47 protein-coding genes, 3 tRNA genes and 1 pseudogene (1 of these 51 running past the window's edge) are annotated in these 48,759 nt (G+C 70.2%); 22 read left to right on the forward strand and 29 right to left on the reverse strand.

What is annotated here, in order from left to right:
- Nucleotides 1-62, forward strand: the 3' end of a protein-coding gene (locus tag CXQ92_RS07115; protein ID WP_104166441.1) for a hypothetical protein. It extends 175 nt beyond the left edge of the window; the window shows 62 of its 237 coding nt (coding positions 176-237); its start codon lies off the left edge, out of view; its stop codon occupies nucleotides 60-62.
- An 80-nt stretch (nucleotides 63-142) separates the two neighbouring features.
- Complete coding sequence (locus CXQ92_RS07120; RefSeq protein WP_104166443.1) at nucleotides 143-1,204, forward strand: 4'-phosphopantetheinyl transferase superfamily protein; 1,062 nt, start codon at nucleotides 143-145, stop codon at nucleotides 1,202-1,204.
- A gap of 182 nt (nucleotides 1,205-1,386) precedes the next feature.
- On the opposite strand, the gene CXQ92_RS07125 is transcribed toward CXQ92_RS07120, so the two are convergent.
- Both CXQ92_RS07125 and CXQ92_RS07130 read right to left on the reverse strand, forming a co-directional pair.
- Nucleotides 1,387-2,754, reverse strand: a complete 1,368-nt coding sequence (locus CXQ92_RS07125) for a M1 family metallopeptidase (protein WP_258069775.1) — start codon at nucleotides 2,752-2,754, stop codon at nucleotides 1,387-1,389.
- Complete coding sequence (locus tag CXQ92_RS07130; RefSeq protein WP_104166820.1) at nucleotides 2,751-6,644, reverse strand: Pls/PosA family non-ribosomal peptide synthetase; 3,894 nt, start codon at nucleotides 6,642-6,644, stop codon at nucleotides 2,751-2,753. Before CXQ92_RS07130 ends, CXQ92_RS07125 begins: the two co-directional genes overlap by 4 nt.
- 203 nt (nucleotides 6,645-6,847) lie before the next feature.
- On the opposite strand from CXQ92_RS07130, the gene CXQ92_RS07135 reads away from it, so the two are divergent.
- The 4 genes from CXQ92_RS07135 (at nucleotide 6,848) to asd (ending at nucleotide 10,266) form a co-directional block, all read left to right on the forward strand.
- Nucleotides 6,848-7,627, forward strand: coding sequence for a thymidylate synthase (locus tag CXQ92_RS07135; protein ID WP_104166822.1), 780 nt, complete (start codon nucleotides 6,848-6,850; stop codon nucleotides 7,625-7,627).
- Nucleotides 7,624-8,187: a dihydrofolate reductase gene (locus CXQ92_RS07140; protein WP_104166447.1), complete on the forward strand. Its 564-nt coding sequence runs from the start codon at nucleotides 7,624-7,626 to the stop codon at nucleotides 8,185-8,187. The genes CXQ92_RS07135 and CXQ92_RS07140 overlap by 4 nt, the downstream gene beginning before the upstream one ends.
- 168 nt (nucleotides 8,188-8,355) lie before the next feature.
- Nucleotides 8,356-9,018 carry a hypothetical protein gene (locus CXQ92_RS07145; protein ID WP_104166449.1) on the forward strand — a complete coding sequence of 221 codons (663 nt, stop codon included), beginning with the start codon at nucleotides 8,356-8,358 and terminating at the stop codon, nucleotides 9,016-9,018.
- 108 nt (nucleotides 9,019-9,126) lie between these two features.
- The gene (asd, locus tag CXQ92_RS07150) at nucleotides 9,127-10,266 is read left to right on the forward strand and encodes an aspartate-semialdehyde dehydrogenase (protein WP_104166451.1); all 1,140 of its coding nucleotides are present in this window, start codon (nucleotides 9,127-9,129) and stop codon (nucleotides 10,264-10,266) included.
- Between the two features lie 206 nt (nucleotides 10,267-10,472).
- Here asd and CXQ92_RS07155 read toward each other — a convergent pair whose 3' ends face one another.
- Entirely contained in the window at nucleotides 10,473-12,182 is a 1,710-nt protein-coding gene (locus CXQ92_RS07155) for an HNH endonuclease signature motif containing protein (RefSeq protein ID WP_146067406.1), read from the reverse strand.
- A 183-nt stretch (nucleotides 12,183-12,365) separates the two neighbouring features.
- Between CXQ92_RS07155 and CXQ92_RS07160 the strand changes: the two genes are divergently transcribed.
- A complete protein-coding gene (locus tag CXQ92_RS07160) occupies nucleotides 12,366-12,794 on the forward strand; it encodes a hypothetical protein (RefSeq protein ID WP_104166453.1) in 429 nt (142 codons plus the stop codon).
- 69 nt (nucleotides 12,795-12,863) lie between these two features.
- Here the strand turns inward: CXQ92_RS07160 and CXQ92_RS07165 are convergent, their stop codons facing one another.
- The 5 genes from CXQ92_RS07165 to CXQ92_RS07185 all read right to left on the reverse strand — a co-directional run bounded on the left by CXQ92_RS07165 (nucleotide 12,864) and on the right by CXQ92_RS07185 (nucleotide 16,135).
- A complete protein-coding gene (locus CXQ92_RS07165; protein WP_104166826.1) occupies nucleotides 12,864-13,943 on the reverse strand; it encodes a UDP-N-acetylmuramate dehydrogenase in 1,080 nt (359 codons plus the stop codon).
- An 8-nt stretch (nucleotides 13,944-13,951) separates the two neighbouring features.
- Nucleotides 13,952-14,392, reverse strand: a complete 441-nt coding sequence (locus CXQ92_RS07170) for a MaoC family dehydratase (protein WP_104166455.1) — start codon at nucleotides 14,390-14,392, stop codon at nucleotides 13,952-13,954.
- Between the two features lie 2 nt (nucleotides 14,393-14,394).
- Nucleotides 14,395-14,844 (reverse strand): MaoC family dehydratase N-terminal domain-containing protein, encoded by a 450-nt coding sequence (locus CXQ92_RS07175; RefSeq protein WP_104166457.1) that lies wholly within the window; start codon nucleotides 14,842-14,844, stop codon nucleotides 14,395-14,397.
- 85 nt (nucleotides 14,845-14,929) lie between these two features.
- Nucleotides 14,930-15,160 (reverse strand): hypothetical protein, encoded by a 231-nt coding sequence (locus CXQ92_RS07180; protein ID WP_104166459.1) that lies wholly within the window; start codon nucleotides 15,158-15,160, stop codon nucleotides 14,930-14,932.
- A gap of 33 nt (nucleotides 15,161-15,193) precedes the next feature.
- On the reverse strand, nucleotides 15,194-16,135 hold the full coding sequence (locus CXQ92_RS07185; RefSeq protein WP_258069776.1) for a DUF2797 domain-containing protein: 942 nt from the start codon (nucleotides 16,133-16,135) through the stop codon (nucleotides 15,194-15,196).
- A gap of 190 nt (nucleotides 16,136-16,325) precedes the next feature.
- Between CXQ92_RS07185 and CXQ92_RS07190 the strand changes: the two genes are divergently transcribed.
- On the forward strand, nucleotides 16,326-16,748 hold the full coding sequence (locus CXQ92_RS07190; RefSeq protein ID WP_104166461.1) for a pyridoxamine 5'-phosphate oxidase family protein: 423 nt from the start codon (nucleotides 16,326-16,328) through the stop codon (nucleotides 16,746-16,748).
- Between the two features lie 11 nt (nucleotides 16,749-16,759).
- Here CXQ92_RS07190 and CXQ92_RS07195 read toward each other — a convergent pair whose 3' ends face one another.
- The 3 genes from CXQ92_RS07195 to CXQ92_RS07205 all read right to left on the reverse strand — a co-directional run bounded on the left by CXQ92_RS07195 (nucleotide 16,760) and on the right by CXQ92_RS07205 (nucleotide 19,215).
- Nucleotides 16,760-17,830, reverse strand: a complete 1,071-nt coding sequence (locus CXQ92_RS07195) for an ATP-dependent DNA ligase (protein WP_104166463.1) — start codon at nucleotides 17,828-17,830, stop codon at nucleotides 16,760-16,762.
- A 126-nt stretch (nucleotides 17,831-17,956) separates the two neighbouring features.
- Entirely contained in the window at nucleotides 17,957-18,523 is a 567-nt protein-coding gene (locus CXQ92_RS07200; protein ID WP_104166465.1) for a type 1 glutamine amidotransferase domain-containing protein, read from the reverse strand.
- Nucleotides 18,524-18,630: 107 nt separating this feature from the next.
- Nucleotides 18,631-19,215, reverse strand: coding sequence for a helix-turn-helix domain-containing protein (locus CXQ92_RS07205; protein ID WP_104166467.1), 585 nt, complete (start codon nucleotides 19,213-19,215; stop codon nucleotides 18,631-18,633).
- Nucleotides 19,216-19,307: 92 nt separating this feature from the next.
- Here CXQ92_RS07205 and CXQ92_RS07210 point away from each other — a divergent pair, with 92 nt between their 5' ends.
- The 3 genes from CXQ92_RS07210 (at nucleotide 19,308) to CXQ92_RS07220 (ending at nucleotide 22,268) form a co-directional block, all read left to right on the forward strand.
- Nucleotides 19,308-20,408, forward strand: a complete 1,101-nt coding sequence (locus CXQ92_RS07210) for an NAD(P)/FAD-dependent oxidoreductase (RefSeq protein WP_104166469.1) — start codon at nucleotides 19,308-19,310, stop codon at nucleotides 20,406-20,408.
- Entirely contained in the window at nucleotides 20,398-21,030 is a 633-nt protein-coding gene (locus tag CXQ92_RS07215) for a bifunctional 2-polyprenyl-6-hydroxyphenol methylase/3-demethylubiquinol 3-O-methyltransferase UbiG (protein ID WP_258069777.1), read from the forward strand. Before CXQ92_RS07210 ends, CXQ92_RS07215 begins: the two co-directional genes overlap by 11 nt.
- Nucleotides 21,031-21,098: 68 nt before the next feature.
- The gene (locus CXQ92_RS07220) at nucleotides 21,099-22,268 is read left to right on the forward strand and encodes an RtcB family protein (RefSeq protein ID WP_104166473.1); all 1,170 of its coding nucleotides are present in this window, start codon (nucleotides 21,099-21,101) and stop codon (nucleotides 22,266-22,268) included.
- Between the two features lie 66 nt (nucleotides 22,269-22,334).
- Here the strand turns inward: CXQ92_RS07220 and CXQ92_RS07225 are convergent.
- The 7 genes from CXQ92_RS07225 to CXQ92_RS07255 all read right to left on the reverse strand — a co-directional run bounded on the left by CXQ92_RS07225 (nucleotide 22,335) and on the right by CXQ92_RS07255 (nucleotide 29,175).
- Nucleotides 22,335-22,408 (reverse strand) — tRNA-Met (locus tag CXQ92_RS07225).
- A gap of 55 nt (nucleotides 22,409-22,463) precedes the next feature.
- Nucleotides 22,464-22,535 (reverse strand) — tRNA-Thr (locus CXQ92_RS07230).
- A gap of 126 nt (nucleotides 22,536-22,661) precedes the next feature.
- Nucleotides 22,662-24,581, reverse strand: coding sequence for a DEAD/DEAH box helicase (locus CXQ92_RS07235; RefSeq protein ID WP_104166475.1), 1,920 nt, complete (start codon nucleotides 24,579-24,581; stop codon nucleotides 22,662-22,664).
- Between the two features lie 337 nt (nucleotides 24,582-24,918).
- On the reverse strand, nucleotides 24,919-25,575 hold the full coding sequence (locus CXQ92_RS07240) for an MOSC domain-containing protein (protein WP_104166477.1): 657 nt from the start codon (nucleotides 25,573-25,575) through the stop codon (nucleotides 24,919-24,921).
- A 47-nt stretch (nucleotides 25,576-25,622) separates the two neighbouring features.
- Entirely contained in the window at nucleotides 25,623-26,297 is a 675-nt protein-coding gene (locus CXQ92_RS07245; protein ID WP_104166479.1) for a response regulator, read from the reverse strand.
- Nucleotides 26,294-27,838, reverse strand: a complete 1,545-nt coding sequence (locus tag CXQ92_RS07250) for an ATP-binding protein (RefSeq protein ID WP_104166481.1) — start codon at nucleotides 27,836-27,838, stop codon at nucleotides 26,294-26,296. The genes CXQ92_RS07245 and CXQ92_RS07250 overlap by 4 nt, the downstream gene beginning before the upstream one ends.
- Nucleotides 27,838-29,175 (reverse strand): glycosyltransferase 87 family protein, encoded by a 1,338-nt coding sequence (locus CXQ92_RS07255; RefSeq protein ID WP_181033568.1) that lies wholly within the window; start codon nucleotides 29,173-29,175, stop codon nucleotides 27,838-27,840. Before CXQ92_RS07255 ends, CXQ92_RS07250 begins: the two co-directional genes overlap by 1 nt.
- Nucleotides 29,176-29,317: 142 nt before the next feature.
- Between CXQ92_RS07255 and CXQ92_RS07260 the strand changes: the two genes are divergently transcribed.
- The 3 genes from CXQ92_RS07260 (at nucleotide 29,318) to CXQ92_RS07270 (ending at nucleotide 32,715) form a co-directional block, all read left to right on the forward strand.
- Entirely contained in the window at nucleotides 29,318-30,517 is a 1,200-nt protein-coding gene (locus CXQ92_RS07260; protein WP_104166483.1) for an amidohydrolase, read from the forward strand.
- Between the two features lie 9 nt (nucleotides 30,518-30,526).
- Entirely contained in the window at nucleotides 30,527-30,943 is a 417-nt protein-coding gene (locus CXQ92_RS07265) for a hypothetical protein (RefSeq protein WP_104166485.1), read from the forward strand.
- 218 nt (nucleotides 30,944-31,161) lie between these two features.
- A complete protein-coding gene (locus tag CXQ92_RS07270; RefSeq protein ID WP_104166487.1) occupies nucleotides 31,162-32,715 on the forward strand; it encodes an LTA synthase family protein in 1,554 nt (517 codons plus the stop codon).
- Between the two features lie 115 nt (nucleotides 32,716-32,830).
- On the opposite strand, the gene CXQ92_RS07275 is transcribed toward CXQ92_RS07270, so the two are convergent.
- Both CXQ92_RS07275 and CXQ92_RS07280 read right to left on the reverse strand, forming a co-directional pair.
- Nucleotides 32,831-33,994, reverse strand: a complete 1,164-nt coding sequence (locus CXQ92_RS07275) for a cystathionine gamma-synthase (RefSeq protein WP_104166832.1) — start codon at nucleotides 33,992-33,994, stop codon at nucleotides 32,831-32,833.
- 26 nt (nucleotides 33,995-34,020) lie between these two features.
- Entirely contained in the window at nucleotides 34,021-35,397 is a 1,377-nt protein-coding gene (locus CXQ92_RS07280; protein ID WP_104166489.1) for a cystathionine beta-synthase, read from the reverse strand.
- A gap of 177 nt (nucleotides 35,398-35,574) precedes the next feature.
- Between CXQ92_RS07280 and CXQ92_RS07285 the strand changes: the two genes are divergently transcribed.
- The 3 genes from CXQ92_RS07285 to CXQ92_RS07295 all read left to right on the forward strand — a co-directional run bounded on the left by CXQ92_RS07285 (nucleotide 35,575) and on the right by CXQ92_RS07295 (nucleotide 38,029).
- Nucleotides 35,575-36,651, forward strand: a complete 1,077-nt coding sequence (locus CXQ92_RS07285; RefSeq protein ID WP_104166491.1) for a tartrate dehydrogenase — start codon at nucleotides 35,575-35,577, stop codon at nucleotides 36,649-36,651.
- 41 nt (nucleotides 36,652-36,692) lie between these two features.
- Nucleotides 36,693-37,667: a DNA-3-methyladenine glycosylase gene (locus tag CXQ92_RS07290; protein ID WP_104166493.1), complete on the forward strand. Its 975-nt coding sequence runs from the start codon at nucleotides 36,693-36,695 to the stop codon at nucleotides 37,665-37,667.
- 74 nt (nucleotides 37,668-37,741) lie between these two features.
- Nucleotides 37,742-38,029 carry a putative quinol monooxygenase gene (locus CXQ92_RS07295; RefSeq protein ID WP_104166495.1) on the forward strand — a complete coding sequence of 96 codons (288 nt, stop codon included), beginning with the start codon at nucleotides 37,742-37,744 and terminating at the stop codon, nucleotides 38,027-38,029.
- 97 nt (nucleotides 38,030-38,126) lie between these two features.
- Here the strand turns inward: CXQ92_RS07295 and trxA are convergent, their stop codons facing one another.
- Nucleotides 38,127-38,516, reverse strand: coding sequence for a thioredoxin (gene trxA, locus CXQ92_RS07300; protein WP_104166497.1), 390 nt, complete (start codon nucleotides 38,514-38,516; stop codon nucleotides 38,127-38,129).
- Between the two features lie 85 nt (nucleotides 38,517-38,601).
- On the opposite strand from trxA, the gene CXQ92_RS07305 reads away from it, so the two are divergent.
- Entirely contained in the window at nucleotides 38,602-39,036 is a 435-nt protein-coding gene (locus tag CXQ92_RS07305) for a DUF1810 domain-containing protein (RefSeq protein ID WP_104166499.1), read from the forward strand.
- 16 nt (nucleotides 39,037-39,052) lie between these two features.
- Here the strand turns inward: CXQ92_RS07305 and CXQ92_RS07310 are convergent, their stop codons facing one another.
- Nucleotides 39,053-39,496 carry a MarR family winged helix-turn-helix transcriptional regulator gene (locus tag CXQ92_RS07310; protein WP_258069778.1) on the reverse strand — a complete coding sequence of 148 codons (444 nt, stop codon included), beginning with the start codon at nucleotides 39,494-39,496 and terminating at the stop codon, nucleotides 39,053-39,055.
- 87 nt (nucleotides 39,497-39,583) lie between these two features.
- Between CXQ92_RS07310 and CXQ92_RS07315 the strand changes: the two genes are divergently transcribed.
- Nucleotides 39,584-40,117, forward strand: coding sequence for a DUF6314 family protein (locus tag CXQ92_RS07315; RefSeq protein WP_104166503.1), 534 nt, complete (start codon nucleotides 39,584-39,586; stop codon nucleotides 40,115-40,117).
- Here the strand turns inward: CXQ92_RS07315 and CXQ92_RS07320 are convergent.
- From CXQ92_RS07320 to CXQ92_RS07330, 3 genes are all read right to left on the reverse strand, one after another.
- Nucleotides 40,032-41,096, reverse strand: a complete 1,065-nt coding sequence (locus tag CXQ92_RS07320) for an acyltransferase (RefSeq protein WP_104166505.1) — start codon at nucleotides 41,094-41,096, stop codon at nucleotides 40,032-40,034. The genes CXQ92_RS07315 and CXQ92_RS07320 overlap by 86 nt on opposite strands.
- Before the next feature lie 148 nt (nucleotides 41,097-41,244).
- Nucleotides 41,245-41,326, reverse strand: a tRNA-Tyr gene (locus CXQ92_RS07325).
- 89 nt (nucleotides 41,327-41,415) lie between these two features.
- Nucleotides 41,416-41,793 carry a hypothetical protein gene (locus tag CXQ92_RS07330; protein WP_104166507.1) on the reverse strand — a complete coding sequence of 126 codons (378 nt, stop codon included), beginning with the start codon at nucleotides 41,791-41,793 and terminating at the stop codon, nucleotides 41,416-41,418.
- A 147-nt stretch (nucleotides 41,794-41,940) separates the two neighbouring features.
- On the opposite strand from CXQ92_RS07330, the gene CXQ92_RS07335 reads away from it, so the two are divergent.
- Nucleotides 41,941-42,429 (forward strand): YajQ family cyclic di-GMP-binding protein, encoded by a 489-nt coding sequence (locus tag CXQ92_RS07335; RefSeq protein WP_104166509.1) that lies wholly within the window; start codon nucleotides 41,941-41,943, stop codon nucleotides 42,427-42,429.
- A gap of 78 nt (nucleotides 42,430-42,507) precedes the next feature.
- Here the strand turns inward: CXQ92_RS07335 and htpX are convergent, their stop codons facing one another.
- The 3 genes from htpX to CXQ92_RS07350 all read right to left on the reverse strand — a co-directional run bounded on the left by htpX (nucleotide 42,508) and on the right by CXQ92_RS07350 (nucleotide 45,564).
- The gene (gene htpX, locus CXQ92_RS07340; protein WP_104166511.1) at nucleotides 42,508-43,389 is read right to left on the reverse strand and encodes a zinc metalloprotease HtpX; all 882 of its coding nucleotides are present in this window, start codon (nucleotides 43,387-43,389) and stop codon (nucleotides 42,508-42,510) included.
- A gap of 118 nt (nucleotides 43,390-43,507) precedes the next feature.
- Entirely contained in the window at nucleotides 43,508-44,794 is a 1,287-nt protein-coding gene (locus CXQ92_RS07345; protein WP_104166513.1) for an MFS transporter, read from the reverse strand.
- Between the two features lie 65 nt (nucleotides 44,795-44,859).
- Nucleotides 44,860-45,564, reverse strand: coding sequence for a triacylglycerol lipase (locus tag CXQ92_RS07350; protein ID WP_104166515.1), 705 nt, complete (start codon nucleotides 45,562-45,564; stop codon nucleotides 44,860-44,862).
- Between the two features lie 95 nt (nucleotides 45,565-45,659).
- Between CXQ92_RS07350 and CXQ92_RS07355 the strand changes: the two genes are divergently transcribed.
- Together CXQ92_RS07355 and CXQ92_RS07360 are read left to right on the forward strand one after the other, a co-directional pair.
- Nucleotides 45,660-46,139 (forward strand): Fur family transcriptional regulator, encoded by a 480-nt coding sequence (locus tag CXQ92_RS07355; RefSeq protein ID WP_104166834.1) that lies wholly within the window; start codon nucleotides 45,660-45,662, stop codon nucleotides 46,137-46,139.
- 7 nt (nucleotides 46,140-46,146) lie between these two features.
- Entirely contained in the window at nucleotides 46,147-47,634 is a 1,488-nt protein-coding gene (locus CXQ92_RS07360) for a catalase (RefSeq protein ID WP_104166517.1), read from the forward strand.
- A 248-nt stretch (nucleotides 47,635-47,882) separates the two neighbouring features.
- Here the strand turns inward: CXQ92_RS07360 and CXQ92_RS18085 are convergent.
- Nucleotides 47,883-48,759, reverse strand: a pseudogene (locus tag CXQ92_RS18085) (hypothetical protein); the annotation flags it as partial.

A 48,759-nucleotide genomic window follows, 5' to 3' on the forward strand; every position in this document is an offset into this window, starting at 1 on the left:
ACCGGCCGCGACCGTTCGTCCTGCGCGACGACGTGTGCGCCGAATTGTTCGACGGCCATTAGGACCACCGCCGCCCACCCGCTCTTGTACCGATTCCCTGCCCGGATGGCCTCTCGGCCCGATCCTCGGGGACGATGATGGTGTGAAGCGACTTCCCGGCACCCAGGCTCACGGCACCCAGGCTCACGACCCCCCGGTCCCCGGCATGCCGGTCACGGCCGCCGATCCCGGGACCCCGGCTTCGAGTACTCCCTTCCCGGGCTTGCCGACCACGGCAGCCGACCCGGCCGACCCCGCGGGCCTGCCTCCGGGCACCGTCCTCCGGTTGCGGAGAATCGGCCCGGGGTCCGACCTCCCTCCCACCACTGCGATGCCCCGCTTCCTCGACGACGCGGAACGCGCGCGGGCGGCCCGGACTGTCGATGCCACGCAGTCCGCGTCCTTCATCGCGGGCCGGTACCTCCTGCGTGAGCTTGTCGCCGACCTGCTCGGGACTCGGGCGGGCCTTCTCGTGTCCTGCTTCCAATGCCCTGCCTGCGGACCGGATGGCGTGTCCGATCATGGCCGGCCGGCCTACCGGCTGCGGGGCGAACGCGTGCCGCTGGCACTCAGCCTCTCCCGGGCCGAAGGTTTCGTCCTGCTCGGAGCGCTCGAAACGCTCGAGGGGCATGGCACGGCCGGCATGGCCAGGACAGTTGGGACGCTCGGTACGGCCAGCACGGCCGGCGCAGCCAGCATGGTCGGCACGGCCGGCATGGCCAGGACAGTTGGGACGCTCGGTACGGCCGGCACGGTCAGCCCGGCCGGCACGGTCGGGCCGGTCAGTACGCACAACCCACACACGGCTCGTGGGACCCTCGAGACGCCGGCATCGCGTGGCGCAGGCGGGACGCCCCGACCGGGGCTCGGGGTGGACCTCGCAACCGTCGCGGCGGTGGACTTCGACGGCTTCGACGACGTGGCCCTGACTCCCGGCGAGCGCCGGGCGGTCCGTGAACTTCCGACCGCCGAACGAAGGACGGCCCGTGCACGCCTGTGGGCCCGCAAGGAGGCCCTCGTCAAGGCTCTGGGCACGGGCTTCGCCGATCGAGGCCCGGACGCGGTGGAGGTGCTGCGGGAGCGCAGCATCATCGATCTTCCCTCCGTCGGCGGAGAAGCACTGGAGCCCCTGGGTCTCGTGGCTGCCGTCGCCGTCGGCCCCTGAAGGGCCGACCGATCTGGGAGGAGCCGAGCGGCCGGTGAGGGGTCGGCCGGGGCCGGGCGGGGCGTGCTGCCCTGCCCGGACAGCGTGCCCGGCAGGGCTACGTGCCAGTGACGAGCGGGCCTACCCGACGGGGCGGATGACCCCGGAGGAGGAGGCCTCCTCGAGCGCCAGGACAGCACGCGTCACAGGACGGGTAGCGGCCTCGAGAGCAGCCACGGCACCAGGAGGTCGCCGACGCCGGCACCGGGGAGCGTGCGCACCGCGAACGCGATGAAGTCCGCCGTGGTGGCCGTCCCGAAGCGGTGCTCGCTGGACCAGGAACGCAGCAGGGCGAAGAAGGCGTCGTCGCCTGCGGCCTTCCGGAGCGCGTGCAGCGCGAGGGCGCCGCGCTTGTACACGCGGTCGTCGAACATGTCGGCGGCGCCGGGGTCGGCCAGGACGAGGTCCTGGGGTGCCCTGCTGAGGCGCTGGTGTGTGGACCGCGCGTGGGCGTCCGCCGTCGTCGACCCGCTGGCTTCGGACCAGATCCACTCGGCGTAGCAGGCGAAGCCCTCGTGCAGCCAGATGTCCTGCCAGCGCGCCGCGGTGACGGAGTTCCCGAACCACTGGTGCGCGAGTTCGTGGGCGATCAGCCGCTGCGCGTCCCACCCCTGGTCCAGGTGGTTGCGCCCGATGATGGAGAGCGTCTGAGCCTCGAGGGGGATCTCGAGGTCGTCGTCGGCGACGACCACGAGATACTGCGGGTAGGGGTAGGGCCCGAAGCACTCCTCGAACACGGACATCATCTCGTGCTGGCGCACCAGCGACGCCTTGGCTGCGGGGGCGAGCGACGGCGGCACGGCGGCGTACAGCGGGACGGGGGCACCCTGTGCGCGCGGCGTACCCGGGGCGGGCAGGCCGACGGCGGGCCCTGAGGGGTCGTTCAGTGCCACGAGGGCATAACGACCGATCTGCACCGTCGCGAGGTAGGTGGCCATCGGTTCCGCCTGCTCGTAGGTCCAGGTGGTCCGGCTGGACCTGTCGATCCGCGAGACGAGGACGCCGTTGCAGATGGCCCGGTAGCCGGCGTCGGTGGTCACCGCGATCCGGTAGGCCGCCTTCTGCGAGGGGTGGTCGTTGCACGGGAACCACGACGGCGCTCCGGTGGGCTGACCGGCCACGAGGACGCCGTCGGTCAGTTCCTCCCACCCGATCTCGCCCCAGATCCCGGTGAGGGGGCGGGGATTGCCCTCGTACCGGATGTCGAGCTTGAACGTGGCCCCGGCCGGCACCGGGTCGCGGAACCCGATGACGAGTTTGCCCGCGCGGTCCTTGAAGGACCGGACGCGGACGGTGTCGGAGGTGATCCTCGTGGTACGGAGCCCCTGGAGGTCGAGCTCGAGCTGGAGCAGGCCCCGGTGAGTAGTCACGGTCAGGGCCGCGCGACCGGTCAGGCGGTTGCTCGAGAGCCGGTAGTCGAGGGCGAGGTCGTAGTGGGCGACGCGATAGGAGGTGCTGCCATTGGTCGGGGTGTACGGGTCAGGCGAAAAACTCTCGGAACTGGTGCTCACGCACCGTCTCCCGGGCCCGACCACGAACTGACCGGGTTGCCCATCCAGTAGGTCCCTGCGGGGACGGTCTCGCCACGCATCACGAGCGACGCCGGCCCCACGGTGCCACCCTGGTCGATCCGGGCGGCGGGCAGGATCACGCTGTGCGGGCCGAGGGTTGCTCCTGCGGCGAGCTCCACGGTGTCCATGCTCATGATCCTGTCATGGAAGAGATGCGTCTGCACGACGCATCCGCGGTTGACAGTGGACCCGGTACCGAGGCTCACCAGGTCCGCTTCGGGCAGCCAGTAGCTCTCGCACCAGACTCCGTGCCCGATCTTCGACCCCAGCGCCCGCAGCCACCAGACCAGTGACGGCGTGCCACTGGCGGCCCGGGCGAACCACGGGGCGCTGACGCTCTCGATGAACGTGTCCACCACCTCGTTGCGCCAGATGAAGGAGCTCCACAGCGGGTGCTCGCCCGCCGTGATCCGGCCGACCAGCAGCCACTTCGCGATGACGGCGCTGGTAGCAGCCACGGCGCCCAGAACGGTGAAGACGACGCCGCTCAGCAGGGCTGCCACGAGGTAGCCGCCCCAGAGGGCGAGCGCGTCGAAGATCACGAGGGCCAAGGCGGCGATCGTGACCGTGAGGATGACCGGCACCACGCGGCACAGCTCCCAGAACGCGCGCGCCGCCTTCAGGCGCGTGGGGGGTTGGAACGTGCGGCTCTGGTCCCCCGTGACGGCGAGCCGGCGCAGACGGGAGGGCGGACTGCCCAGCCAGGAGCTGCCCGCCTTGGCCTTGGCCGGCGTGGCGGACAGCACCGCGACGAGCGAGTTCTTCGGTACGCGCCGACCCGCCGACGTCATGCCCGAGTTGCCGAGGAAGGCGCGCCGGCCGATCTTCGCGGGCGCGATGCGCAGGTACCCGCCCCCGAGCTCGTAGGAGGCGACCATCGTGTCGTCCGCGAGGAAGGCACCCTCGCCGATCGTCGTCATCTTCGGGATGAGGAGCACGGTGGACGCCTCGACGTTCCGGCCCACCCGCGCCCCGAGGAGCCGCAGCCACACGGGCGTGAACAGGCTTGCGTAGAGCGGGAAGAGGAGGTCGCGCGCCATGTCGAGGGTCCGCTCCGTGGCCCAGATCTGCCAGCCGATGCGGCTGCGCGCGGGGTAGTGGCCCTCCCGCAGGCCGATGCCCAGTATCCGGACCGTGGCGAGCACCAGGGCTGCGGTGGTGACGAGCCAGAGGACGGCGGCAAGCGCTACAGGTCCCATGAGGGACGGCCAGGCCGAGGACAGGGACGGTGCGCCCCGCAGGGCTGCCACGACGGGCAGAGCGGCGACGACGGCGGCGACGTACGGGATGAGTGCGAGCGCGCCCGAGGCCGCGGCGAACGCCACGAAGGCCAGGCGCGTGTGCAGACGGGAGCGGGCCGGCGGGGCGTCGGGCCAGTCCTGCTTGGCCCTGCCCGCCCGGGTGGCCGGCGAACCCGCGAAGAGCTGCCCGGGCCGGACGGCGCCCTGCACCGCCGAACCGGGGGCCACCTCGGCGCCGGCACCGATCCTCGCACCCGGCATCAGTGTGCTGCGTGCCCCGACGACGGCTCCCGCGCCCACGGTGATCGCGCCGATGTGGATACGGTCTCCGTCGATCCACCAGCCCGAGAGGTCCACCTCCGGTTCCACGGACGCGCCGGCTCCGAGGGTGAGCAGACCCGTGACGGGCGGGACGGAGTGGAGGTCGACGTCGGGCCCGATGCGCGCGCCCAGGGCCCGCGCATAGACCTGGACCCAGGGTGCGCTCGCGAGGCTGACCGCCCCGACGCTGTCCGAGATCTGCTCGGCGAGCCAGAGCCGCAGGTGCACCCTGCCGGATCGCGGGTAGACGCCGGGCTCCACGCCGCCCAGCAGGAGGCGGGCCGCGAGGACGGAGAGGCCCATGCGCCCGAACGGGCTGACGAACACGAGCCAGGACAGCGCCACCCACCACCAGGACAGGGTGGCCGCCGAGGTGAGGACCCCGAGCCCGGCGAGGACGTTGCTCGCGATCATCGCGTAGGTGAGCCAGCGCATGCCCGCGAGGAACTGCAGCGGGATGCCCATGATCGTCTGGAAGACCTGCGACCGGCGCGCCGTGCGCCGGACGGCGCGTTCCGGGGTGGGCGGCTGTTCGTCGCCGTCGCCCGTCCCGGCGGCGAAGGAGGCGAGCGCGCCGAGCCGCGGATGGGCGTAGATGTCGGCGACGGTGATGACCGGGTAGCGGGTGCGGATCAGCGACACGAGCCGGGCGGCCGCGAGGGACCCGCCGCCGTGGAGGAAGAAGTCGGCGTCCTCGTCGGCCGGGACGGTGCCGAGGACGGCGGCCCACTGGTCCGCGATCCACCGTACGCGCGGGTCGAGGTCCTCCAGGCTGCCGGGCCCGCTCGGGTCGCCCACGCCGGCGAGCGGCCAGGGCAGGGCGTTGCGGTCCACCTTGCCGCTGGTCTTCGTGGGCAGGGAGTCGGTGACGGTCAGCAGCGGGACGAGCGCGGCAGGCAGCTCCTCGGCGAGCAGCGTGCGGAGCACCGCGAGGTCCGGGTCGCCGTCGGCCGGGACGAGGTAGCCGACGAGGAGCTGATTGCCCGACGGCGTCGTCCGGACGGCGGCGGCGGCGCCGGCGATCCCGGGCAGGGCCTGGAGCGCCGCATCCACTTCACCGAGCTCGATGCGGCGCCCGCCGAGCTTCACCTGATCGTCGGCCCGGCCCACGAAGACCAGTCCGGCTGCCTGCAGCTGCACGAGGTCGCCCGAGCGGTAGGCACGGCTCCACCCGAGCGTCGGCATCGCGGCATACTTCTCGGCGTCCTTGGCCGGATCCAGGTAGCGGGCCAGCCCCACTCCCCCGATGATGAGCTCGCCGGTGCCGTCCTCCGGCACGGGCAGGCCGGACTCGTCGACGACGGCGAGATCCCAGCCGTCCAGGGGCAGCCCGATGCGCACCGGGCCGTCCCCGCCGAGCCGTGCGGCGCAGGCGACGACGGTCGCCTCGGTAGGGCCGTAGGTGTTCCAGACCTCGCGGTCGTGGACGACGAGGCGCTGAGCGAGGTCCGGAGGGCATGCCTCCCCGCCGAAGATGAGGAGGCGGACGTTCTCGAGGGAGTCGGCGGGCCACAGAGCCGCCAGTGTGGGCACGGTGGACACGACGGTGATCCTGCGGGCGATCAGCCAGGGACCGAGGTCGACGCCGGTGCGCACGAGTGCGCGGGGGGCCGGCACGAGGCATGCGCCGTGCCTCCAGGCCAGCCACATCTCCTCACAGGAGGCGTCGAACGCGACGGAGAGGCCGGCCAGGACGCGGTCGGTGGGCCCGAGGGGTTCGTGCTGCAGGAACAGGCGCGCCTCGGCATCGACGAAGGCGGCCGCCGAGCGGTGCGAGACGGCGACGCCCTTCGGCGTACCCGTGGAACCGGACGTGAAGATGACCCATGCGTCGTCGTCCGGTGTGGGGTCTCCGGTGATCCCCCGGCGTCCGCCCGGCCCGGTGGCCACCGACAGGCCGTGCCCGACGACGGCGGCTGCACGCGCTTCCGCGAACACGACGCGGGCGCGCTCGTCCGGGTCGTCGGCGTCGACCGGCACGTAGGCCGCACCCGCCGCGAGCACGCCGAGGATCGCGATGTACAGCTCGTTGGTGCCCGAGGGGAGGCGTACCCCGACGGTGTCGCCGCGCCCCACGCCGGCGTCGCGCAGGACGGCGGCGAACCGGTCGGCGGCCGCCACCAGCTCGGTGTAGCTGAGGTCCTCGGTGCCGTCGTCGAGCGCCGAGGCGCTGGGGTGTTCCGCGGCCGTGGCCCGCAGGATGTCGAGGAGTGTACGGGGGGATGGCGCCCGCCCGGACGCCGTGAACCGCGCGGCGGCGGGGGCGATATCGGTCTGGGGCGTGGGTGTGGTCACGGCTGGATTCTTCCGGTGCGAAATGAACAGCAGGTGATCAGGGGCGCCGTCACCTGCACGGCCCGGGGGTAGTCTACCCGCGGTCGATGCGGCCGACCGGGGCGGGCGGTTCGTCCTAGACTGGCCGGGTGAGCACTCCCATCCCTACCCCCTACGAGGACCTGCTGCGCGACGTCATGGCGAACGGCGCGGCCAAGAGCGACAGGACGGGCACCGGTACCCGGAGCGTGTTCGGCCGGCAGCTCCGCTTCGATCTCAGCGAGTCCTTCCCGCTCGTCACCACCAAGCGCGTGCACTTCAAGTCCGTGGCGCTGGAGCTGCTGTGGTTCCTCCGCGGTGATTCCAACGTGCGCTGGCTGCAGGAGCGCGGTGTGTCCATCTGGAACGAGTGGGCGGACGAGGACGGCGAGCTCGGCCCCGTCTACGGCGTCCAGTGGCGGTCGTGGCCCACACCCGACGGCGGCCACATCGACCAGATCGCCCAGGTGGTCGAGGCACTCAGGACGAATCCGGACTCCCGCCGCCACCTGGTCTCGGCCTGGAACGTCTCCGAGCTGCACAACATGGCCCTGCCACCCTGCCACGTGTTCTTCCAGTTCTATGTGAGCCCCGGCGTGGACGGTGGCCCCGGCCGACTCTCCTGCCAGCTGTACCAGCGGTCCGCGGACACGTTCCTCGGGGTCCCGTTCAACATCGCCTCCTACGCCCTGCTGACCCTGATGGTCGCCCAGCAGACCGGCCTCGAGCCCGGCGAGTTCATCTGGACCGGCGGCGACGTCCACGTGTACGACAACCACGTGGAGCAGGTCGCCGAACAACTGTCCCGGGAGCCCTACCCGTATCCGCGCATCGCGCTGAACCGGAAGCCGGACAGCATCTTCGACTATGCCCTGGAGGACTTCGACGTGATCGACTACCAGCACCACCCCACGATCAAGGCACCGGTGGCCGTATGAACGCGGCCCCCTCACCCCCCACCCTGAGCGTGGCCGACGCCGTCGGGTCCCGTCCCGTGATCGGCATGATCTGGGCGCAGACCGAGGACGGCGTGATCGGCAAGGACGGCGGCATCCCCTGGCACGTGCCGGAGGACCTGGCGCACTTCAAGGCCACGACGACGGGCCATCCCGTGATCATGGGCCGGCGTACCTGGGAATCGTTCCCCTCCACCTTCCGCCCCCTGCCGGACCGCACGAACATCGTCGTGTCCCGGTCCGGAGCGGACCTGCCCGGTGCCGTCGTCGTCGATTCGCTCGATGCCGCCTTCGACGCCGCCCGGGCCAGTCCCGGCGCGGAGGAGATCTGGGTCATCGGTGGTGGCCGCGTGTACGCCGAGGCCATGCCGCGCGCCAACGCGGCACTCGTCACCGTCGTCGAATCCGCAGCGGAGGGCGACACCGTGGCTCCCCTGCTGGGAACGGACTGGGCGCTGGCAGCCCTGACCCCGGAAGCAGGATGGCTGGAGTCCGCGAAAGGTCCCCGGTACCGCATCAGCCTCTGGACCAGGCAGGGCTGACGCGGCGCCGACGGTCCTCAGCGGACGACGGCACGCACGGGCGCGTGCGTCGTCAGGAGCACGGTGCCCGGCCGGTTCCGCTCCACGGCGGCACGGCTCCGCCGGCGCTGAGGTGCTCCCGGAGCCGCCGGGCACCTCTCCGGACTCCGACAACCGAAGGACACGGACATGACTGACGCAGGCAACCACCCATCGGACCCGGTGCAGGGGGCGGTCCCGCCCAAGGCTCTCGGACTCGGCTACGCCGAACTGGCGGCGCTGCTCGCGATGAGGCCCGGCGGACCGTCGACGTCGAGCGCGGCTGCGTTGCGCATCCCGCAGGAGGCCGCCGACAGCCAGGTCATCCGTGCCGGCACTTCGTCCCTCGTCGCACACGGCCTCGCGACCGTGGGTCCCAAGCGCGAGCTGGTGGTCCGCGGAGCCGTGGCGGCGATCCTCTCCGCCCTGTCCGGCGCCCGGCGGCGCGTCGACATCGGACTGCTGGCGCCCGGCCGGACCAGCGGGAGCATGCTCCAGGTGGAGTCGGACGAGTTCTCCATCCTGCTGCAGCCGCGCTCGTACCTCTCCTGGTTGGCCATGGCGCAGGACCCTGGGCTGTCCGGAGCACAGGCCCTCCTCATGATGGTCACCTCGCACCTCACGACCCACCCCGACGGCGGAGCCACCGTGTACCGCCACGAGACGCCGGCCAAGGGCCGCCTCCTCATCAGGAGCGATGCGTCGGGCTGGACGGTGGGCTACCAGTACGAGGGCCGGGAGGACGTCCCCCAGCGGACGGGACTCGACGACGACGCCCTGCTGGCCGAACTCCGGAACGTGAGAGGGGACTGACGGGTCCCTCTCCCCGTTCCCTGACGACTGCCGCCGACGCCGGCGATCTGCGGGAGGCATCGGTCACAAACCAGCGTGTCCGGGGAGCCTCCGCCTAAACTGGAGGGCATGACTTCAGCACCCGAGAGTTCCGCCCTGCCCTCCGTCGGCTTCGTCGGCTGGCGCGGCATGGTGGGCTCCGTCCTCATGCAGCGCCTCCAGGACGAGGGCGACTTCGCCCGGATCAACCCCGTGTTCTTCTCGACGTCTGCCGCCGGAGGCGCCGCACCGCAGTTCGCGGAGGGCTCCGGCACGCTGCAGGACGCCTACGACGTGGAGACGCTCGCCAAGCTGCCGATCATCGTCACCGCCCAGGGCGGCGACTACACGGCCGAGGTCTACCCCAAGCTGCGCGACGCCGGGTGGCAGGGCCTCTGGCTCGACGCCGCGTCGACGCTGCGCATGGAGCAGGACAGCATCATCGTCCTCGACCCGGTCAACCGCGACGCCATCGACGCCGGACTCGCGCGTGGCGTCCGCGACTTCATCGGCGGCAACTGCACGGTCTCCTGCATGCTCATGGGGTTGGGCGGGCTCTTCCGCAACGGCCTCGTGGAGTGGGGCACGTCGATGACCTACCAGGCGGCCTCGGGCGGCGGCGCACGCCACATGCGGGAGCTGCTCAACCAGTTCGGTACGCTGCATGGCACCGTTGCCGTCAATCTCGACGACCCCGCCTCCGCGATCCTCGACATCGACCGTGCGATCCTCGCCAAGCAGCGGCACCCGAGCCTCGAAGCGAGCCAGTTCGGTGTGCCGCTGGCCGGTTCCGTCATCCCGTGGATCGACAGCGACCTCGGCAACGGCGTATCCCGGGAGGAGTGGAAAGCCGGAGCGGAGACCAACAAGATCCTCGGCACCGCCACGCGTATCCCGTTCGACGGCCTCTGTGTCCGCGTGGGCGCCATGCGCTCGCACTCGCAGGCGCTGACCCTGAAGCTGACACAGGACCTGCCGGTCAGCGAGATCGAGTCGATCCTCGCAGCCGACAACGAGTGGGTGCGCGTCATCCCCAACACGAAGGTCGACACGATCGCGGGCCTGACGCCGGTGGCGGCCACCGGCTCGCTGGAGGTCCCTGTCGGCCGGATCCGTAAGCTCGAGATGGGCCCGGAGTACATCAGCGCCTTCACGGTGGGAGACCAGCTGCTGTGGGGAGCTGCCGAGCCGCTCCGCCGGATGCTGATGATCGCCACCGGGAATCTCTGAAGCGTCTTTCCACGCGCCGGTGACCCGTGGGTGTTGTCCGGGTGATCTGACGGCGAGCTCAAGAACCGGTTGGATGCGCGTTGCTGGGGATTCGGCGGCGATCTGCCGATGTCGGACGGCGAGAGCTGTCGGTGGTGTCCCGGTCGCCTCGGTGGACATGACACTCCACCGATCGTTCGAAGCGGCCGCTCCTTCCACTGCTTTCCCTACTGCTGTACGGTCGAAACCGCGCCCCCGGCGCCACCCGGCAACCCGGGCTCGGCATGCCAGTACCTGTTGCGCCGCGCGGTGGTTCCGGGTCGACCGAGATGTGGCGGTGGGGTGAACCAGGGTATGCCGTTGTGCGATGCGACCGTCCAGAGGCCGTCATGGATGGTGTGATGGTGGTGTGCACACAGCAGGACTCCGTTGGCGATGCCGGTGGTACCCCCGGAAGCCCAGGGCGTCATGTGGTGGGCCTCGCACCACGTGGCTGGAACAGTGCAGTCCGGGAACGCGCAGCCGCGGTCCCGGGCGATGAGGGCTCTACGCACGTGTGGCGGGAAGAGCCTACCTGCGCGGCCGATGTCGAGGATCTGCCCCTCGCCACCGAGTACCAGGGGAACGAGGTCCGCGTCGCAGGCGATCCGCCGGATGGTGCTGGCACTTAGCTGCTCGGCGAAAACGGCACGCCCGGTCCCGCTTCCGCCCCTCGAGCCGGCGGTGCGGGCATCACCCGAGGTATCCCGACCGGTGGTTCGACCGGCAGGTCGACCGGCGGTTCGACGTGCCGTATCCCGACTGCTGCTGTCGTGACTGCTGGTGTCCCGGCTGCGGGTGTTGCGGAGCTCGTCGAGGAGGTCGCGGTAGTCGATGGTCACCATGACCTGGGGCCTGTGGCCACCGGTTGCCGGCAGGAGGGACGTGGACAGGGCGATGCGGCACGCACCCACCAGCCCGTCGAGCAGGCTCTGCGCCCGTGTAGGACTTCCCGGTCCCTTCGACGGCATGATCGGATCGCCTGCACCGTCCGTCACGGCTCCGGCACCGTTCACGCACTGGGAAGCGTCCGCGGCGCGGTCGGCCTTGGGACTCCGGGGGTTCGTGGCGGTGGTCATGGCCGTGACCAGATGCTCGAACTGCTCGTCGGTGGCCCCGATCTCGAGGATGCGCAGTCCGTTGCGCCGCCCCCTGAAGAACACGCCCTGACGGGCCCGCAGAACCTTCTCCGTGGGCTCCTGACCGTCCTGGTCCAGCACGGTCTCCCAGCGACGGGCGAGGACACGCAGAACATCCTCATCGGATTCCAGTGCCTGACTGGTGAGATGACGTTCCATCGACGCCAGCTGCTCGGGTGCAGCGAGGCAGCCGGCCCGTTCCACTGCTGAACAGATGAGCGTCGCTGCCCTTCCGCTCAGGGTGCCCGAGGCGAACGCGGCACTCACGGCCGCCGACTGCGGCTCGAGGGGCGCACCCGAGGGAGCGACACCGGGCAGCACGCGATGGGCCAGGTCCAGCCTGCGCTTCGCCTCAGCGCGGCTGATACCCAGCCTGGCCCGCAGGTAGTCCGCGCAGTCCCGGAACCGGTTCCCGCCGGCGCTGTCGGCCGCGCTTCCGCTGGAAGCCCTCACCCCGGCCGCACCGACTGGTTCGGACGTGCGGAGGGACTCTTCCGCCCGTGTCTGGAGGGAACCGACTTCACGAGGCTTGTCACCCGACGCCAGATCCGTCTCCTCCGCCAGTCCCGCGGCGAAGACCTGGAGGAAATCGACGACCCGCGAGATGTCCTCGACGTCGACCAGCGTCCGCAGCGCCTCGCTCCGTGACAGCATCCGGCCCTGAGCCGTCAATGAATCAGCCACCTGCACGAGCGCGGCGTACACGAATCCGAGGGAGAGTTCGGAGTCTCGGGGATTCTCCAGCGGTGCGACAGCCATACCTGATTTTATCGAACGCACGTACTATTTCCGAGGGCGGACGGTGATTGTGGAGGACAGGTCAGCGTCGCCTCGTCCACATCTCCTCGCGCCCATCACCGGCCGAGCACGGACCCCTCCCAGGGGATCCGGTACCGCCGGGAGCCGCACGAAAAGGTCGGAGGCCACAGGCAGGATGGGCGCATGGACCCCGTGAACGCAGACATCGTCCTCCGGCGCTTCTTCGCGGCCAGCGGCCATACGCGGCACCCCGAGAGCCTGCTGCGATACGAGCGGATCCAGGTCCACCTCCGCGCCTACCTCGAACACGTCGCCGCGACCAGGCTGACCGACACCGACCAGGAACTACTCGCGCTGGAACGCCAGTTCGGCACCGAGGACCCCTACGTCCAGGTCATGGGAGCGCGCGAGCTGCTGCACGCGCTGCCCGACTTCCTCGCTGCGCCCCAGCTCCTCCCGGACTTCCACGATCGGCTCGCTCAGATCAGCGTCGCCTCACGCCTTGCGCAGTGGCTCTGTTCACGGCAGCTCGTGCAGCGCGAGGACAGCTGGCAGGACGTCGTCCTCACCCGCGCCGCCGCCGAACAGGCGCGCCGATCCCCCGCACGCTGAGGGAACCCGGGCTACCGAGGAATCGCGCGGAGGGACGGACAGGCAACCGGGCAGCCGACGGCGGGCACGCTACAGGGCGCAGTTGATGAGCAACGGCTCGGGCTCCAGCCGGATCCCGAAGGCCCGCTCCACCCCGTCCCTCACGAGGCGGGCGACGGACAACAGGTCCGACGCCGAGCCGCCGCCCCTGTTGGTGAGGGCGAGCGTGTGCTTCGTCGACAGCGCGGCCCGCCCGCCGGCAGCGGCGAACCCGTCATCGTCCGTGAGACCGAATCCCTTGGAGAACCCTGCATGCTCGATGAGCCAGGCGGCGCTGAGCTTCACGTGGCCTTCCTCACCCGACGGGTAGCGGGGAGCATCGGCCGGCAGCCGGTCCGCGACATCCTGCGGCACGATCGGGTTGGTGAAGAACGATCCCGTACTCCACGTGTCCGGGTCCGGTGCGTCCAGCACCATGCCCTTCCCGGCCCTCAGTCCGAGCACCTCACGGCGCACATCGTTGGCATAGGCACGCGCCCCGACCTCGACGCCGAGGGCACGGGCCAGCTCCGCATACCGGATCGGGGTGCTCATGCGTCCGAGGCCGAGCTGGAACTCGACCGTCAGCACCACGTAGCGCGGCGACCCGTCGACCGTGCTGCGCTTCAGCAGGGAGTCCCGATAGCCGAACTGCAGCTCGAAGTTGGTGAAGCTCCTGATGCTGTCCGTCTGGCGGTCGAACGTCCGCACCGTGGCGATGGTGTGGGAGACATCCGAACCGTACGCCCCGACGTTCTGGACGGGCGTCGCTCCCGTGGAGCCGGGGATACCCGAGAGTGCCTCGAGCCCCGTGAAGGCGTGAAGGACGGTGTACCGCACGAGGTCGTCCCAATCGTGCCCGGCCTGCACCTTCACCATGACGCCGCCGCACGTGGCGTCGTCGTCGTCGACGGTGAAACCGCTCGAGGTGATGCGGACGACGGTGCCCGCGAAGCCGTCGTCACCGATCAGCAGGTTCGACCCGCCGCTGATGATGAGCAGCGGGTCCCCGGCGGTGTCGGCGGCGCGGACAGCCTCCACGATCTCCTGTTCGGTCGAGGCCTCCACGAGCGTGCGCGCGGGTCCCCCGACGCGTGCCGTCGTGAGGTCGGCCAGGAGAGTCCCGGTCAGGGGCACGGTCATGGCAGCTTCACCACGGCCTGCGCCTTCACGAGCACCTTCTGCCCGGCGAAGGTCACGGTGAGGTCGATCCGCGCCGTCGACCGCTCGGTGTCGATCGCGCCGACGATGCCCGTCACCTCCACCACGGCACCCGGCTCCCCGGGCTGCGCCGTGGTGTCCTCGACGACCACGGGCTTGGTGAACCGCGTCTGGTAATCGATGACGGCGGCGGGGTCGCCGACCCAGGCCGTGACGAGCTGGACGACGGCGCCCATGGTGAACATTCCGTGGGCGATCACGCCGGGGAGTCCTACCCCCTCGGCGAAGGCCTGGTTCCAGTGGATCGGGTTGAGGTCTCCCGAAGCGCCCGCGTACCGGACCAGGTCCTGGCGGGTGATGTCGATGGTGGTGGAGCCGATCTGCCGCCCCACCTCGAGCGTGCTGATGGATACTGCCATGACTACTGGTCCTCTCCGCGGACGAGGAGGGACGAGGTCGTGGTGGCCGTCGGCTCGCCGTCGACGGTCGAGATCTCCGCACGCGTGGTGATCATCGCGCCGCCGCCCATGGCCCGCACCTGGTCCACGTGGAGTTCGGCGACGAGCTGGTCGCCCGCGATGATCGGGCGGTGGTGGATGAAGCGCTGGTCGGCGTGGACCACGCGGGTGAAATCGATCCCCGCACTCGGATCGGCGATGAGCTGCGCGTCGGCACGCTGCGCGATGATGATCGCGAAGGTGGGCGGGGCCACCAGGTCCCGGTGTCCGAGCGCTGCCGCGGCGTCGACCTCGTAGTGTGCCGGGTGTGTCGCCTTGACGGCCCGGGCGAAGTCGCGGATCGCCTCACGGCCCACGGAGTAGGTCTCTCCTGCGGGGTAGCTGCGCCCCTGCAGGTCTGGGTCGATGGTCATGGTTCCTCCGATGGAAACGGCGTCGGGCGGGCGGGGAGATCCTGGCTGAGGGCGCGGGAAGGGGACGGCATCGGGCTGTGCGGGCTCAGCGCCGGTCCCGAAGGCGGCGCCGGGTGTCCCGCGAGCGCACCACCATGCCCGCGACGTGGCACACCATACCGACCACGATGATCGGGATGCCGGTCGAGACGAGCGTGCGCTGGTCCGTGACGGCTCCGACCACGGCGATGAGGATGCCGAGCGCCGTGGTCACCAGGGCGGAGACCACCAGCTTGCGGTACAGGTCCGAGCCGGTCTCCCAGGGCGTATTCAGCATTCATCGATTCTACTGCCGCCCGCCCCTCGGACATCAGAAGAGCGCTTCCTGGACAGCCGGCACCGGCGTGCTGAAGTCCCCGGCCCGGAGCCGCCGGCCCTTGAGCTGGGCCAGGTCCGCGACGAACACGAGGTCCGCGCCGTCGATCGAGACCAGCGCCGACGGGCCGAGTACCTCGCGGACGGTGACGCCGTGCCTGCCCTGACCGAGCGGCAACGGATACGGCTGCAGCCCCCGTCGGCCGAGGACGGCGGACCACGACGGCGGCGGGTCGAACTCCTCATGGACCACCTCGAAACCCTCGATCCCCAGGCCGCCACCCAGCAGCCCCCGGGCCGCCAGGGCGAAGCCGTCGTTGACGTGCTCCAGCTGCACCGCGGGCAGCGGCGCGCACAGGGACGCGGCCTTGGTCGCGGACCGTACGGCCTGCTGCAGGCCGACCGTGCGCGTGACCTCGTCCTCGAGGATCCGCACGATCCGCCCGTCCCGGGCGTACGCGACGAACTGCGCCACGACGGCGCCCTGCTCCACGAGGCGCGCCCGCTTCCGCAGGTGCGACGCCGTCCCGACCTTCGTCGAGCCGTCCGCGAAGGTCGCCACGTAGAGCCAGTGCGGCTGGTCGAGGTAGCGCTTCAGCCCGGCGGGGGCGATCCCGGAGCGGTGGATGTCGTGCATGTAACGGAGGTCGTCCTGTGCGAAGCAGCGCCCGCACTGGGAGCCGCGCTCGGCAGGCGCCTCATCGGCACACGGCACCCAGGTGCGGTCCTCCCGTCCGTGGACCCGGTGGAAGCCGAGGCAGTACTTCCCCTCGGCGGTGACCTCGAAGGCGAGTCTCGTGCCCGGGCTGAGCGGCAGCTCGCACCGCCCCTCGTCCTCCCCACCGGAGTCGGCGCGCAGCGCGGACACCTCATGCATCGACAGGGACGGCCCTGCCTCGTCCCAGGTCACGCCGCTGCAGAGATAGGTCGGTTCCACGGCTCCAGCGTAGGGGCTGGTACCGACAACGACGGCGTACCGCGCAGGCCCAGCGCCGACCGACCGGCCGGGCTCCTCGGACATCGGGGCCGCCCGACTCTGGTGCCCGCAGCGGACGTCGGGGACACTGATGCCGCATCACCCCCGCATCCGCCACGGCGGACACCCCGACGTCCAGGAGGATCACGCCATGGAAAGTGACGAACGACCCGGAACGGTCCTGTCCGAAGCCGAAGCATGGGACATGCTGAAACGCTCCGAGTACGGTCGGCTGGCCGTGAGCGTGCTGGGCGAACCGGACATCTATCCGCTCAACTTCGTCGCGCACAACGGGGCACTGTTCATGCGGACGAATCCGGGGACGAAGCTGGCCGAACTCACGGTGAACGAGCGCGTCGCCTTCGAGGTGGACGAGGTCACCGGCGACGAGGCCTGGAGCGTGGTGCTCAAGGGCACGGCCCGGGTGATCGTCTCGCAGTCCGAGGTGGACGAGGCGGACACGCTGCCGCTCAGGCCCTGGATCCCGACGCGGAAGTACACCTATGTGGAGATCACCCCCACCTACATCCATGGACGCCACTTCGAGCTCGGCGAGGAACCGGAGCGGTACTGACCCGCCGGGCGTCACTCCGGGGACGTGACGCCACCCGTGAGTACACGGCTGAGATCGTAGGCCGCGGGGAGGTCGAGCTGGTCGAACGTGCACGAGCGGGCTTCCCGGTCCGGCCGCCACCGTTCGAACTGGACCGTGTGGCGGAAGCGGTCACCCTCCATCTGGTCGTACCGCACCTCGACCACGCGCCGCGGATGGAGCCGGATGTAGGAGACGTCCTTCGCGGACGCGAACCGGCTCCGCTCGGTGGCGCCTAGTTCCGCGGTGCCGTCGTCGTCGCGCATCACGTCCTGCTCCAGTTCGTCGACCAGCTCCAGCCGACGCGTGTCCGAGAACGCGGAGATGCCGCCGACGTTCCGCAGCGCGCCGTCCTCGTCGTAGAGACCGAGCAGCAGCGACCCCACACCCTGCCCCGACGTGTGGATCCGGTAGCCCAGCACCACGGTGTCGGCGCTGCGGTGGTGCTTCACCTTGAGCATGCGCCGCTTGTTCGGTTCGTAGGCGGCGGCCAGCGGCTTCGCGACGACGCCGTCGAGGCCCGCGCCCTCGAACTCCACCAGCCAACGGCGCGCGAGCCCGACGTCGCGCGTGACCTGCGAGAGATGGACCGGCTGCGCGAAGGACTCCCCCACACGCTCCAGGGCTTTCCGGCGCTCGTCGAAGGGCACACCCGTCAGGTCGGCGCCGTCCAGCGCGAGGAGATCGAAGGCGATGAACGACGACGGCGTCTGCCCGGCCAGGAGCTTCACCCGGCTCTCCGCCGGGTGGATCCGCTGCGACAGCGCGTCCCAGTCGAGCCGCTCCGCCCCCGGCTCCCCCTTCCGCACCACGATCTCCCCGTCCACCACGCAGCGGTCGGGGAGGTTCTCGAGCAGTGCGTCGACGAGTTCCGGGAAGTACCGGGTGAGCATCTTCGAGCCCCGGCTGCCGATCTCGCAGGTGCCGTCCGCGATCCTCACGATCGCCCGGAAGCCGTCCCACTTGGGCTCGTACACGAGGCCGCCGGGCACGCTGTCGGGCTCGGGGACGGCAGCGACGGCCTTGGCGAGCATGGGCCGGACAGGGAAGGGAAGGTCGGTCATGCTCCGATCCTGTCCTATGGGCGCGAGCTGCGCCATCACCGCCCGGGCCTCGCGGCCTCCCCCGAGGACACTGCAGGGCCCGCCATTCGGCGGGCCCTGCAGTGGGTGGTCGGGTGAGAGCCCTGGTTACGGGGTCTGGCCCTCGTGTGGGCCTTCCTCGATCTCCTCGAGGAGCTTGTCGTTGAACGCCTCGAGGTCGTCCGGGGTGCGGCTGGTGACCAGGCCCTGATCCACCACGACCTCCTCGTCGCTCCAGTTGGCGCCCGCGTTCTTCAGGTCGGTCGCGAGCGTGTGGTAGGACGTCATGTCCCGGCCGCTCACCACCCCGGCCTCGATCAGCAGCCAGGGTCCGTGGCAGATGGACGCGACGGGCTTGTGCTGCTCGAAGAACGCGCGGGCGAACGCCTGGGCATCCGTGTCGACGCGCAGGAAGTCCGCGTTCACGACGCCGCCGGGCAGGACGAGCGCGTCGTAGTCGTCGGCCTTCGCGTCGGCGACGGCGAGGTCCACCTCGAAGGTGTCGCCCTTGTCCATGCCGTCGAAGCCCTGGAGGGTCCCGGCTTTCGGCGAGATCAGGGTGGGGACTCCGCCCGCCTCCTTGACGGCGTTCCAGGGGCTCGTGAGCTCGATCTGCTCCACCCCGTCCGTCAGCAGGAATGCGACCTTCTTGCCGGAAATGTCGTGCTCGGACATGCTGTTCTCCCTTGCGTAGAGCGTGGCTGTCGTACCGTGTCCAGCCTAGGAACGCACCAGATCATAAGCAAGCTGAGTAATGACCGCCTGCACGACACCGGGGCGGACTAGGGGCGCTTCGGCCGCGCCCGGACGTGCATCCGCTCGCCCTGCTGACCGAAGAGGCTGATGAGTTCCACGGGCTTCCCGTCGGCGCTGGCGAACCAGTGGGGGGTGCGGGTGTCGAATTCGGCGGCCTCGCCCGGTCCGAGCACGAAGTCGTTGTCACCGAGGACGAGGCGGAGGGAGCCGCTGAGGATGTACAGCCACTCGTAGCCCTCGTGGACCTGCGGATCCGGTTCGGTGCCGCGCGCAGCGCCGTCGAGCACCATCTTGAACGCCTGCATGCCGCCCGGGCGGCGCGTGAGGGGGATCGCGGTGGTCCCGTGGTACTCGATGGGACGGAGGTGGATGCGGGGGTCGCCGGTCGGCGGCGCTCCGACGAGATCGTCGAGCGGCACCCCGTACACCCGGGCGATGGGCAGCAGGATCTCGAGGTTGGGGCGGCGCCCACCGGATTCCAGCCGCGACAGCGTGCTCACGGAGATACCGGACGCCGCGGACACGTCGCCGAGCGTGAGGTTGCGCTGTGCCCTCAGGGCGCGGAGACGGGGTCCGACGGCGTCGAGTACCGCCTCGAGGTCTGCAGTCATGACCCTATTTTGCCATACCGGCAAAGAAGTTTGCACTCCCTGCGGGAGTCGCCCGATGCTGGATGTATCGGCACACTCGAAGGAGAACCACCATGTCACCCACCGATCGCACCCTGCAGGAGCGGCACGATGTCGTCGTCATCGGCGGCGGACCCGCGGGCCTGAGCGCGGCCGTCACGCTCGGCCGTGCCCTCCGCTCCGTCGTCGTCCTCGACGCCGGGCAGCCGCGCAACGCCCCCGCCCAGGGCGTCCACGGCTTCCTGGCCTGCGAGGGCATCAGCCCGGCTGCGCTGCTCGACGCCGGGCGCGCCGACGCCGAGAGCTACGGCGCGGAGTTCGTCCGCGCGGAGGCCGTGCGCGTCCAGCGCGTCGCCGAGGGATTCGCCGTGGTGCTGGCGGACGGGCGCGGCGTCGTCGGGCGGCGCCTGCTCCTCGCCACGGGCCTGGCGGACGGGTTGCCGGCGATTCCCGGTCTGCGTGAGCAGTGGGGTGTGGGCGTCGTGCACTGCCCGTACTGCCACGGGTACGAGATCCGCGGGCAGCACATCGGCGTCCTCGGGACGGGCCCGATGTCCATCCACCAGACGCTCCTGTTCCGGCAGTGGTCGGAGCACGTCACGCTGTTCCTCAACGACACGGTGGCTCCGACGGACGAGGAGTGGGACACGCTGGCCGCCCGGTCGATCCGCGTGGTGGACGGCGCCGTCGCCTCCGTCGACCAGGCGGACGGCGTCCTGACCGGGGTGACGGTACGGGACGGTACGACCTTCGGCCTGGACGCCCTCGCCGTCGGGACGCGGATGGAGGCCCGCGGGGACCTGCTGGCGCCGCTGGGCCTCGCGCCGCAGGATCATCCCTCCGGCATGGGCCACTCGATCGTCCCCGGCCCCATGGGCTCCACCGCGGTGCCCGGGGTGTACGTCGCGGGCAACGTCTCGAATCTCTCCGCGCAGGTCGTCGTCGCAGCGGCCGAGGGCACCATGGCGGGTGCGGCGATCAACGCGGACCTGGTCGCGGAGGAGACCGCCTGGGCCCTCGACGGATACCGCGGTCCCTTCTCGGCGTCGTCGGAGTCCGGCGTCTCGGAGCGCGTGCTTGGTGTCCGCCGCCACGGGCTGGATGATGGGCAGGTCACGGGCGCCTCCGCGCCCTCCGATTCGACGCGTCGGGAAGAGGTACGCAGTGTCGGTTGAGTACACGCAGGAGTTCTGGGACGACCGCTACCGGCAGCACGCGTCGAGGATCTGGAGCGGCACCCCGAACCGGCAGCTCGTCGCTGCGGCGCAGGAACTGCCGCCGGGCCGGGCACTGGACGTCGGCTGCGGGGAGGGAGCCGACGCCGTCTGGCTCGCCTCCCGGGGCTGGACCGTCCTCGGGATCGACGTCTCGGAGGTGGCCCTCTCCCGTGCCCGGACCCACGCCGAGGCGTTCGAGGAGCCGGTCACGGACCGCCTCGAGTGGCGGCACGCGGACCTGCTGGCCTCGCCGGAACTCCCGGACGGACAGGACCTCGTCTCCATCCAGTTCATGCACCTGCCCGATCCGGACCGGTCGCGGATCTTCCGGCGGTTGGCGGCGCTCGTCGGCGTCGGCGGAACCCTCCTCATCGTCGCCCACGACCCCTCGGACCGGCACGCCGGAGTGGGGCGGCCGCCGCACGCCGAGCTGTTCTACACCCCGCAGCAGATCGCCGCCCTGCTCGACGACTCCTGGGACATCCGGGCCTGCGAAGCCCGGCCGAGGACCCAGCGCACCGCGGACGGCCGCGACGTGACCATCAGGGACGCCGTCCTGCAGGCAGTACGGCTCCGCTGAGGCCCGCAAGGGCCGGGTAGCAGCCCGTACCGCGTGCGCTCCCACCGGTCCCTCGATAGCCTCGACGGATGCAGTGGATCACGGAGAAGTACGTCAATTTCGCCAGCGTGGTCGACGAGGTGACGCTCGCACAGAACCTGATGACCAGTTCCATGCCGTTCGTGTACCCGCACTTCGCCTCCATGCCCGATGCCCATCTGGGGAAGGGCTGCGCCGTCGGCTCGGTTCTTCCGACCCTCGGGGCGATCATCCCGGCGGCCGTCGGGGTGGACATCGGCTGCGGGATGGTCGCGGTGCGGACCGACTTCAGGGCCACGGACATCGCCCACCTGGACCGTCGTCGCCTGCGCCAGGCGATCGAGCGGGCCGTGCCGCTCTCGGCCGGCAACAACAACAAGCGCGTCAGCGCCTCCGCCCAGCCCCGCGTCGACACCCTCGAGCAGGACGCCCGTACCGCGGGATTCGACCCGTCGAGCTACGTGAAGCAGTGGCGGCTGCAGCTCGGCACCCTCGGATCGGGCAACCACTTCATCGAGGTGTCCCTCGACGAGCAGGACGACGTCTGGCTCTTCCTGCACTCCGGGTCCCGGGGTATCGGCAACCGGATCGCGCAGCGCCACATCCGTGCGGCACAGGACTACTGTGCGCGACGGTCCCTCGGCCTCCCCCACCAGGACCTCGCGTACCTGGAGGAGGCGACGCCCGAGTTCGACCGCTACATCAGCGAACTGCTGTGGGCCCAGAAGTTCGCCCTGCTCAACCGCGAGGAGATGATGGACCGCGTGGTCCGGCAGTTCGCCGACTGGGTGGGCGGTCCGGTACAGGAGCGCGAGCGCATCAACTGCCACCACAACTACACGCAGCGGGAGACGCACTACGGCAGGGACGTCTGGCTCTCCCGCAAGGGCGCCATCGCCGCGGACCCCGGCCGGCCCGGCCTGATCCCCGGCTCGATGGGCACGCGCTCCTACGTGGTGACGGGCAGGGGCAGCAGGGAGTCCATGGACTCGGCGCCCCACGGCGCCGGACGCGAGTACTCCCGCACCAGGGCCCGGAAGACGTTCACGCAGGACCAGCTCCGGGCAGCGATGCGCGGCATCGAGTACCGGGACACGCCGGCGTTCCTCGACGAGATCCCGGCCGCCTACAAGGACATCGACGTCGTCATGCAGGATGCCCGGGAGCTCGTGGACGTCCGCCACACGCTCCGGCAGATCATCAACGTGAAAGGCGACTGACGCGGCGCCTTGGATACACGGAAGGCCCCGGAGCCGAAGCTCCGGGGCCTTGCGGGGTTCTGTCTGTAGCGGTGGTGGGACTCGATCCCACGACCTCACGATTATGAGTCGTGCGCTCTAACCAGCTGAGCTACACCGCCCCAAATGAGTCTGCCCGCACCGATCGGACGATCGTCACGGGCCCCCTCATTTGCGAGCCCCCCACCGGAATCGATCCGGTGACCTCGTTCTTACCAAGAACGCGCTCTACCACTGAGCTAGGGGGGCAACAGCAAGAAACTTTACCAGTTCCCGGCCGCTGGTGCGAAATCGGCAGCCGCCTGATCGGCGGACCCCGCATTCCGCGTCGGACCCGTGCAGGCACGGGTCCGACGGGGGTCTGTCAGCTGGGTCCTACCACTGCTCGGACTGCGCGCTGGGGCGTCCTGCCCCGGCGCCGGCGCCCTTGGCCTGGCGTGGCTTGCGGGTGGCGTCGCCCGAGAAGCGGGTGTCGCCGTCGCGCTTGGGGTAGTCCTTCTTGAAGGGCTTCTTGAACTCGCCCGCACCACGGTTGCCTGCGGGCTTGCGGCCCTTGTCGAGCTCCAGGTGGATCAGCTCGCCGCCGATGCGCGTCTTGGAGAGCGCCCGCAGCTGGTCCTTGGAAAGATCGGCCGGCAGCTCCACGAGGCTGTGGTCCGCACGGATGTCGATGCCACCGATCTGCGAGGAGGACAGGCCGCCCTCGTTCGCGATGGCCCCGACGATCGAGCCCGGCATCACGCGCTGGCGACGGCCCACCGCGATGCGGTAGGTGGCGTTGCCCTCGGTGAGGGTGCGGGTCGGGCCGCGGGACCCGAAGGCGTCCTTGCGTCCGTCGGCGCGCTCGCGCTGGCCGGCGGGAGCCACCGGGATGTCCTGGACCAGGACGGGCTGGCCGCCCTGCGCCATGATGGCGAGGGCCGCTGCGATCTCGGCGGCCGGCACATCGTGCTCGACCTCGTAGTTCGCGATCAGGTCGCGGAACAGCGAGACGTCCTCGGTCGCCAGCGTGGTGGTGATCTTCTCCGCGAACTTGTTCAGGCGCAGCTCGTTGATCTTCTCCGTGGAGGGCAGCTGCATCTGCTCGACCGGCTGGCGCGTGGCCTTCTCGATCGAACGGAGCAGGTACTTCTCGCGGGGGGTGATGAAGAGGATCGCGTCACCCGAACGCCCCGCGCGGCCGGTACGGCCGATGCGGTGCACGTAGGACTCGGTGTCGTGCGGGATGTCGTAGTTCACGACGAGCGAGATGCGCTCCACGTCGAGCCCACGGGCGGCGACGTCCGTGGCGACGAGGATGTCGATCTTGCCGTCGCGCAGCGCCTCGACGGTGCGCTCGCGCTGCTGCTGGGGGATGTCTCCGTTGATGGCTGCTGCCGAGAAGCCCCGTGAACGCAACTTGTCCGCCAGGTCTTCGGTCGCCATCTTGGTGCGGACGAAGGCGATGATGCCGTCGTAGTCCTCCACCTCGAGGATGCGGGTCATCGCGTCGAGCTTGTGCGGGCCCATGACCTGCAGGAAGCGCTGACGTGTGTTGGTGCCCGTCGTCGTCTTGCCCTTGACCGAGATCTCGGCGGGGTCGTTCAGGTACTTCTTGGCGATGCGGCGGATGGCCGGGGGCATCGTCGCGGAGAACAGGGCAACCTGCTTCTCGGCCGGGGTGGAGGAGAGGATCTGCTCCACGTCCTCGGCGAAGCCCATGCGCAGCATCTCGTCGGCCTCGTCGAGCACCACGTACTCGAGGTTGGACAGATCGAGCGAGCCCTTGGAGATGTGGTCGATGACGCGACCGGGCGTGCCGACCACGACCTGCGCGCCGCGGCGGAGCCCGGCCAGCTGGGGGCCGTAGGGCGATCCACCGTAGACGGGGAGGACGGTGAAGCCCTCCATGTGCTTGGCGTAGGAGGCGAAGGCCTCCGCGACCTGGAGCGCGAGTTCGCGGGTCGGTGCGAGGACCAGGACCTGCGTGTTCTTGCTCGGGCCGCCGTTGACGTCGGCGAGCTCGGCCATCTTCGACAGCGCGGGGATGGCGAACGCGGCGGTCTTGCCGGTGCCGGTCTGGGCGAGGCCGACGACGTCGCGGCCCTCGAGCAGCGCGGGGATGGTCGCCGCCTGGATGGGCGAGGGCTTCTCGTAGCCGACGTCGGTGAGGGCGGCGAGGACGCGGCGGTCCAGATTCAGGTCGGTGAAGCGGATCTCCGCGGCGTCGTCCTCGGCCGGTGCTGCCGGGGCCGTGACGGCCTCGTCGGTGACGGGCGTGGAGTCGGTGATCTGTTCGGACAGGTTTTCAGGCACGGGAAATAATCCTCCAGGTAGGTGCCGGACGGCCCTGGCAGGATGGAGCCCGCAGTGCCGAATGAACGTAGGAATCCGGCACTGTTTCAATCCCGGCGCCGAACTCCGGGCCACACGGTTCTCTCTGCTCTCTCAGCAGTGACGTGTGACGTTTCTTCTAGCCGGCGCTCCCTGATGAATCTGCTCGCGAGTCTGTGCTCCGAGCCCCAACACAACCAATCCGGCCCGAGAGGGCGGACATAAAGGGAATACCGGTGTGGGGGATGTTCCCAGTCTACGGCACGCCGGCGTCGCCCCGAGCCAGAAGGGCGACGGCGGCCGGGTGACGTTCGGCACGTCAGGCTGGCGCCGCGACCCTCAGGGCCTGGAGGGCTGCCTTCCGCACCTGCGGGGTGAGCGCCAGCGACCCCCCTGCTGCGGCATCGAGGAGCGCCAGGGCGCGGGTCCCGTCGAGGCCGGCGTAGACCTGGGCTGCTGTGACGCCGTGCTCCGGGACGCTGCTGATCCGGATCGCGTCCCCGGCCTCGATGCTGCCCTTCACCACCACGCGCAGGTAGGTCCCCACGCGGTTGGCCTCGCTGAAGCGCTTCACCCAGGACTTCTCCCCCAGGTACCGCGCGAAGTTCACGCACGGTGTCCGGGGCATGGTGGCCTCGAGGACCACCTGCTCCCCCACGCTCCAGCGTTCGCCGATGACCGCATTGGACGCGTCGATCCCGGCGACGCGGAGATTCTCCCCGAAGAGACCCGGTGTCACGTCCCGCCCCAGCTGGGCGGCCCAGAAGTCGGCGTCCTCCTGCGAGTAGGCGTAGACGGCCTTCGTGGGCCCGCCGTGGTGCTTCCGACTGGCCTGGATGTCCCCTGTGAGTCCCAGCGGGTGGACGTTCACGGGCCCGACGACGGCCCGCTTGTCGATCGCGGTGACGCCCGTGGAGTCCCTCGTGGGCAGCAGGTCGTGGACGCGGCATACCGCGAGGAGGGTGCCGGAGGTCATGGCCACCATCCTAGGTCGCGTCCGGCCGCCGCCGGGGATCTCGGCGCTCACGGCTCGAACCGGTACCCCATGCCGCTCTCCGTGACGAAGTAGCGCGGCGCACCCGGGTCCGGCTCGAGCTTCTTGCGCAGCTGCGCCATGTACACGCGGAGGTACTGCACGTCCTTCGCGTACGCCGGACCCCAGACGTCCAGGAGCAGTTGCTGCTGCGACACGAGCCGGCCGGGATGACCGATCAGCCGGTCGATGATCTTCCACTCGGTGGGCGTCAGCCGGACGTCCCTGCCGTCCCTGACCGCGCGGCGCGCACCGGCGTCGAGGGTGAAGTCAGGGGTCTCGATGACCGGTGCCTCGGCCGCGATCGCCGTCCGCCGGGCCGCCACGCGGAGGCGGGCCAGCAGTTCGTCGAGGCCGAAGGGCTTCGTCACGTAGTCGTCGGCACCGGCGTCGAGCGCGTCCACCTTGTCCTGCGACCCGTGCCGCGCCGAGAGCACGATGATGTGGACCTGGGACCACCCGCGGATCCGCCGGATGACGTCGACGCCGTCGAGGTCCGGCAGGCCCAGGTCCAGCACGATGATGTCCGGGTGGTGCTCGGCGGCGGCGGCGAGCGCGGTCTCGCCGTCGACGGCCGTCACGCACTGGTAGCCGCAGGCGCGCAGGTTGATCTCGAGGGCCCGGAGGAGCTGCGGTTCGTCGTCGACCACCAGCACGCGCGTCACAGCTCCGCCGCTCCCGTCGAGATGGGCAGGCGGATCACGAGCGTCAGGCCGCCGCCCGGCGTCTGCTCGGCGTCGAGCACGCCGCCCATCACCTCGGTGAAGCCCTTCGCGACCGCCAGCCCGAGCCCGACGCCGGCACCCGACGGCGCGTCGTCGAGGCGCTGGAACGGGCGGAACATGGCGGCGACGTCGTCCCGCGACACACCGCGCCCGTGGTCGATCACCCGCAGTTCGCTGGCGGGGAAGCCGTTGATGAGCGCCCTGCCGGTCCCGCCGACCGACGCCGTCACCTCGATGGGTGATCCGGGGGCGTACTTCACCGCGTTCTCCACGATGTTCGCGAGCACGCGCTCCAGCAGCCCCGGATCCGCCTCGATCGCGGGGAGGTTCGGCGGGATGGCGACGTGCACGCGGTCGGCGGGGACGCCGGCGAGGGCGGGGCCGACGACGTCGATCCACCGGAGGGGGCGCAGCAGGGCATTCACGGCGTCGCCGGTGATGCGCGACATGTCGAGGAGGTTGTTCACGAGTGCGTCCAGCCGGTCGGAGGAGTCCTCGATCGTCTCGAGGAGCTCGTCCTGCTCCTCCCGGGAGAACCTCATCTCCGAATGCCGGAGGCTGCTGACCGCCAGTTTGATGCCGGTCAGGGGCGTGCGCAGGTCGTGGGAGACCGAGCGCAGGATCGCCGTGCGCATGACGTTGCCTTCCACCAGCCGCTGGTTGGTGCGCGTGCTCCTGATCAGTTCCTGCCGCTGGAGCATGGACCGCAGCTGCCCGGCGAACGCTGTCAGGAGGCCGCGTTCCCGCGCCGACAGCGGGTGGCCGTAGAGGGCCAGGGTGACGTCGCCGTCCACCGGCTCGAGGGTGGTCGCCGTCTCCGGCATCCAGGCGTCCGCGCCGCCGACGCGGCCTCCCCGCGCCGCGCCGCGCTGCTCGGGTCCCCGATCGGGGGTGTCGCGCACCGCCAGTGCGGTCCGTTGCACGCCGGTGTCCGTCGTGGTCCCGTCCCCCGGAGCGTCAGCCGTGGCCGTGGTGCGGCCGAACAGGGCGACGGCGTCGACGTCGAAGTGGGTCTGGACGTGCCGCAGGAAACCCTGCAGCGTGTCCTCCTCGGCGAGCGCGCCGCGGGCCAGCGCTCCGAGCAGTGCCGCTTCCTGCTGGGCCAGCGCCGCATCGCGGGATCGCTGCGCGGACAGTCCGACCACGAGGGACACGGTCACCGCGACGGCGATGAAGATCAGGACCGTGGCGACGTTGTCGGCGTCCGAGATCTCGAGGGACCCGAAGGGTTCGGTGGACGTGTAGTTCAGGATGATGCTGCTCCACAGCGCGCCGAGGAGGGCCGGCCAGAGGCCCCCGATCAGGGCGACGGCGATGACGCCGGCAAGCTGGAAGAGGACGTCGACCGCGAGCAGGGAGCCGCCCGCCTGGAACACGGCTGCCTCGAGCAGCGGGGGCAGGACCAGCGCGACGGCGCACGCGACGCCGACCCGCAGGCGCCCGACGGGAGCCGCGAGGGTACGCCGCGCCGCCGGCGCCATCAGTGGCGCGGGGTGCCGGGGAGGGCGGCGTCGGGCGTGGCGGGGTGGTCCGTCCCGGCTCCGACAGCGACCTGCCCGCAGCCCGGGGCGGGCCCCGGCAGCGACCGCCGGGCACGGCACAGGAGGACCCAGAAGACGGTGATCGCGAGCGCGCAGAAGACGCCGGCACTGGAGGCCATGAGCCAGCCCGTGGTCTGCTGCGAGTCGAGGTCGTCGGCCCCGAACAGCAGGCCGATCGTCTTCGGTGAGTAGATGAAGACCGGGAGGGTCGCGACGAAGAGGACCGCCGCCGTCGTCCGGTGGGCCGACAGGGCCGGGGGAAGCCCGGCCGCCTGCCCGGCAAGGACCGCGAGGACCACGACGATCCAGACCCAGTGGTGGGACCACGAGATCGGCGAGATGAGGAGCATGAGCAGCGAGGTCATCGCGATCGGCAGGAAACGGTCGCCGTGGCGCTTCGAGGAGCGGATGACGTACGCGGTCGCGGCGACGAGCAGGAGGGAGACGACCAGCCACGGGACGGTGGAGGGGAATCCGGGGCCCAGGAAGTGGAGGATGGCGCCGCGGACCGAGAGGTTGTCCACATACCCCTCGCCGCCGATGCGCCCGGTGTCCCGCAGCATCTGCAGCCAGTACGTCGAGGATTCGCCCGGCAGGAGGAGGAATCCGACGGCGATGGTCCCGAAGAAGCCGCCCGCCATGGTGAACAGCTGCTTCCACTCGCCGCGGACCAGGAAGTACAGGCCGAAGACCAGCGGCGTCAGCTTGATGCCGGCCGCGATGCCGGTGAGCAGGCCGGTCGGCATGCGGCGGTGCGGCCCGGAGAGGAGGTCGGCGGCGATCATGGCGAAGAGCACGATGTTGACCTGCGAGAACGCCATGGTCTCCCGCCAGGGCCCGAGCAGGCACACGAGGCCGGTCCCGGCGATCGCCAGCGGCAGGGCGGTCGCATGGCGGAGCACGTCGCGGACGGCGCGGAAGCCGCCGAGGTACCGGGTGATGAGCAGCGACGTCGCGGCCGCGATGAGGACGGACAGCGCGACGAAGAGCGCAGCCCCCGTCTCCGCGCTCACCAGCGTCAGCGCGGTGAAGACGAGCGCGGCGAACGGCGGATACGTGAAGAGCAGGGAGCCCTCGCCCTCGCCGAAGGAACGCGAGTACAGCGACCCGTCGGCGTCGACCACGGACTGACCGCCCATGCGGTACACCCTGAAGTCGAGGCCGATGAAGTCCGCCCAGGCGAACGCCCAGGCCGCCAGGGCCGCGGCCACCACCACTGCGGCCACCAGGCCCAGCGCCCGGGTTCTCGCCGCCACTGGGGCACTGCGCTGGCTCATGCTGTCCTTCCGAAGGATCGGGTGCTGGGACCGGTCCGGGAAGCCCGACGAACGGCTCATCCAGTGTAGGCACGCTCCGGGGGGCCGCCCGCCTGCCGATAGGGTGGAAATCACCCGACCCCCTGTGAAAGGTCTCACGCCGATGTCGCACTCCAGCGGGAACACCGCCCCCGTCACCGCCATCACGAACGCCCACGTCGTCCCGATCGACGGCGAGCCCTTCGACGGCACCGTCGTCGTCGAGGACGGCCGCATCACGGCCCTCGGCGCGTCCGTCGCCGTACCCGACGGCGCGGCCGTCGTCGACGCGGCCGGCAAGTGGCTGCTGCCCGGCTTCGTCGACGCCCACGTGCACCTCGGGACGCACGAGGAGGGTGAGGGTTCCGCGGGCGACGACACCAACGAGATGACCAACCCGAACACCGCCGGCGTCCGCGCGATCGATGCCATCAACCCCTTCGACCCGGGATTCGACGACGCCCTTGCGGGCGGCGTGACCACCGTGAACGTGAACCCGGGGTCCGGCAACCCGATCGGAGGGCTCGCCGTCGCCCTCCACACGCACGGCCGGTACCTCGAGGAGATGGTGCTGCGCTCGCCCAGCGGCCTGAAGTCGGCGCTGGGCGAGAACCCCAAGCGCGTGTACGGCGGCAAGGACAAGACGCCGTCGACGCGCCTCGGCACCGCGCTCGTCATCCGCGAAGCGTTCATGAAGGCCCAGAACTACATGGGCAAGGCCGACGAGAACGCACGCGACCCGCACCTCGAGGCGCTCGCCATGGTGCTGCGGCGCGAGATCCCGTGGCGCCAGCACGCCCACCGGGCCGACGACATCGCCACGGCGCTCCGCATCGCCGACGAGTTCGGGTACGACCTCGTGCTGGACCACGGCACCGAGGCGCACCTGCTCGGCGACATCCTGGCGGAGCGCGGGACCCCCGTGCTGATCGGCCCCCTGTTCACCACGAAGTCCAAGGTGGAACTGCGCGGCCGTTCGATCGCCAATCCGGGCAAGCTGGCGAAGGCCGGCGTCGAGATCTCGATCATCACCGACCACCCGGTCATCCCGATCAACTTCCTCGTGCACCAGGCGACGCTGGCCATCAAGGAGGGCCTCGACCGCGAGACGGCCCTGCGCTCCATCACGATCAATCCGGCGAAGGTCCTCGGGCTGGCCGACCGTCTCGGCTCGCTCGCCGTCGGCAAGGACGCGGACCTCGTGCTGTGGAGCGGGGATCCGCTCGATGTCATGCAGCGCGCCCTGCAGGTCTGGATCGGTGGCACGGAGGTCTACTCCTACGACACCGGGACACATACCGGCACCGTCGCGCCGCGGGGCTGAGGACCACCCGTGGCGACACCCCTGCCACCCCGGCCGTTCACCCTGCGTGCCGCCGTCCTGCTGTGGCTCGTGATCGCGGTCCTGCTGCTCATCGCTGCCGGTACCTTTCTCGCGTCGTCCGCTGTGCAGGACGGCGACCGCGCCGGGTTCATCGGCCTCGGCGCACTGTTCGGGGCACTCGCCGTGCTGCAGTTGCTCCTCCTGCTCCCGCTGCGCCGGGGCAGGAGGAGCGCCCGCGAGCTGCTGAGCACCATCGGCATCATCGCGGGCGTGCCGATCGTGGTCCGCGGGACACCCGGACTGTCGCTGATCGCGGGGGCGATGCTCGTCGCCGTGCTGCTCATGTGGCTGCCGCAGAGCAGTGACTACTTCCAGCTCACGCAGCCGAAGGCGAAGAAACGCCTCCGGCTGCCGGGTTCCCGCTGACCACAGCCCGGTCGCCACGGCGTTCTGGTAGCCACACCCTGCCCGGCCGCCGCGCCGGGTCGTCGAAGCTGGCAAAACCATGTGAACGGTGCACCACCACCGGGTGAACCGCTGTTGAACAGGTAGCGTGGCGATACTAGGATCTTCTGAACCCGAGAACGGGTGCAATGTCAAGGGTGTACGGCGAACACGCGGGCATCTGAAACGCGAGGTGGCGCATGTCTGACCCGAATCTCCACGTGACCCGACGGGTCGGCGCCGCCGTGGGGCGTGTGCTGCTCTACTCCATGCTCTGGGCGGGGATCGCGCTGCTCATCGCCGCCGCCGGCATCCGCTTCCTCTGGGGTCACATCTCCGTCAACCAGATGCTCCTCAACCTCGTCTCCGTGGAGACCGACGGTGGGGGCGGACCCATCGTCTGGATGGGCCTCCTGGGCGTCGGTGTCCTGCCCCTCGTCATCACCGTCGGCATCGCGCTGTGGCAGCGCTCCCGCCGTAGGCGCCTCCGCGATGACGACGACGCCCGCCCTCGGCGTTCACCGTGGATCGGGCGAACCGTCTCCACGGTCCTGGTGGCTGCGGTGATGGTCGGCGGCACCACCGCCTTCGGGAGCGCCGTCGGGATGGGCGACTACATCGAGGCGGGGAAGTCCGAGTACGACCTCGGCGAGTACCACGTGGAGCCGATCGTCACCAGCGATGAGCGGAAGCGCAACCTGGTGCTGATCTACCTGGAATCGGGCGAAGCCACCCTTGCTGACGACCGGCTCTTCGAGAAGGATGCGTTCGCTCCCCTGAAGGACGCCACCAGGGACACGGACGGCTGGCAGAGCATCGACGGCCTCCAGCAGTACAGGGGTGGAGGCTGGACCATGGCGGGCCTCGCCTCGACCCAGTGCGGCATCCCCCTGAAGGGCGGCGGCCCCGCGGCGAGCAGCGGTACCACCAACGAGCTCGGCAACGACGTCGACACCTACCTGGGCGGGACGACCTGCCTGGGCGATGTCCTGGACGATCACGGCTACACGAGCGTGTTCATGGGCGGCGCCAATGCCTCCTTCGCGGCGAAGGACACGTTCCTCGCCAGCCATGGCTACTCCGAGGTGAAGGATCTCACCGACTGGCGCGCAGCCGGCGAACCGGCGACGAGCTTCCGCAGCGACTGGGGCCTGAACGATCAGCGCCTCCTGGCCCGTGCCAGGGAGGAGGTCGACGCGCTCCACGCCGAGGCGAAGAAGACGCGTCAGCCGTTCAACCTCTCCATCCTGACCCTGGACACCCACGAGCCGGTGCACGTCTACGACTACTGTCCCGTGGACACGCAGAACGAGGTGACGTCCGTGTTCGCCTGCTCCATGACCGAGGTGGCCGGCTTCGTGGACTACCTGGAGGAGAAGGGCTACCTCGAGGACACCGCCGTGGTGATCATGGGTGACCACCTCAAGCACATGAACGCCGGAGACGCCTTCCACGAGCAGCTGGACGACCATCCCGACCGCACCATCTTCAACCGGATCTGGATCCCGGGCGCAACGAAGGACGCTGCGCTCCGCCCCGGCGTGGACCAGCTGAACATGTACCCGACCCTTCTGGAAGCAGCCGGCCTGACCCTGAAGGACCGGCAGGCGGGGCTCGGGGTGTCCGCCTTCGCCCCGGCGGTCCCGGACGGGTCGGCGCAGGCCATGGAGCCGGGGCGCTATGCGGATCTGCTGGACTCGCGCTCCGCGGACTTCTACGCGGACGCCTGGGCGGCCGCTCCGTCGCCCCGGTGACGTCGCCGGACCCACCGGACCCGACAGCAGCGGCAGCACCCGACGAGCGCGCAGGGCCGCTCCCCGGACGGACGAAAGGGCCCCTTCCGCAGAAGGGGCCCTTTCGACCGAGGGGCTACCGGAGGGCCGCGATGGCCTGCTCGAGGTCGCCGATCAGGTCCTCGAGGTCCTCGATGCCGACCGACAGCCGGATGAGGTTCTCGGGCACGGCCAGCTCGGTGCCCTTCACGGAGGCATGCGTCATGTCGCTCGGGTAGTTCATGAGTGACTCGATGCCGCCGAGGGACTCCGCGAGGATGAACACGTGCGTCGACTCGGCCACCTTCTTCGCGGCCTCCGCCCCGCCCTTGAACGTCACGGAGATCATGCCGCCGAAGTCCTTCATCTGGGCCGCGGCGAGGTCGTGGCCGGGGTGCTCGGGCAGACCGGGGTAGAACACGCGTTCCACCTCGTCCTGCTGCTGCAGCCAGCGGGCGATCGCCGTCGCGTTCGAGGAGTGGCGGTCCATCCGGACGCCGAGGGTCTTGAGGCCGCGCGTGGTCAGCCAGGCCTCCATCGGCGCGGACACGGCACCGACCGCGAACTGCACGAACCCGACCTTCTCGGCGAGCGCGTCGTCGTTCACGACGACCGCCCCGCCACTGGCATCGGAGTGCCCGCCGATGTACTTGGTGGTCGAGTGCACGACGACGTCGGCCCCGAACGCGAGCGGCTGCTGCAGGTACGGAGAGGCGAACGTGTTGTCGACGACGAGCAGGGCGCCGGCCTCGTGCGCGAGCTGGGCCGTGGCGGCGATGTCGGTGATCTTCATCATCGGGTTGGACGGCGTCTCGGCCCAGACCATCTTCGTGTTGTTCGCGGTGATGGCCGCCTGGACGGCAGCGCCGTCCGCCATGTCCACGGCCGTGTTCGTGATGCCCCACTCGGACAGGACGCGGTCGATCAGGCGGTAGGTGCCGCCGTAGGCGTCGTTGCCGAGCACGATGTGGTCACCGGGACGCAGCGCGGCACGGATCAGGGCGTCCTCGGCGGCGAGGCCCGAGGAGAAGCTGAAGGCGTGCCTTCCCCCTTCCAGCGCCGCGATCTGGACCTGCAGCGCGTCCCGGGTGGGGTTGGTGCCGCGGCCGTACTCGTAGCCGTTGCGCAGCTGGCCGATGCCGTCCTGCGCGAACGTGGTGGTCTGGTACAGGGGCGGGATCACCGCTCCGGTGGTCGGATCGGGGGTCTGGCCTGCGTGGATGGCCCGGGTGTTGAAGCCCTGGGCGTCAGAGTGCGTCACGATGCTCCTGGAGTTCGGGGAGGGGGTCACTTGCTCATGTATGTCAGCAAGTCGTGGCGCGTAAGAATTCCCACCGGCGAGCCGATGAAGGTCACCATGAGCGTGTCGCTGTCCTGGAGCCTCTCGCGGGCCGCCTCCACGGATTCGAGGGACCCGATGAGGGGCAGCTTCGCGTCCATGTGCTGGGAGACCTCGTCCGTCAGCTTCGCCTCGCCGTGGAAGATCTTCGCCGTCAGGGACCGCTCGTCGATCGATCCCACGACCTCGCCCATCTTGACCGGCGGCTCCTGCGACAGCACGGGGATGCTGGACACGCCGTACTCGCCCATGATCGATATGACATCGCGGACCGTCTCGGTGGGGTGCGTGTGCACGAGGTCCGGCAGGGCGCCGCTCTTCGCGCGCAGCACCTCGCCCACGCTCGTGTCCTCGCCGCTGTCCATGAAGCCGTAGGACCTCATCCAGTCGTCGTTGAAGATCTTGCCGAGGTAGCCGCGGCCGCCGTCGGGCAGGAGGACCACGACGACGTCGTCCTCCGTCAGGTCCTTCGCGACGCGCAGCGCCGCGACCACGGCCATGCCGCAGGACCCGCCGACCAGCAGGCCCTCCTCGCGGGCGAGGCGCCGGGTCATCTCGAAGCTCTCGGCGTCGGTGACGCCGTGGATCTCGTCCGGCACGGCAGGGTCGTAGGAGTCCGGCCACATGTCCTCGCCGACGCCCTCGACGAAGTAGGGCCGGCCGGTTCCGCCGGAGTAGATGGAGCCGTCCGGGTCCGCGCCGATGATGCGGACGGGTCCGCCCTCGCGGTCGGCGGAGACCTCCTTGAGGTACCGGCCCGTGCCGGTGATGGTCCCGCCGGTGCCGACGCCGGTGACGAAGTGCGTCACGGTGCCGTCGGTGTCGTTCCAGATCTCGGGCCCGGTGGTCTCGTAGTGGCTGAGCGGACCGTTGGGGTTGGAGAACTGGTCCGGCTTGTACGCGCCGGGGATCTCGCGGACCAGGCGGTCGGAGACGCCGTAGTAGGACTGCGGGCTGTCGGGGGCCACGGCGGTGGGCGTGACGACGACCTCCGCGCCGTACGCCTTCAGGACGTTGCGCTTGTCCTCGCCCACCTTGTCGGGGACCACGAACACGCACTTGTAGCCTCGCTGCTGGGCGACGAGGGCGAGACCGACGCCGGTGTTGCCGGAGGTCGGTTCGACGATGGTGCCGCCGGGCTTGATCCTGCCCTCGGCCTCCGCGGCGTCGATGATCTTCGCCGCGATGCGGTCCTTCACCGACCCGCCGGGGTTGAGGTATTCGACCTTCGCGAGGACGGTTGCTTTGATGCCGTCGGTGACGGAGTTGAGCTTGACCAGCGGGGTGTTGCCGATCAGGTCAACGATGGAATTGGCGTACTTCATGACGACAACGCTACCGGCTGGCTCCCCCAACGTTCGCGCCGCTGTTACGCCGCAGGACGTCGTGACGTCACCGGCCGCCGCGCCGGCGTCACCTGCCACCGTCCTCGGACTGGGGCTGCCCGGCACCCGAGCCTAGGGTGGGAGGGACAGGATCGCGCCGACGAAGGAGACCCGGAGATGACCAGGACGTACAGGATCGCGGTGATCGCAGGGGACGGCATCGGCAAGGAGGTCGTACCGGAAGGGCTGAGGGCACTCCGGGCCGCCGCGGACAGGTTCGGCTTCACCATCGACGCCGTGGAGTTCGACTACGCCAGCGCCGAGTACTACGTGGCGCACGGGCAGATGCTCCCCGACGACTGGTTCGAGGAGCTGCGCACCTTCGACGCCATCTTCTTCGGCGCGGTCGGCTGGCCCGACGTCGTCCCCGACCACGTCTCCCTGTGGGGCAGCCTGCTGCAGTTCCGGCGCCACTTCGACCAGTACGTGAACCTGCGCCCCGTCCGCCTCCTGCCGGGGATCACCAGTCCCCTCGCGGGGCGGAAGCCGGGCGACGTCGATTTCTACGTGGTCCGCGAGAACACCGAGGGCGAGTATTCGAGCGTGGGCGGCCGGATGTTCGAGGGGACGGACCGCGAGACCGTCATCCAGGACACCGTGATGACCCGCACGGGCGTGGACCGGATCCTCCGGTACGCGTTCGAGCTCGCGCAGCGGCGCGGGAAGAAGCACCTGACGTCGGCGACGAAGAGCAACGGCATCTCGATCACCATGCCCTACTGGGACGAGCGGGTGGAGGCGATGGCGGCGGACTACGGGGACGTCCGCGTGGACAAGTTCCACATCGACATCCTCTGTGCGAACTTCGTGCTGCACCCGGACTGGTTCGACGTCGTCGTGGCCAGCAACCTCTTCGGCGACATCCTCTCCGACCTCGGGCCGGCCTGCACCGGGACGATCGGCGTCGCCCCCAGCGGCAACATCAACCCGGACCGCACGTTTCCCAGTCTCTTCGAACCGGTGCACGGCTCGGCCCCCGATATCGCGGGCCGGGGTATCGCCAACCCGGTGGGCCAGATCTGGAGCGCCTCGATGATGCTCGAGCACCTCGGCGAGGCGGACGCCGCGGCGTGCATCCTCTCCGCGATCGAGTCGGTGCTCGCCGCGGGCGGGGACACGCTCACGCCGGACCTGGGCGGAACCGGCACGACGGCGTCGCTCGGGGACACGATCACGCGCACCATCGCGGGCTGAGCGCGGGTGCGACCGTCCGGGCCCCGTGGGACGATTGACGCATGACCCTTGCTCCCGTCGTGCTGCCCTCGGGTGCCGAGGCCACGGAGTGGGTGCCCGACGGCCCGTACAGCCTGGCCAGGACGATCGGCACCCTGCAGTGCGGGCCGCACGACCCGTCGTTCATCGTGCAGGGCACCGATCACTGGCTCGCGTTCCGGACCGCCGACGGACCGGTCACGCTGGCCCTGCGCCAGCGCGGGTCGCTGAACGACAGCCGCGTCCAGGCGACCGCGTGGGGGCCCGGGGCGGCCCGCGCTCTCGCGTCCGTCCCCCGCCTGCTCGGCGCCGACGACGACTGGAGCGCGTTCGACGCGTCCGAATTCCGCGCCACGCTGCCCGACCTCGCCCGCAAGGGCCGGTACCTCAGTCCCGGGCTGCGCCTGCCGTCGTCGGGCCGCATGCTCGACACGGTCGCGCGGGCCGTCCTCGAGCAGAGGGTCACCGGCATCGAGGCCAAGCGCGCCTGGCGCTACCTGCTCGTCCGCTACGGGGACGCCGCCCCGGGGGCCGGGGGCGTCGCGCCGGCCGCACTCCGCCTCCCGCCGACGGCCGAGCAGTGGCGCCGGGTCCCCTCCTGGGACTGGCACCGGGCCGGCGTCGACGCCCAGCGCTCGTCCACCGTCCTCAAGGCCGCCCTCGTCGCGACCGGCCTGGAACGCCTCGCGTCCCTGCCGGGAGGCGACGCCGTCCGCACAGGGCTCCGGTCCATCTCGGGAATCGGTGTCTGGACGGTGGCCGAAGTGGTGCAGCGGACGCACGGCTGCCCCGATTCCATCTCGGTGGGCGACTACCACCTCGCCGCCTACGTGGGTGCGGCGCTCACCGGCCGGCGCACCGACGACGCCGGCATGATCGAACTCCTGAAGCCGTGGAAGGGCCAGCGCCAGCGCGTGGTGCGCTCGCTCTACGCCAGCGGGTTCCGCAAACCGACGTTCGGGCCGAGGCTCTCGCCCGAGGACCACCGCCGGCGCTGACGCGGGTGCGGAGCGCCGAAGAGGCCGGCACGCAACGATGCGGCCCACAGGCGGGCCACCGCTAGGGTTGGAGGATGAGCCAGCCCGTAGACGTCACCGCAGTATTCACCCCGCTCGACGGCGAGTTCTTCCGTGTGGAGCTCGCCCTAGGCATCGCCATCGAACAGGTGGTGGAGGAGCCCGGCTGCATCCGCTACGAGATCACGGATGCCCGGGAGGACCGCATCGTCCTCACCGAGCAGTGGGAGTCCACCGAACTCCTCGACCAGCACCTGCGAGGTCCCGCCGTCCAGGATCTCGGCGAATCCCTGAGCGCCCTGCTGGCCCGGCCCGTGGAGGTCGTGCGTTCGGATCAGGCCTGACCGGGCACCCGCGCGCACCAGAACCAGAACCAGCTCCGATGGACGGAAGAAGCCCCGCACTCGAAGGAGTGCGGGGCTTCCCGGTTCGTCGGAGCGACTACTGTGTGTCGGCGGCCGGGGACCCCTCGGCCTGCTGCTGGGCGATCTGCTCGTGCACGGCCTTCATGTCCAGGCCCTTGACGGCGTCGACGAGTTCGCCGAACTGGGTCGCGTTCAGGGCGCCCGGCTGCGAGAAGACGAGCACCTTCTCGCGGAACGCCATCAGTGTGGGGATGGACGTGATGCCCGCGGCCGCAGCGAGCGACTGCTCGGCCTCGGTGTCCACCTTCGCGAAGGTGACGTCCTCGTGCTGCTGGGACACGGCGTCGTACACGGGGGCGAACTGCTTGCACGGACCACACCAGTCGGCCCAGAAGTCGACGAACACGATGTCGTTGCCCTCGATGGTTTCTGGGAAGCTTGCCTCAGTGATATTGATTGTCGACATCCTTCAACGCTAGCGACCGCCGGCACCCGTGTCAGGCGTGTTCGCTACCGATGAAGAATCCCCACCATCCCTCCCGGAGGCCTCAGTGACCGACGACCCCTACGACCTGGCGCGATTCGTCGAGGCGCAGGATGCCCAGGGCACCTACGCGCAGGCGCTGGCCGAGCTGCACCGGGGACGCAAGACGAGCCACTGGATGTGGTTCGTCTTCCCCCAGATCGCGGGGCTCGGGAGCAGTCCGACGGCGGTCCGGTATGCCGTCACCTCGCTCGAGGAGGCACAGGCCTACCTGTCGCACCCGGTGCTCGGACCCCGACTGATGGAGAGCACCCAGGCCCTCCTCACCCTGGACGGCAGCGATCCCGTGGCCGTGCTCGGCGGGATCGACGCCCGCAAGCTGCAGTCCTCCATGACGCTCTTCAACCGGGCCGCACCCCAGGAACCGTGGTTCCAGGCAGTGCTGGACCGCTACTACGGGGGCGTGGAGGACCAGGGGACCGTCTCGATCCTCGCCGGCTGACGCCGTGGTGCCCCCCCTACCCGAGGGTGTGGTTGATCTTCTGGATGACCGGCAGAGCGGCGGCGAGGGTAGCCCGTTCCCCGTCGTCGAGGCGTGCGAGCAGGGCTGCCACGCGCGCGTTGCGGCGCCGGCCGGCCTCCTCCCACGCGGCACGCCCCTGGGCGGTGAGCTTCACCAGGACGGCGCGCGAGTCGGTCGGGTCCGGCTGGCGGCTGACGAGGCCGGCCTGCTCGAGCTTGATGATCTGCTCGGTGGCAGAGGGAACCCTGATACCGAGATTCGCTGCGACCCGGCTCACCCGGAGCGGAGCGTCGGCCGCCATGCCGAGGGTGCTCATCTGCATGGCGGTGATGTCCCCGTCGCTGTCCATGGAGCGGCTCAGGAAGACGGTGTGACGCAGCGTGGTGCGGAAGGACTGCGCGAGGTCCAGCAGCTGCGGGTCCGGAGGGTCGGGGCTCATAGTTAGGCAGCCTAACATTCTTCCGGGTCCACGGCAAGGTGCGACCCGGCCGGTGCCGCGTTAGCGTGGGGTCGACACGGAGGAACCATGCAGGAGGATGCGCCGATGGCCGCGATGCCCGCCGGACCGGTTCCGGTCCACGATCCGATCCCGTTCCTGGCCGGCACGTGGGCGACGGAGCGCACCATGCTGGACCGGGCGGGCGGCGCGACGGGCATCTTCACCGGCACCACGACCTTCACCCCCGATGACGGCGGCTTGCGCTGGGACGAGCAGGGTACGGCCAGCTGGCCCCATTTCCAGGGACCCGCCTCCCGCTCGTACCGGGTCGTGGCCGACGGCACGACGTTGACCGTACAGTTCGTCGACGGACGCACGCTGTGCCGCCTCGACCTGAGCCGGGGAACGGCGCGCGACGAGCACCTCTGCTCCCCCGACACCTATCGGGTGGACTTCGCGGTGCCGTCACACCACATGGTGAGGTACTCCTGGGACGTGACCGGACCGGCGAAGGACCTCCTGCTGACCACCACGCTCAGGCGCCGGGTCCAGGCATCCGGCCCGCCCGGGAGTCCCGGGAGCGCGGGCCGTCCGGCGCGGCCGTCTGCGGACGGCGCTTGAGCGCGGGCAGCTCGAACAGCAGGTTCACCGACGCGTGCTCCCGCAGGGAGTACACCCGGGCGAGTCCGGCCGGGATCCCCACTCCCACCACCAGGAGCACCGGCAGCAGCCAGGTCCCGGCAATCCCGACGGCGTCCGCGAGGGCGAGCACGCCCATGATGGGCCCGAGATGCACCACGTAGAAGACGATGGAGTAGCGCCCCACGAACTCGAGGGCCGCCGTCGCGCGATGGGTGCCGAGCCGCGGGAAGAGCCAGCACACGACGCCGAGCGCACCCACCACGCCCCAGGCGAACTCCCCCCGGTAGAGCACATCCCTGCCGGCCGCGGCGAGCACGCCCACCGTGACCGCCGAGACCCCTGCCAGCGCCAGCACCCAGGGCCTGCCGATGGCCCGCTCCACCATCCCCGCATGCTGAGCGCACCACGCGCCGAAGAAGAAGAACGCCGCCAGGAACGTCATCGTCCCGGGACGGCCGCCGTCGGGCAGCACGACCGACGCGGCGAGGCTTGCACCGGCGACCGCCAGCGGGGGGACGCGGCGCAGCGGGTAGGCCGCGGCATAGAAGACGAGGATGAACCACAGGTACCAGAGGTAGGTCGGCGAGAGATAGGCGATCTGCGCGAGGGCGCCCACACCGAGGCCTCCGGTCGCGGTCAGGATGATCAGCGACCACAGCAGGTACGGCCACGCCACCAGGGAGACCTTGCCGGCGAAGTAGGTGCGAGCCGGCTTGGCCACCGACCGCGGCAGCAGGATGCCGGACAGGAACATCAGCACCGGCATGCGGAAGGGCTCGAGGAAGAGGTTCACCTGGTCGAGCCCGGGCGTCGGACCCACCGCCATCCGAAGGGCCTCGCCCGCGTGGAGCAGGACGACGAGGAGGATGGCGGCGCCGCGGAGGCTGTCCAGCCATCCGATCCGAGTCTGTGTGGTGCTGATCGTGGTCCCCCGCCGTCGAGCCTCAACTGTAGGCATGCGTACAGGGAGTTCGTCGAACCGGCCCGGGGGGATTGCTACGGACACGGATCCGTGCTGGGGCGGTGCGCGGGAGCGTGTGCAGCGCCGGGTTTTGAAGCGTCAACGGCGAAGGGCCCGCTCCGATGGAGCGGGCCCTTCCTTGCTGTGGCAGATGAGGGATTCGAACCCCCGTAGGCGTTGCCAGCTGATTTACAGTCAGCCCCCTTTGGCCGCTCGGGTAATCTGCCGAACGTCTTCACAGGAAGACCGCCCGCAGCAAGCGCGGGCAAGACAACTTTACCCACAAACCGCCCCGGAGACGAATCGGCCCGGGACGCTACAGGCCCGCGGCCACCCGGCGCTCGATCTGCGCGTAGAAACCGGAGGCCTGCTCCGGTGTGACCAGGCGCAGCAGGACGGCGGTGTCGAGGTCCGCCCGCACTCCTGCCAATCGCTCCTGCGCGGACGGAACCGTGACCCCGGCCGCGGCAGCACCCCACGACGCGACACCGGCCTCCCCGAGGTGCACCCCGGGAATGAGATCGGATGCATCACTGCGCGTGCTGTCCGAGGGGGCGGTCACCGCCGGCGGGACGGCGAGCGCCGGCGCCGCGGTCAACCCTGCCAGCGACGCCGCCGAGGCCGCCGCGAGGAAGGACCCGGCGACGGCCCGGCGGAGCCGGACGCGGTAGCGGCGGCGTCGTGTCCCGGTCATGGCGGTCCTCCTTCGGTGTGTCTGCTCGGCACCACCCTGCCAGCCGACCGTGTGCTTGCCCCCGACGACGCCTGAGCACCCGCTGTGAAGCGCAGGGGTTGCGGATAGGCTTGAGGGCAAGGAACCCAACCACCCCGAGGAGGCATCGTGGCGAGTGAATCCACGTTCGACGTCGTAGGCAAAGTGGACAAGCAGGAGGTCGCCAACGCGCTGAACCAGGCGCAGAAGGAGATCGCCCAGCGGTACGACTTCAAGGGGGTCGGCGCGGAGGTGGACTTCAGCGGCGAGAAGATCCTCATGAAGGCGAACTCGGAGGAGCGCGTCCTCGCGGTGCTCGACGTCCTGCAGTCCAAGATGATCAAGCGCGGCATCTCACTGAAGTCCCTCGACACCGGAGAGCCCTTCCCCTCGGGCAAGGAGTACCGCCTCGAGACCTCCATCAAGGAGGGCATCGCCCAGGACCTCGCGAAGAAGATCAACAAGCTGATCCGCGACGAGGGCCCCAAGGGCGTCAAGTCCCAGATCCAGGGCGACGAGCTGCGCGTCAGCTCCAAGTCGCGTGACGACCTGCAGGCCACCATGGCCCTGCTCAAGAACTTCGACGAGGCAGACCTCCAGTTCGTGAACATGCGCTGACCGCGCCACTCACACGACCAGCACGGACGACGGCGGCCCCACCTGCGGAAGGTGGGGCCGCCGTCGTCCGTTCCGGCCCTACCGGCCGAGCGGGCGGCCCGCCATGCCCTCGAGGCGGGCGATGCGCTGGTCCATCGGCGGGTGGGTCGCGAAGAGCTTGCCCACGCCGGCCCCCTTGAACGGATTCGCGATCATCAGGTGGGAGGTGTTGACGAGGCGCTGGTCCTGCGGCAAGGGCGCCCGCTGGGTACCGCTCTCGAGCTTGCGCAGCGCGGAGGCGAGGGCCAGCGGGTCGTCGGTCAGGGCGGCGCCGTCCTCGTCGGCGTCGTACTCCCGGGTGCGGCCGATCGCGGTCTGGATGAGCCCTGCGGCGAGCGGCGCGAGGAAGGCGAGCAGCAGCGCCGCGATGGGGTTGCCGCCCTGGTTGCGGTTGCCGCCCATGATGCCGGCGAAGGCGAACATCTGCGCCACGGACGTGATGACCCCTGCGACGGCGGCCGCGATGGACCCGGTGAGGATGTCGCGGTTGTAGACGTGCATCAGCTCGTGCCCCAGGACGCCGCGCAGTTCACGCTCGTCCAGCAGCCGCAGGATGCCCTGCGTGCAGCACACCGCGGCGTTCTCCGGATTGCGGCCGGTCGCGAAGGCGTTCGGGGCCATGGTCGGCGACACGTAGAGGCGCGGCATGGGCTTGTTGGCCCGCGTGCTGAGCTCCCGGACGATCCGGTACATGGCGGGCTGCTGCTGCTCCGTCACCTCGACGGCGCCCATGCTGCGGATCGCGATCTTGTCGCTGTTCCAGTAGCTGTAGGCGATCGACCCGACGCCGAGCAGGGCGAACAGCCAGATGAACATGGAGCTCCCGGTCGCCCCGGCGATGACCGCACCGAAGACGAGGAAGATCCCCATCAGGGCACCGAACAGCAACGCCGTCTTGGCACCGTTGAAATGGTTGTGCACTGCACTCTCCTTGCGCTGTGGAGGCCGTGGCGGTGATCGGTACAACGCGGGTGCCGGGCGGCCTGTTCCGTTCATCGTACGGGCCGGCGCTGCGAGCCGGCAGGGAGCCGCCGGCTCGTCAGGGCTCGGGACGGCGCGCATCGTACTGCGCGAACCGGGGCTGCCAGCGTGCGACCGCGAGCACCAGCACGGCGCACGCGATCCCCCCGACGACGGCGGTCCAGCCCTCCCCGAGCCACGCCGCCTGACCACCGGCCACCATGTCGCCGAGGCGCGGTCCGCCGGCGACGACGACGATGAACACTCCCTGGAGGCGCCCGCGCATCGCGTCCGGCGTCGCCGACTGGAGGATCGTGTTGCGGAAGACACTGCTGACGGAGTCGGCGATGCCGGCGAGCACGAGGCAGGCCGCCGCGGGGAGAACCCACACGGAGATCTCCCCCTCGCCCGCCGCGGGCTGACCGGTCGCGGTGGCCATGACGACGACGAGCCCGAAACCCGCCACGGACGCACCCCATCCGACGATCGACCAGATGACCGCCTGGCCCTGCCTGTGGATGTGGCCGAGCGGGCCGGAGAACAGCCCGGCCAGCACCGAGCCGAACGCGCCGGAGGCCAGCAGGATGCCGACGGTCAGCTCACCACCGCCGATGAGCACAGCGCCGACGGCCGGCAGCAGTGCTCTCGGCTGTGCCGTGATCATGGCGATGAGGTCCAGGATGAAGGTCATGCGGATGTTCGGCCGCGTGCCGAGGAAGCGGAACCCCTCGAGCACGGTCGCGAGGCCTGCCCGCCGCGTGGGACCCTCGGGCGGCAGCGGCGGGAGCCGGTAGACGGCCCAGAGCGCGAAGGTGAAGGTGACGACGTCGACCGTGTACGTCCAGGCGTAGCCCACCTGCGCCACGAGGACGCCTGCGAGCAGCGGACCCACCGTGAAGGCCAGGCCGAAGGTGATCATGCTCAGGGCGTTGGCAGCGGGCAGCAGCGCCGGCCGGACCAGGCGCGGGATGATGGAGCTCCGCGTGGGCTGGTTGATGCCGGCCGCACCCGACTGGATCGCGATCAGGGCATAGAGCAGCCCCACGCTGTCCACACCGATCCACGCCTGCAGCGCGATGGCCGCGGTGGTGGCCCACAGCGCCAGCCCCGAGAGCAGCGCGACCGTGCGGCGGTCCTGGGCGTCGGCGATCGCGCCGCCGTAGAGGCCCGCCACCACGAGGGGCACGAGGGCGAACAGGCTGAGCAGGCCGACGCTGAGGGTGGACTGCGTGAGGGAGTAGATCTGCAGGCTCACGGCCACGATGGTGAGCTGCGTGCCGATCGCCGAGAGCGCCGTGCCGATGTACAGCCTGCGGAAGGCCGGACTCTCCTTCAGCGGGGTGATGTCGGCGAGGAGTCTGGGCACGGGGAAAGTCTAGCGGCGGATTGATTCGCTCCGGCAACGGTTGCGGCGCGCCGAGGAGGTGGCGCTCAGGCGGTGCCGGTGTCCTCCGCCGCGATCGCCCGATCGATCTCCCGCAGGACGCGGCGGTCCGCGATGGGCCGGAAGTGCCCCATCGTCTCGAGCTGCACGTTGCGGGCGCCCTCCACGAAGCTGCCGCCGGGGATGTGCGGATCGAACCGCCCGTAGATCGAGGTGATGTGTCGGTTCAGACCGAGGTTCTCCCGGAGGGACTGCAGGGTGGGATTGCCGGGCGAGAACGCCCTGATGCTCGGCAGGAGGAAGAAGTTCGCGTAGACGGACCCGGAGAAGGGCGTGTTCACGGCCACCAGGCGGGTGACCCGCGGTGCGGCGCTGGACATGGTCATCAGGAACTTGCCGATCAGGCCGCCCTTGCTGTGCGCGACGACGACGACGTCGGTGAGCTCGTGCTCCTCGAGGTAGCCGGCGGCGAGCTGCGCCATGGCCGCCACCGTGCCGCGGTTGTACCCCAGCTTCTGTACCACGTGCACCGCGTGCCCAGCCCGGTGCAGATGGTGGGCGATCGGCCGCATGAACTGCCAGGTCTCATAGATGCCGGGAAGGAGCAGGACGGCGGCCTTGCCCTCCGGCGATCCGGGGGCGGGTGTCCGGTACTGCGTGGGGTCCGCCCGGAAGAGGAAGCCGTGGACCTGCCAGAAGCCCACGTAGGCGTAGTCCAGCGCCCAGGCCCAGCCGCGCGCGAAAAGGTTCATCCTGTCAACGGTACCGACTGCACGGGCCGCGTGGTGGAGAAGTTCGCGGCAGCCTATTATGACAAATTCAGATTTACTGGTTCACTGAAGCAATGATGCAGACGAGGAGTGCGACCCGCGAGGCCCGGTGGTCCGCTGCCCTGCACGCGCACCAGCGTCGGGTGACGCGCCAGCGCCTCGCCGTCCTCGCCGCCGTCGAGCAGTCGCCGCATGCCACCGCCGACGACACCGCGGGCGCGGTCCGCGCCGAGCTGCCCCAGATCACCGTGCAGTCCGTGTACGTGATCCTGGCGGATCTCACCGCCATCGGCCTGCTGCGCCGCATCGAGACCCCCCACTCCCCCGCCCGCTACGAGACACGCGTGGACGACAACCACCACCACGCCGTCTGCACCGGATGCGGGCGGATCGAGGACGTGGACTGCGCCGTCGGGCACGCTCCCTGCCTCACCCCCGAATGGTCGCCCGGTGCCTCCCGGATGACAATCCAGATCGCCGAGGTCCTCTACCAGGGACTCTGCGACGACTGCCGCCCGGCAGCCCCACACCACCATCAGTCCCACCACCAGGAATAGGAGCACTATGTCCGCGAACTTCAGCACCACGCAGTCCGGCGCCCCCGTCATCGATGACAGCAACTCGTCCGCCCTCGGCCGCGACGGCGTCATCCCGCTCACCGACCACTACCTCATCGAGAAGCTGGCGCAGTTCAACCGCGAGCGCGTCCCCGAGCGCGTGGTCCACGCCAAGGGCGGCGGAGCCTTCGGTGTCTTCGAGACCACCGAGGACGTCAGCATGTACACCCGCGCCGCGCTCTTCCAGAAGGGCACGACGACGGAGACCCTCCTGCGCTTCTCCTCCGTGGCCGGCGAGCAGGGTTCCCCCGACACCTGGCGGGACCCGCGCGGCTTCGCCCTGAAGTTCTACACCTCCGAGGGCAACTACGACCTCGTGGGCAACAACACCCCGGTCTTCTTCATCCGCGACGGAATCAAGTTCCCCGACTTCATCCACTCGCAGAAGCGCCTGCCCGGCACCAACCTGCGTGATGCCGACATGCAGTGGGACTTCTGGACCCTCAGCCCCGAATCCGCGCACCAGGTGACGTGGCTGATGGGCGATCGTGGCCTGCCGAACTCGTGGCGCACCATGAACGGCTACGGCTCGCACACCTACATGTGGATCAACGAACTGAACGAGAAGTTCTGGGTCAAGTACCACTTCAAGTCCAACCAGGGCCACGAGGTCCTGACGGTCGACGAGGCCGAGGCGCTCGCCGGGTCGGACGCCGACCACCACCTGCGCGACCTCTCGGAGAACATCGCCAAGGGCAATCACCCGAGCTGGGACCTCAAGGTCCAGATCATGCCGTACGACGACGCGAAGACGTACCGCTTCAACCCGTTCGATCTCACGAAGGTGTGGCCGCAGGGCGACTACCCGCTGATCCCGGTCGGCAGACTCACACTGAACCGCAACCCGGAGAACTACTTCGCGCAGATCGAGCAGGCCACGTTCGCGCCGTCGAACTTCGTGCCCGGCATCGCCGCGAGTCCGGACCGCATGCTGCAGGCGCGCATCTTCTCCTATGCCGACGCGCACCGCTACCGGGTGGGCACCAACCACGCGCAGCTGCCCGTGAACATGCCGAAGAACGAGGTGCGCAACTACTCGAAGGACGGCGCGGCGCGCTACCACTTCAATGCGGCCTCCACCCCGGTCTACGCGCCGAACTCGGTCGGCGGACCCGCCGCCGATCCGGCGCAGTACGGTGAGCACGGCGGCTGGGAGAACGACGGCGACCTCGTCCGCGCAGCGCACTCGCTGCACGCCGAGGACGACGACTTCGGCCAGGCCGGGACGCTCTACCGCGAGGTGTTCGACGACGCCCAGCGTGCCCGCTTCCTCGAGACCATCACCGGCGCCGTGGGCGGCGTGCAGAGCGACGAGATCCGCGCGCGGGCCATCCAGTACTGGGCCAACGTCGACGCCGAGCTCGGCGCGAAGCTCGCAGCGAATCTCGGCAGCGGCGACACGCCGGCCACCGAGTCGGAAGCCGCGCTCTACTAGGCGCTCCGGCACGAAGCACGAGGAGGGCGGACCCGTTCGGGCCCGCCCTCTTCCTATCTCCGGACACCTGCCCCGTGTCGCCGGATCGGGGTGACGCGTCCGGTCTCTTCCGTCGACGGGCCACCGGCCCGTCGAGCGGTGCTTGGCCCGTGCGGTCGGGGCCGTGGGGACGTGCCGCCCGCACAACGGAAGCGCCCGGTGGACTGAACGTCCACCGGGCGCTTCCCGGCCCTACGACCCTCCCGGTCTCACTTGTAGGTGATCACCGCCCCGGTGGCGGCGGACCAGGCGATGCGTCCTCCCTGGAAGTCCTGGGCCTGGACAGTGGCGCTGACCCTGAACTCGTTACTGGTCGGATACCCCAGGCGGCCGTTCTCCGATCCCTGTGCCATCCACTTGACCTTGATCCCGCCGCGGGTGATGTGAGCCCCCGTAGCCGGGGACCAATGGATCGCGCCACCCTGGAACACCTGGTAGGCGCCACCGTTCTTCAGGCCACCGATCTCATTACTGGTCGGATACCCCAGGAACCCGTTCTGGGATCCCTGCGCCACCCAGGCGACCCTGATCCCACCATTGGTGATGTGCGCCCCCGTAGCCGGGGACCAATGGATCGCGCCACCCTGGAACGTCTGGTAGACGCCACCGTTCTTCAGGCCTCCGATCTCGTTGCTGGTCGGATACCCCAGGAACCCGTTCTCCGACCCCTTCGCCACCCAGGCCGCCTTGATCCCACCATTGGTGATGTGCGCCCCCGTAGCCGGGGACCAATGGATCGCGCCACCCTGGAACACCTGGTAGACGCCACCGTTCTTCAGGCCACCGATCTCATTACTGGTCGGATACCCCAGGAACCCGTTCTGGGATCCCTGCGCCACCCAGGCGACCCTGATCCCACCATTGGTGATGTGCGCCCCCGTAGCCGGGGACCAATGGATCGCGCCACCCTGGAACGTCTGGTAGACGCCACCGTTCTTCAGGCCTCCGATCTCGTTGCTGGTCGGATACCCCAGGAACCCGTTCTCCGACCCCTTCGCCACCCAGGCCGCCTTGATCCCACCATTGGTGATGTGCGCCCCCGTAGCCGGGGACCAATGGATCGCGCCACCCTGGAACACCTGGTAG

The organism is Arthrobacter sp. SX1312 (assembly GCF_002929295.1).
Lineage (GTDB): Bacteria > Actinomycetota > Actinomycetes > Actinomycetales > Micrococcaceae > Arthrobacter_D.

What these genes read in the sequence shown, in the direction of transcription:
- CXQ92_RS07135 (WP_104166822.1), top strand. Translation starts at nt 6,848, where the DNA reads ATGGCGAACGGCGCGGCCAAGAGCGACAGGACGGGCACCGGTACCCGG.
- CXQ92_RS07140 (WP_104166447.1), top strand. Translation starts at nt 7,624, where the DNA reads ATGAACGCGGCCCCCTCACCCCCCACCCTGAGCGTGGCCGACGCCGTC.
- CXQ92_RS07145 (WP_104166449.1), top strand. Translation starts at nt 8,356, where the DNA reads ATGACTGACGCAGGCAACCACCCATCGGACCCGGTGCAGGGGGCGGTC.
- asd (WP_104166451.1), top strand. Translation starts at nt 9,127, where the DNA reads ATGACTTCAGCACCCGAGAGTTCCGCCCTGCCCTCCGTCGGCTTCGTC.
- CXQ92_RS07155 (WP_146067406.1), bottom strand. Translation starts at nt 12,182, where the DNA reads ATGGCTGTCGCACCGCTGGAGAATCCCCGAGACTCCGAACTCTCCCTC.
- CXQ92_RS07160 (WP_104166453.1), top strand. Translation starts at nt 12,366, where the DNA reads ATGGACCCCGTGAACGCAGACATCGTCCTCCGGCGCTTCTTCGCGGCC.
- CXQ92_RS07170 (WP_104166455.1), bottom strand. Translation starts at nt 14,392, where the DNA reads ATGGCAGTATCCATCAGCACGCTCGAGGTGGGGCGGCAGATCGGCTCC.
- CXQ92_RS07175 (WP_104166457.1), bottom strand. Translation starts at nt 14,844, where the DNA reads ATGACCATCGACCCAGACCTGCAGGGGCGCAGCTACCCCGCAGGAGAG.
- CXQ92_RS07180 (WP_104166459.1), bottom strand. Translation starts at nt 15,160, where the DNA reads ATGCTGAATACGCCCTGGGAGACCGGCTCGGACCTGTACCGCAAGCTG.
- CXQ92_RS07190 (WP_104166461.1), top strand. Translation starts at nt 16,326, where the DNA reads ATGGAAAGTGACGAACGACCCGGAACGGTCCTGTCCGAAGCCGAAGCA.
- CXQ92_RS07195 (WP_104166463.1), bottom strand. Translation starts at nt 17,830, where the DNA reads ATGACCGACCTTCCCTTCCCTGTCCGGCCCATGCTCGCCAAGGCCGTC.
- CXQ92_RS07200 (WP_104166465.1), bottom strand. Translation starts at nt 18,523, where the DNA reads ATGTCCGAGCACGACATTTCCGGCAAGAAGGTCGCATTCCTGCTGACG.
- CXQ92_RS07205 (WP_104166467.1), bottom strand. Translation starts at nt 19,215, where the DNA reads ATGACTGCAGACCTCGAGGCGGTACTCGACGCCGTCGGACCCCGTCTC.
- CXQ92_RS07210 (WP_104166469.1), top strand. Translation starts at nt 19,308, where the DNA reads ATGTCACCCACCGATCGCACCCTGCAGGAGCGGCACGATGTCGTCGTC.
- CXQ92_RS07220 (WP_104166473.1), top strand. Translation starts at nt 21,099, where the DNA reads ATGCAGTGGATCACGGAGAAGTACGTCAATTTCGCCAGCGTGGTCGAC.
- CXQ92_RS07240 (WP_104166477.1), bottom strand. Translation starts at nt 25,575, where the DNA reads ATGACCTCCGGCACCCTCCTCGCGGTATGCCGCGTCCACGACCTGCTG.
- CXQ92_RS07250 (WP_104166481.1), bottom strand. Translation starts at nt 27,838, where the DNA reads ATGGCGCCGGCGGCGCGGCGTACCCTCGCGGCTCCCGTCGGGCGCCTG.
- CXQ92_RS07255 (WP_181033568.1), bottom strand. Translation starts at nt 29,175, where the DNA reads ATGAGCCAGCGCAGTGCCCCAGTGGCGGCGAGAACCCGGGCGCTGGGC.
- CXQ92_RS07260 (WP_104166483.1), top strand. Translation starts at nt 29,318, where the DNA reads ATGTCGCACTCCAGCGGGAACACCGCCCCCGTCACCGCCATCACGAAC.
- CXQ92_RS07270 (WP_104166487.1), top strand. Translation starts at nt 31,162, where the DNA reads ATGTCTGACCCGAATCTCCACGTGACCCGACGGGTCGGCGCCGCCGTG.
- CXQ92_RS07280 (WP_104166489.1), bottom strand. Translation starts at nt 35,397, where the DNA reads ATGAAGTACGCCAATTCCATCGTTGACCTGATCGGCAACACCCCGCTG.
- CXQ92_RS07285 (WP_104166491.1), top strand. Translation starts at nt 35,575, where the DNA reads ATGACCAGGACGTACAGGATCGCGGTGATCGCAGGGGACGGCATCGGC.
- CXQ92_RS07290 (WP_104166493.1), top strand. Translation starts at nt 36,693, where the DNA reads ATGACCCTTGCTCCCGTCGTGCTGCCCTCGGGTGCCGAGGCCACGGAG.
- CXQ92_RS07295 (WP_104166495.1), top strand. Translation starts at nt 37,742, where the DNA reads ATGAGCCAGCCCGTAGACGTCACCGCAGTATTCACCCCGCTCGACGGC.
- trxA (WP_104166497.1), bottom strand. Translation starts at nt 38,516, where the DNA reads ATGTCGACAATCAATATCACTGAGGCAAGCTTCCCAGAAACCATCGAG.
- CXQ92_RS07310 (WP_258069778.1), bottom strand. Translation starts at nt 39,496, where the DNA reads ATGAGCCCCGACCCTCCGGACCCGCAGCTGCTGGACCTCGCGCAGTCC.
- CXQ92_RS07315 (WP_104166503.1), top strand. Translation starts at nt 39,584, where the DNA reads ATGCAGGAGGATGCGCCGATGGCCGCGATGCCCGCCGGACCGGTTCCG.
- CXQ92_RS07320 (WP_104166505.1), bottom strand. Translation starts at nt 41,096, where the DNA reads ATGCCTACAGTTGAGGCTCGACGGCGGGGGACCACGATCAGCACCACA.
- CXQ92_RS07330 (WP_104166507.1), bottom strand. Translation starts at nt 41,793, where the DNA reads ATGACCGGGACACGACGCCGCCGCTACCGCGTCCGGCTCCGCCGGGCC.
- CXQ92_RS07350 (WP_104166515.1), bottom strand. Translation starts at nt 45,564, where the DNA reads ATGAACCTTTTCGCGCGCGGCTGGGCCTGGGCGCTGGACTACGCCTAC.
- CXQ92_RS07355 (WP_104166834.1), top strand. Translation starts at nt 45,660, where the DNA reads ATGCAGACGAGGAGTGCGACCCGCGAGGCCCGGTGGTCCGCTGCCCTG.
- CXQ92_RS07360 (WP_104166517.1), top strand. Translation starts at nt 46,147, where the DNA reads ATGTCCGCGAACTTCAGCACCACGCAGTCCGGCGCCCCCGTCATCGAT.